Source organism: Gracilibacillus oryzae, from assembly GCF_009498735.1.
In the GTDB taxonomy this organism is placed as follows: Bacteria; Bacillota; Bacilli; order Bacillales; family Amphibacillaceae; genus Gracilibacillus; species Gracilibacillus oryzae.
On record NZ_ML762446.1, the window covers coordinates 1 to 54,859 of the forward strand.

Below are 54,859 nucleotides of genomic sequence, written 5' to 3' on the forward strand. Positions count from 1 at the left end.
TGGGTTCTTTTTTAACTATACCCGAATTAACCTACGACATTACGAATCAGGGGCTAGTTTCGTTCATTATAACTCCTATGGGATCAGAGTCCTAGGCGAGACCCCGCAGTGAGCGGTCTTTGCGAACGAGGAGGCTTGACAGACGCCCATGGAAAGCGAAGTTTATTTACGGAACGGCAAGATTGCACACTTACAATGAGTCAATTTCTCGCACTATAGTTCCCGTAATGTTACATTATTTTCATAAATTCAAGGGCAATATCTACTCAAACAGGGTTCGTTCTCGTAGTGTTTTCTATAATGCCGAGCTTAGACCTCCACTCTGTTTATTTAGTGTACTGTATGTGTGTTAGTCTATGTGACCGGGCTACTTCATGTGTTCCGTCTCCACAGAAAAAGACCACAGATTGGAATCTGCGGTCTTTTGGTTAGTAGCTTCTTTTTTTGTAGGCTCTTGGTTTTCCCAGGACTTCTGCCATGATAATGCCTTGAGCCACACCTTTTCTTGTGAGATTGTTTTTGACAGATAACGTTGGCTGCTTTTTAGCTGCCGGTCGTTTCACTTGCTTAATTGGTGAATTTTCTAACAGTTCTTTTTGCTTTTTACTCAATGATTCCGAACTTTGAATACTTTCTTTCAAACGGTCCATTTGCTGCTTTTTTTGATCCTGAAAGCTTGTTGAATCAAGTTCACTTGCATATGCCGTCTGTTTCTCACTGCTTTTTACCGGCTGAGTTTTCCTTGTATTCGCTTGGGGAACCTTTTGAACAGGTTTGGACTTTGGTTGCTGTTCATCATTTTTAGAATTAAACATTCCTACTACCCAAAGAATGACACCAATTATGGGAACAAGTAAACCTAATAAATCTTCCATCACTTTCTTCCTTTCTGGCAAAATTTATTTGCCGACAGGATTTATTTACATTTATCGTCTATTTCTCTTCATCGTCTTCTGTTTCGCTTAATTTACCAATAGCATCGCGCATATCCGTATCTGCATCAATATTTTTGTAGTTCATATAATCCATAACACCCATTTTCCCTGAACGTAAAGCCTCTGCAAGTGCTTGTGGAACTTCTGCTTCTGCTTCGACCACTTTCGCGCGCATTTCCTGAACTTTGGCAACCATTTCCTGTTCTTGAGCAACCGCCATTGCACGACGTTCTTCCGCTTTCGCCTGGGCGATATTTTTATCTGCTTCTGCCTGATCTGTTTGCAGGATCGCCCCAATGTTTTTGCCGATATCTACATCCGCAATATCAATCGATAGAATTTCAAAAGCCGTACCAGCATCTAAGCCGCGATCTAAAACATTATGGGAGATTGAGTCCGGATTTTCCAATACTTCGGTATGGGCTTTCGCACTACCAATTGTACTAACAACACCTTCCCCAACACGGGCAATAATTGTATCTTCACCAGCACCACCGACTAATCTGTCGATATTTGCTCGAACTGTAATTCTGGCTTTTGCTTTTACCTCGATACCATCCATGGAAATACCTGCTATAAATGGTGTCTCAATTACTTTTGGATTAACACTCATTTGAACAGCTTCTAACACGTCACGTCCTGCTAAATCGATAGCAGCACAACGCTCAAAGCTGAGTTCAATATTCGCTCTTTGGGCAGCAATTAGCGCATTTACCACTCTGTCGACATTACCGCCTGCTAAAAAGTGACTCTCTAATTGATTTGTTGTCACATCAATTCCTGCTTTATGTGCTTTAATTAGTGGATTAATAACACGAGATGGTACAACCCTTCTAAGTCGCATCCCAATTAATGTAAAAATGCTTACCTTAACACCAGCTGCTAATGCGCTAATCCACAGCATCACCGGGATAAAAGTAAAGATAACGGCAACTGCAATAACAATTAACCCTATTAAAATAAATGGAAATAATTCTTGAAATTCTGTTGGCATTATTTTGCCTCCTCATTATTTTTTAATTCTTTAACAACGATACGTGCACCTTCTACCTTAATAATCTGTACAGGCTGATTCACATTAATAAATGCGCCCATTGATACAACATCTAATCGCTCTGCACCAAATTCAGCCGTTCCTGATGGTCTCAAAGGAGTAACAGTGACCCCTTTCTGGTTAAGTAATTCCATTCGATTAGCTGTAGAGACATAGCCTTTTTCTGTAGACGTCGCATCACTTAAGATGACATGTCTAAAAAAGCCTTTCTCCAATCCAATTGTTTTGAACAAAATAACAGACACTATGATCGCAGATATCAGCGCAATTGCAAGACTCATTGTCATATTGCCAACATCACTTGTTGACATATACAAAGCAGCTACTAAGGATCCTAAACCGATAAATCCGATAATCCCGCCAGGTGTAAATAATTCCACTACAATTAATACAAAACCTAAAACTAACAGAACGATTGCCTCATAGCCCGCTAATCCTGCAACAATATGTCCATAAAAATATAATATCAGGGAAACAATCCCAATCGAACCAGGTATACCAAAACCAGGTGAATATAACTCCACAACTAATCCGATACTGGCAAGGGATAGTAATATGGGCACTACGACCGGATGTGTCAGGAAGCGTGCAATTCCCTCCGCAACCGTTGGCTCCAATTCAACAATTTCAGCACCTGTTAATGACAGTTGATTAAGGAGTTCTGTGCGATGATCAACAATCGCTTCTGCATAGCCTACCTCCACTGCAGATTGGGGACCTAATGTAAGGAAATCGCCTGCTGGTGCGCCGTATTCAGGCAAGTCAATATCCGGATTAGCCATTGCTTCAGCATATAACGGATCTCTCCCTTTGGAGCTTGCTGCACTTTTCATTGAAGTAATCCATGCTGATTGTGCTTTTTTATCAGCTGCATTTCCGTCTGAAGTAATGACACCACTGGCTCCCATACTTGCTTGCGGCATCATATAAATATTATCCGTGTTTAATGCAATATATGATCCAGCAGATAAGGCTTTCACTGTAATAAAGGACGAGGTCTCAATATCCAGGTCTTGTAAGATTAACGCAATATTTTCTGCCGCATCCACCCGACCGCCTGGTGTATTAATTTCAAAAATAATATGGTCTGCATTTGCTTCTATTGCTTCATTAGTAGTTCGTCGTATAAACGCTTCTAGTCCACGTTCTACTGTATTTTCAATTGGAATGACATAAACTAGCTTTCCTTCCCCTTCATTTGCATGAAGTGTTGTATTAACAGAGAAAAAAAGAAGAATTGTCATAAGGAGAAGACCTGACAGGACAAATGATTTCCTAACAGCTGACTGCACTCATTCCCCTCCTTTCTTTTAAAAATTTTATGTACTATTGATTTACGAATTAGTGGAGAAAAGGTTTCATTTTTTTCAGTTTATCATAATCAATGTAAGAAAGGAAACTGCCGGAGAATAAAAGTAGTTGTTCCGCATATAATAAAAACCCTCAGCATTTGCTAAGGGTTTCTATAATATATTGTGACAGGAAGTGAATCAATTTATTCTTTCATTTATTGCAAATGTTTTTGAACTAATTGGTTCACTCGTGCACCTTCTGCTTTTCCTTTAACTTTTGGCATAAGAGCACTCATCACTTTTCCCATATCTTTTTTCGATTCTGCTTGAACTTCTTCGATCGTCTGAACAACAATTTGTTCTAATTCTTCATCAGATAATTGTTCAGGCATATAAGCTTGTATGATATTAATTTCTTCTTCTAACTTGCTTACAAGATCTTCGCGTCCAGCTTCTTTAAATTCGTGGAGGGAATCTTTTCTTTGTTTCAGCTCTCTTGCTAAAACGGTTAGTTCTTCTTCTTCTGACAATTCATCTTTCTTTAATTTAATGGCGTCATTTTGTATCGATGCTTTGACCATTCTAATTACACTAAGTTTTACTTTATCTTTGTCCTTCATCGCCTGTTTCATATCCTGGTTCAAAAGTTCAATGATTGCCATTACATTACACCCTCTTTAAAATTTACGCTTTCTAGCTGCCTCAGATTTCTTCTTACGGCGAACACTAGGTTTTTCATAAAATTCACGCTTACGATATTCAGATAATGTACCAGACTTTGATACACTACGCTTAAAGCGACGAAGAGCATCTTCAAGTGACTCGTTTTTACGAACGCGAGTTGTGTTAGACATGCTAATTTCCCTCCCTCCGAAGCATACAACAAATTAATCTAACATATGTATCCATACATATGTCTCTTTGCAATTATAATATACGAATTATTCTAGGTCAACAGTTTTATGCATACTTTAATAATCTGTGGCACTTTCTAGTCCATTTATAATAGCAACACCAGAACTTGCCCCAATTCTTGCGGCACCTGCCTCTAACATTTTTTGCATAGTGTCTAAGTCTTTTACACCGCCAGATGCTTTTACTTGCAAGTCTTGTCCGACTGTATCATACATCAGCTTCACATCTTCAATTGTGGCACCGCCAGCGGCAAAGCCTGTCGATGTTTTAACAAAGTCTGCACCAGCTTTCTTCGCCAGTTTACATGCAAGAACCTTTTCTTCATTCGTTAATAAAGCTGTCTCAATAATTACCTTGACAATGGCCTTGTCTCCAGCAGCATCTACAACATTTTTTATGTCATTTTCCACATAAATGTCATCACCAGATTTCAAAGAACCAACTGAAATAACCATATCCACCTCTGTTGCTCCATCTTCAATTGCTTGCTTTGTTTCAAATACTTTCGTTTCAGTAGATGTAGCACCAAGCGGAAAACCGATAACGGTACAAACTTTAACCTCTGTATCCTTTAACACACTGTAAGCATATTTCACCCATTGCGGATTAATACAAACAGAGGCAAAATGATATTCTTTTGCTTCCTCCAGCAGTTGATTAATCTGCTCTTCTGTGGCATCTGGCTTTAATAATGTGTGATCAATCGCTTTTGCTATTTCCGTTGTATTCATTTTCGCTTCACTCCTTTATAAGATGAGTAATAGACGAAAGGCCACAGTCTAAACTGTGGCTCTTTCATTAAATTTGCAATGCAGCATCATCCATGACACGGACAAACTTTCCTTCATTATAAGGATACCCTGCTTTGGTAAGCTTCACACGTACGATTTCACCGATCATATCTTGTGTACCTTCAAATTTTACTTTGAGATAATTATCAGAATAACCGACTAATAGATGTGGATTTTCCTCGTCAGCTGTTTCCTCCGGGATTACTTCAATTACCTTATCCTCAAATTGTTTCGCATATGCCAATGCTTGTTCATTTGACAGGTTAATTAACTGCTGAACACGCTCATTCTTGATATCTTCATCTACCTGGTTATCCATTCTCGCTGCAGGTGTACCAGTTCTTCTCGAGAAGGGGAAAACGTGTAATTCGGAATAGCCGATTTCTTTAATAAAATCAACTGTTTCCTGGAATTCTTCGTCTGTTTCACCAGGAAATCCGACAATTACATCCGAAGTGATTGCTAACTTAGGCAATGCTTGCTGGATTTTTTCCACGCGCTGGCGGTAAAAATCTGTTGAATATTTGCGTCGCATTCTTTCTAATACCGTATCAGAACCAGCTTGAAGCGGAATATGAAGGTGTGGAACAACTTTTTCCGACTGATCAAGCACCTCAATTACTTCATCTGTAATTTGGCTCGCTTCAATCGATGAAATCCGGATCCGTTTTAACCCATCTACTTTTGATTCTAAGTCTCTTAACAATTGGGCAAAGTTATAATCTTTCATATCTTCACCATATCCAGCTGTATGAATGCCTGTTAAGACAACCTCTTTATATCCTGCATCTACTAATTGCTGTGCTTGTTTTAATACATTTTCCGGGTCTCTGGAACGCAATAGCCCTCTTGACCATGGAATAATACAGAAAGTACAGAAATTATTACAGCCTTCCTGAATTTTTAGAGAAGCACGGGTACGGTCTGTAAAAGCAGGGACATCCATTTCCTCAAACACACGGTTTTTCATGATATTAGAAACACCATTAATCGGCTGACGATGCTCCTGGTGTTCTTCAATATACTGAATCATTTTGCCGCGGTCTTGTGTTCCCACTACAATATCGACACCTGGAATCTCCATAATTTCCCCTGGTGATGTCTGAGCATAACATCCTGTAACACAAACAACACCTTCAGGATTACTGCGGATGGCACGACGGATAACTTGTCTGCTTTTTTTATCACCAGTATTGGTAACTGTACATGTATTAATAACATATACATCTGCATGGTGATCGAATTCTACCCGCTCGTAACCCTCATTTTTAAACTTCTGCCAAATACCTTCTGTCTCATAGTGATTTACTTTACATCCTAGTGTATGAAATGCAACTGTAGGCATTTGATCACCTCATTTCTTCAAAGTAGTAAGATAAACTAGATAAGACGTAAAGCGGTGCCGTCTCTGTCCGCAAAATTCTTGGACCTAACCGGACTGCCTGGAAAGAAGCTGCTTTTAATTGTTCCACTTCATTTACAGAAAATCCGCCTTCTGGTCCAATACAGACAAATACAGTATCACCTTTGTTAATCTTGGAAAAGTAATCATGTAATTTGCTGCTCTGCTGCTCTCTAGCTTCTTCTTCGTATGCGAAAAATTTCCATTGATAACTCTGGCTTTCTTCAAGCAGTGCCTGTAATGAAAGTACTCCATCTACTGTGGGTATTTGGTTTCTGTGGGATTGTTCACTTGCTTCTTTGACAATTTTTCCCCACCTGGCAATTTTCTTAGAGACTTTCTTATCATCCCATTTGACAACTGAACGTTCTGCTTGAAATGTTACGATCCGGCTGGCACCTAATTCTGTTGCTTTTTGCAAAATAAATTCCCATTTATCCCCTTTAGGTAACCCTTGGGCAATCGTAATAGAGATTGGTGACTCTGTTTCACTGTCAAGCCAATGGAGTATATCTGCAAATACCGTCTCATTTTCCACTTTGGCAATTTTACAATGAGCAACATTGCCATCAGGATGATTGCAGAGAATTTCTGCACCTGGTTCCATCCGCATGACATTGACAATATGGTGATAATCATCCCCGGTTATCGTAACATGGTCATCTTGCCAATTACCTTTTTGAATAAAATACCGCTGCACCTGCTTACCTACTCTCTTCCGGCTTTTTTGCAATAATTGATATCCAGTCTTCCATCTGATTCACTTCCACAATCTCAAATCCTGCCTCTTCCAGCCGCTCATGAACCAGTTGTTTTTTAGCCTGAATGATTCCCGATGTAATAAAAAGCCCGCCTGGTTTTAATAGTTCATAGGCATCTTGTTCAAACCGTAATATGATTTCTGCTAAAATATTGGCAACAATTATATCCGGATTGATAGTGACATGATTTAATAAATTATTTTGCTTCACAACGATTTGACTTTCAACTTTATTCACTTTCGTATTCAGTCTGGTACTTTGAACAGCCACATCATCTAAGTCATATGCGTAAACTTTCCTTGCACCAAGCAGAACGGAAGCTATACTAAGAACCCCTGATCCGCATCCAACATCAATGACAAGATCATCTTGCTTCAGCATTCTTTCCAATGCTTGAATACTAAGAACTGTTGTCGGATGTGTCCCTGTTCCAAAAGCCATGCCAGGATCAAGTTCAATGATGAGTTCATCTGTCGAGACAGGCTTATAATCTTCCCATGTAGGTGTAATCGTAATTTTGTTAGAGATTTTGACAGGTTTATAATATTTTTTCCAGGCTGTTGCCCAGTCTTCTTCATTTACTTCACTTAAGATAATTTTATTTAAACCAAGATCAATGTCATAAAGCAGTAAATTATTGATTGCCTGTTTAATTTCAGACACTGTCTCTCCTAGAAAACTATTAACAGGAAGGTAGGCTTTTAATCGCACACCTTCCTCCGGATAGTCCTCTGGATTCAAATCATATATTTCGCCAAATGGTGCTTCCCGTTCCATATAGAGGTCTTGCTGGTCTTCAATCACCACACCACTTGCTCCTGCTTCGTGAATTATATTCGAGATCGGTTCAATCGCTTCATTTGTTGTATAAATGGAAAGTTCTGTCCACTTCAAACAGATCAACTCACTTTTTGATTATTTTCGTCCTTGCTTATTCACCTTTGAAAGCACGTTTTACACGCTGAAAAAAGGAATCTTCATGTTCATCTGTTGGCTGATTTCCACTGATTTCATTAAATTCACGCAATAATTCTTTTTGTCTTTCTGAAAGGCTTTGCGGTGTTATCACTCTTATTTTAATATGCTGATCGCCTTGACCATACCCTCTTACATTAGGTGCTCCTTTGCCTTTCAAGCGGAAAGTTTTCCCTGTTTGTGTGCCTGCAGGGACCTTTAATTTCACTTTCCCATGTAATGTTGGCACCTCTATTTCATCACCTAGTGCTGCCTGGGCAAATGTTATCGGCATTTCACAGAAAATATGATCGCCATCTCTTTGATAGAATTCATGAGTTCTTACCTGAATCACAACATATAAGTCGCCTGCTGGACCACCATTTATCCCTGGCTCTCCCTGACCTGTTACACGGATTTGCTGGCCATCATCAATTCCTGCCGGTATGCTGACATGAATTTTCTTTCTCTTCGTAACTTTTCCGGTACCGCCACATGTCGAACATTTTTCAGGGATAATTTTCCCTGTACCTTGACAATGGTTACATACACGTCTGTTCACAACACGGCCAAATGGTGTATTCTGTTCGACATTCAATTGACCTGATCCATTACAGTGGCTGCATGTCTTCGGTTTTGTACCTGGTTTTGCTCCACTGCCGTTACATGTTGAACAATCTTCTTCTTTTGGAATATGAATATCTGTTTCCTTACCAAAGATTGCTTCCTCAAAATCAAGTGTCATCGTATACTGTAAATCATTTCCTTGCCGTGGTGCATTTGGGTCGCGTCTTCCCCCGCCGCCGAAGAACATATCAAAGATATCACCAAAACCGCCGAAGTCCTGTGCACCAGCCCCGCCAAAACCTTGGCTTTGCGGACCAGCATGACCAAACTGATCATATTGCTGTCTTTTTTGTTCATTATTTAAAACTTCATAAGCTTCTTTTACTTCTTTAAATTTCTGGTCAGTTCCTTCTTCTTTATTCACATCGGGATGATATTTTCTGGCTAGTTTACGGTACGCTTTTTTAATCTCGTCCTTTGAAGCATCTTTGGACACTCCCAGTACTTCATAATAATCTCGTTTACTCACTGACAAATCACGCTCCCGGTCATTTATTGCATAAAACTAATGATAACATTCATTTATAACACATAGCAATCATATAAACAATATTCATAAAAGAAAAAAATAGCAACTGCACATACTCCTTAAGCAATTTAATAATTTACATTTGTTATCATTTTTTTGGCTTCTCGTCAAACCATAAACGACAGCCTTCGTTTTTCTTTGACTTTCGTTCCCTTTTTTCTATAGTACATGGAAAGAGTCAAAGCCAGTTAATCGACTTTGACTCTTTAAAACCCCATGAAGCAGTTTACTTTTTATCTTCGTCATCTACTTCTTCATAATCTGCATCTACTACATCGTCATCGGCTTTACCCGTTTGCTCACCTTGCTCTGCTTGTGCCTGTTGTTGTGCTTGTTCATAAAGTTTCACAGTTAAGGCCTGAACTTGCTCTTCTAAAGCTTCTTTCTTCGCTTTAATATCTTCCTGGTCAGTGCCTTCCAGTGCTGTTTTCAGCTCTTCTTTTGCTGCTTCCGCTTTTTGTTTTTCCTCATCGGAAACTTTGTCACCAAGATCTTTTAATGTTTTATCTGTTTGGAATACTAATTGATCAGCTTCATTGCGCAATTCAATCTCTGCACGGCGTTGTTTATCTGCTTCTGCATTTTCTTCCGCATCTTTCACCATTTTTTCTACTTCTTCATCAGAAAGACCTGAAGATGATTTAATCGTAATAGATTGCTCTTTGTTTGTACCTAAATCTTTCGCACGAACATTAACAATACCATTTGCATCAATATCAAATGATACTTCAATTTGTGGTACACCACGTGGTGCTGGCGGGATATCCGTTAATTGGAAGCGTCCCATTGTCTTGTTATCTGCTGCCATTTCACGTTCCCCTTGAAGCACATGGATATCTACAGCTGTTTGATTATCAGCAGCTGTTGAGAATACTTGCGAATGGCTTGTAGGGATCGTTGTATTACGTTCAATTAGCTTTGTAGTTACACCGCCCATTGTTTCAATACCCAATGATAATGGTGTAACATCAAGAAGTACAACGTCTTTCACATCACCTTGAAGCACCCCGCCTTGAATAGCTGCTCCAAGTGCTACCACTTCATCCGGGTTTACTCCTTTGGATGGATCCTGGCCGATTTCTTTCTTAATTGCTTCCTGTACAGCCGGGATACGTGTAGAACCACCAACTAAGATAACTTTATCAATATCACTTGCAGAAAGGTCAGCATCTTTTAATGCCTGACGAGTTGGTCCCATTGTACGTTCAACAAGGTCTGATGATAACTCATCGAATTTCGCACGAGTAATATTCATTTCCAAGTGTAATGGACCAGCATCTCCTGCTGTAATAAATGGAAGAGATACTTGCGTTTGTGCTACACCAGAAAGATCTTTTTTCGCTTTTTCAGCAGCATCTTTCAAACGCTGTAATGCCATTTTGTCTTTACCTAAATCAATGCCATTTTCTTTTTTGAATTCTTCAACCATATAGTCAATTAATACTTGGTCAAAGTCATCCCCACCAAGACGATTATCTCCAGCTGTTGAAACAACTTCAAATGTACCTTCACCGATATCAAGGATAGACACATCAAACGTACCGCCACCCAGGTCATAAACAAGTACTGTCTGATCCTGATCTGCTTTATCAATACCATATGCAAGTGCTGCCGCTGTTGGCTCATTGATAATACGCTCAACTTCCAGCCCTGCAATTTTTCCTGCATCTTTTGTTGCCTGACGTTCTGCATCATTGAAGTATGCCGGAACAGTAATAACGGCTTTATCTACCGTGTCACCTAAATAATCCTCTGCATAAGATTTTAAATGTTGAAGAATAATTGCTGACATTTCTTGTGGTGTATACTCTTTACCTTCAATTTCCACTTTATAATCAGTACCCATATGACGTTTAATTGATTGGATCGTGTTTGGGTTTGTAATTGCCTGACGTTTGGCTACTTCCCCAATTTGACGTTCTCCATTTTTAAATGAAACAACTGATGGAGTTGTGCGGTTCCCTTCTGGATTCGGGATTACTTTCGCTTCTCCACCTTCCATTACAGCAACACATGAATTTGTTGTACCTAAGTCAATACCGATAATTTTTCCCATTTGAACATCCTCCTTCACATACTATATGTAACTATTGATTTACTTTCACCATTGCCGGGCGAATAACTTTATCTTTTAATTGATAGCCTTTCTGCAATGTTTCGACAATCTGATTTGATTCATAACCTTCTTCTTCTACTTGCATTACAGCCTGATGTAAGTGTGGATCAAACATTTCATTGTCTGTGGCAATTTCCTCCACACCCTCATTTTCCATTACTGTTTTGAATTGGCGGTAGACCATTTCCAATCCTTCAACAACACTCTTTGCTTGTGGATCTTCTATTTCAACTTGCAGTGCACGTTCAAAGTTATCCATTACAGGAAGTAATTCCGTGACAATCGATTGTGATTTATATTTTAAATCAGCCTCTTTTTCTTTTTTTGTCCGCTTTCTGAAGTTGTCATATTCTGCCTGAACTCTTAGAAGGCGGTCCTGAAGCTGGTCTTTTTCTTCTTGAAGTTTCTCGACAATACCTTGATCGACTTCACTTTCATTGTTGTCATTTATCACTTCTTGATCTGTAACCAGGTCTTGCTCTGCATCTTCCACAACTTCTTCTGTTTCCACTTCTTCATTTCTGATATCTTTTTCTTCCATTCCTGTCACCTCCTAATTAAAAACCATTTTATAGCTAAACACAATCACTGAAAAATAGCAAACAAAAACCACTAGGTCAAAACAGAGAAGAGTATAGCCCCCCATACCCCTCTTTTGTTTAATACCATGTGTTGAATGTTTTGGACAATCTTGTCGATAAAACATTCAATAACGAAATAACTCTGGAATATTCCATTCGCTTCGGTCCAAGGAGGGCAACTGTGCCCATTTGTTCTCCACCTAAGGTATAGGAGGCTGTAATAAGACTGCAATCCTGCATCTCATCTAATTCATTCTCCTGGCCTATCGAGACTTTGATTCCTTTACTTGTGGACCTTAAGATATTTGCCATTTTATCTTCTTTTTCCATAACAGAATAAAGTGATTGAATTTTCTCAATATCATTAAACTCTGGCTGCAATAATATATTAGTTTTGCCATCCATATATAGTTTTACAGGTTTTTTCTCCAACAATGCTGCCTTTAAATAGGTGTAGGTTGTTTCAAAATCATTACTGTATTTCTGAAGCAATTGTGCCACTTCTCCATATAACTTCTCCTGCAGCTGTATAATTGGCACCCCAGCTAAACGTTTATTTAAAATATTTACCAGCTTCTCTAAATCACTTGCTTGCATTGTACTAGGAACAGTGAAATAACGGTGTTCAACATGGCCTGTGTTTGTTACAAGTATTGCCACTGCGGCTTGATCAGAAAGACTGATAATCTGGATCTGTTTTAAAGTTGTCTTGAATACTTCAGGACCAAGTATGATTGAAGTATAATTTGTCATATCAGACAATACCCTTGCTGATTTCTGAACAACTTTTTCAAATTCAATGATCTCTTTCTCAAAAGTCTGTGCAATTACAGACATTTCCTGATTCGACAGAAGAAATGGAGACAGTAAATGATCGACATAAAAACGATACCCTCTCTCAGAAGGAACACGGCCTGAAGATGTATGAGTTTTTTCGATAAAGCCGAGGTCTTCTAAGTCTGCCATTTCATTACGAATTGTCGCAGGGCTAAAACTTATCTGTTCCTTCTTCGCGATTGCCCTTGATCCAATTGGCTGAGCAGTGTGGATGAATTCATCAATAATAACCTGTAAAACTTGAATTTGCCTATCTGTAAGCATCGATGATCACCTCTGTTAGCACTCCTAAACCTCGAGTGCTAAATCTAATAATAAATTATCAAATCCTTATAAAAATGTCAATTAAGAAACTTCAACTGGTCTTCTTCTAATAAAAATGACTGGAAAACTTCATTACCAAATGGTTTTCCTGCTTCTGTCAGACGAATAAATTCATCTGTCAAATCAATCCAGCCTCTTTGCTGAAGTCTTCTTAACTCTTCTTGATAAAGTGTTTCAACGGAAAGGTGATACTTTTGTTCGAAGTTTTTCAATGACACCCCTTCACTTTTTCTTAAGCCGAGAAAGAGTTCTTCCTCAATCCGTTCTTTCTTGCCGATTTCTTCAATATGAAGTACAGGTTCACCGGTTTGTAATGCTTTTTCCACATAAGTTGGATGTGGTCTTACATTAATTACCCGTTTTCCCGGTAAATAACCATGAGATCCAGCACCAAATCCATAATAAAAATCGTTATTCCAATAAGTGAGATTATGCTTGCTCTCATATCCAGGCTTGGCAAAATTACTTATTTCATATTGAGGAACGCCATGTTCACGCATTTTATCACGCAAGTATTCGTACATATCTGCTTCCGTTTCTTCTGGCGGCTTTGATAGCTTCCCTTTTTTGTAACGTTGATAAAAGATTGTTTTCGGCTCAATCTGAAGCGAGTATGCTGAGTAATGCGGTAAATTAAACTGTAACGCTTCTGCCAAACTGCCCTTGAAATCTTCAAATGATTGATTAGGCAAGCCGTACATCAGATCAATGCTGATATTCGTTAAACCAATTTGTGTAAGATCATTGATATTCTGATAGACGTCTTTCACACGATGAAGTCTGCCCAGCTTTTCTAACATATCATCATTAAAATCTTGTACACCCATCGATATTCTATTCACACCATGATCAAATAAGATCTTGATTTTTTCTTTCGATAAATCACCCGGATTAGCTTCAAAGGTATATTCTTCGGCACTGCCAACATCAAAATAATGATCAATCATTGTGACAAGCTGTAACAATTGCCGTTTATTTAATGCTGTAGGAGTTCCCCCGCCAACAAAGATTGTTTTCATTTTTTGCTTCGGCAGTTTTATCAGTGTTTTTATTTCATTTTCTAATGCTCGCAAATAATCATCCGCCATTTTTTCTTCATAGAAAAATTTAGTAAAATCACAATAATGGCAAATTTTTTCACAAAAAGGAATGTGTATATATGCAGATGTTATCATGTCTTTCCTCCTTCACTGGACGGCAAAACCCTTGCCAAATGACAAGGGTTTTTTGTTTAATCATCATCCATTTTCAGTACTGCCATAAACGCTTCTTGTTGGACAGCTATAATAATACGTATTTTATTATAACTAATTATACTTTTCAATCATACATTTTAAATGGTTTTATGGAAGTTGTATATTTTATTGTATTTTTTTGAATCTGTCCATATTTAAAAGATTAGGTGGTTAAATGGTGGCATCAAATTAACAGTGATTATAAACCTACCTACTATTATATAGGTAGGTTTCGATTTATTCATCAATAGGATCTGAGTCTGTGAAAAATGAAATGAGTATTTAATGTTGTTTTTTAAATAACTAGTGTTTAATTCATATTTTCCCCCTTCGTTAAGGATAATGATATAAGTAAAAATTCACATTGTAAAGATTATCTGTTTTTATTTTTTAGTAAAATTCCCTAGTACGTCTTGATGAACTACAGATAGCTAGTAGCGCTTACCGATAGAGTAAAGCGCTGCTATTTTTCATTGCATAATAAATTAATGAGGTATATAATAAGAACATATGTTTCTAAGAACAAATATTCTTATAAAGGGGAATAATTATGAAATTAAAAGATGTTACAAATCAATGCCAGTTGGAAGTTAGTATCCTTAAACATGGATTACCTAACAGTGAGGTTAAGATCTACGAAAGAGGACCAGTTCGGTTTGTTTATACATATGGTCATGATAGTTTCATGTTAAGTATTTCATCGTTACTTGGGAAAGTTTTAAAATCCGATTGGATGTTTGGCTTAAAAGAGATTCTAAATATGGATTTACTAGATGTTATGATTAATGTTACACCAAGAAATATAGTAATTATTAAGGAAAGACCACATTCCATTCCTCGTGTTGCAAATTGCACTAAATAAGAGGTGATTTATATGATGAATGATCGTGGTTCAATTAAGTGGGCGTCTCTTATGTTGCCTGAACATGTCGAAGCTCTTGATGATCTATTTCATAAAGAAAATGAAGAAAAACCTTTTTTATCTGCAGATCAGCTGGAGGATATGCAAAGGAATGTTGAAATAGCTATGCAATATAATAAACATATAGATGTTTTGTACTATACCAAGTATCATTTTAACAGTGTTGAGGGAACCATCTTGAGAATCACTCCTGATCGATTGGAAATAAAAAATGATGATGGTGCTGACTTTATCCCGGTCAAAGATGTTATAAGTTTAACTTTACTGGAGGATTAAGAAATGAGGTATTTAGATCAGCAGGATTGGGAGATTGCTTCAAGATATTTGTTTGTTGATATGACGTTAAGAACGATTGAGCGTGATTTAAATGTGTTGAAACAAGCATCACCATTTAAAATAACTGAGCCGTATATCGCTTTATTAAATAAATTGAAAAAGGTCGGCACTGCTGAGCGCAAGAAACTAAAGAATACAATGCATCAAAAAAAGATCACCGTAACACTTAATGAAAAGCAAGATTCATTCACCTCTTATCTCTTTGCAACCAAAGGAAAACAAGAAGAGAGGAATTATTTTAATCCTGCTATTCGTAAGAAAGTGGAAAATATACTTAATGAGTGGATGAATCAAGGGGAAGAAATGTGAATTAACTGCCGAAATAAACAAAACCCATCACCTTCTCAGATGATGGGTGTGGAGCACTATGCAGACAGTTGGCTCTGCTCTAATTATTATTTCCATTAAAAATGATTTTATTTATGTGGATCACAATTTTGTGGTCCTTTTTTGTTGGAAAATATTAAATTAATTACCATAAACTATTGACTTTATATACTATCGATAGTATAATAAAAGTATAGAAAGGAGGTGAACAAAGTGGAATACTTAGCTATAACAATAGCCGCACTTACCAGTCTTGTAACACTTCGAAAACTCTGGCACGATGGATCGAAGGCGAAACAAGAAGCTGAAAAGTTACGGCTAGAAATAAGAAAGTTGAGAAGGGGTGGTTAATCCCCCTCTCAACACTAAGTATACCACAGAATGTATGGAAATTATAATGAGCATACTTGTAGTATTGTTGGTTGTTTTAGTTGCTGTTTATATAAGAAAAATTTACTGGACGAAAAAAGTTAATAAACTTAAGAAAGAACGTGATAGTTATGGAAAAAAAGACACAAACAGAAGCTAATAAAAAGTGGCAAGAGAAGAACAGAGAAAGAGCAAGATACTTGCGTAATAGGTCTACAGCTAGATCATTTGTGAAAAAGCAAGCCACACAGGAAGATATAGAGGAATTAAGACAGTTGCTGAAAGAAAGGGAAGAAAGTTTATAATAGGGACACTATGGCTGGTGTCCCTTTGTTACAAAAATCGAAAACAGCCTTCAAATAGAACCGCACAATTAGGTGAAAAGGAGAAGCTCAGAAGGGTAAAGGCTGTTTTCTTTAATATGATCCATACATTATACTCGATTAATCGTTTTCTTGGGTAAGCTAAAGCCTATATAAATGCCTATTTTTTATGTGTGACCAATTATGTATAATAAAAATTTTCATTTCAATAAGCTTGTCAGGTATATTGGTTACTTCTTTTTCATAGAAAGAACCGGTTCGATCATTAAGCTTATCATAGACATTAATAATAAGTTGATTCATGGTGGGATCAAATGTGGTTTCTAAATCAAATCTTTCTGTTGATATGTTCATTTAGATTCCTCCCTCAACTACTTATTAATAGTATATTCGACCTAACTTTCCATATATCCTTTATTAATTGATAAAAAACAAAAACAACCTTTACTTAAACAGCTCAATTAGGTAGGAGAAGTTAAGAAGGTAAAGGTTGTTTTCTTAAAGTTATGGCGAACCCATATTTAGTATATATAGAAGGATCATTTTTGTGTAAGTTAAATACTAAAAAGTATCTATTTACTTGATTCAGTTACTTGCTTTTCTAATTCCGCGACTCGCTTCTTGAGTGGATCCACTTCATACTCGCGAATTTTATCAGCAAAACGGTCTAACACTTCAGCAGCTTGTTCCCTGGTTAATGGCATTTTAGGATTTGAACCATCAAAATAACCCTGCATTACTTGTTGTTTCCATACGTCTGCAGCCCACTCTGAAGGTTGATCAGATACAGATGGTTTATCCAGCTTCTGTTCTAATAACCTTTTCATTTCATGCTTTAATTCATCTATTTCCTTTTGTAATTTCTTTTCAGCGCTCACGCTTAACCCCTCCTCTTTATTCCAATCTTTATAATACTTATCTACATCATTAATAAATTGATCCCAGGTGACACCATTTGGCTCTAACCAACTGTGTGGATCATTTCTGCGTTGTGGATCCAAGGCTCTGTGAGAGATAATTTCTTTTCTTGGGTTTAAACCATATTTCCGGCATAGGTAAGCATGGTACCAAACGTATCGATCATAAGCCTGTTTAAAATCGCCTGTCCGACATAACTCTGTACCAATGGCACAATCATTTGCATCATCACCATACAACTGGTTATCAATAGGTTTAGCATACTGAACATGCCAAGCTTTTTCCCATAAAGGAATAATCTCTAATATTTTGCCATCATCAATAAAGGTGTGTGCTGAAGCTGATATTTGAATACCTTGGAAGTATCTACAATGCGCATCAGCATCTGCAGTATTATTGGCTGTTTCATGTGCAACTAGAAATTTCACTTTATTTATCGGCAATCCGCTTCTAGCTTTGCTATTGGTAACGTAATTTCTTTCGATTGTATATTTATTCTTTATCAGAGTCATTACTGACCACCTTCTTTTGTTGATCCTATCCTCTTATTAAATGTAAGTTCAAATAATCCAGTTGCAGCTAATCCAGCAAAACCACCTGCCCATAACCTCAAAACTAGATCAAGATCAGTAAATGGTTCAGCTGCTGCACCGATTAATAAACCTACAACAAGACTAACCAATGGAACAATGTTTTTTGGGAAGTCTACAGAGCGTTTAACACCCTCCATTAAAGCTGTGACAATTGGTAAAATAACAGTTGCAAAAATCATTACTTCTTCCATAATTAAATTCCTCCTTTAGATAAAAATCAGCCCTTTTCTGGACTGATTGAATCTAATCTTTTATGTGCTTGCTTGGTACTTTCCTCTACCCTTGTGACACGCTCATTCATTGCACCAATTTGACGTTCATTCGCACGTAAATCTATACGAATATTCTCGACTCCTGTATTTATATTATCTAGCTTAGTTTCGATTACTGCTTCCCTAGTTGCATCATTCTTTAAATTTTCTTGGTGCTGAGTTTGCTGTGCTTGCTTTTTTAATTGATAACCCAACACAGCGATAATAACCGATGCAACGGATAATAATATTCCTAGTTCGACCGTCATCATATACCCCCCGGTTTTTGACATAAAAAATACACCTAATTAGTTAGGTGCTTCTTCTGTGATTAATTCTTCTTGTCCTAATTCTGTTAAAACTTCAGCAACTTGTGGCTGGATTAAACTTGGTACATCAGAATAAGTTTTATAGCCACGTACAATTAATGTAGCATAAATTACGTCCATGTCTCGCACCCCCCTTCCAAGTAAAAAAGCGTAATAAATTCGCTTAATTAGATTGATCATCTAGGATCGCCTGCACTTTTTCTCTTAAATTGCTAGGTACATCATCGATTGTTTTTAGTTCTTTCTTGATTAATGCAGCATAGATCTTATCCATTAATTACTACCTCCCATCATTTGTTCGTAAAGATCTGTTAAGGCTAACATTGTATTTGTATTATCCTTTTCTAGTTGTAAATTCTTCTCGTATTGATCAGTTAAAGCAAGCATGAGATTCGTATTTTCTGACTCTAATCGTTCTATTTTCTCTTGGTCTGTCTCTTCTCCCATAACCTTTTCAAGAGGGCCAAAAGATCCATCGTCTAATCTTTTTCTACGTACAACAGGAACACCCATTAGCTAAGCACCCCACTTATTTGTTTTATTCCCTTATCACTCGTCACGCTAGTTCTGGTCATAGTCAGCTTTAAAATGATATTTTCTGCTTCCACTCCACCATTATCAAAAGTGAATTCATCTTCCTCTATTCCATCAGTTACAAATGCTGTGCTTTCTAATGTCATTGGCTGGTAACTTTCCGGATCTCCATTCATCCCCATGTGAATTTCTGCATCTACAACTAAATCCCCAGTTTCACGTTGGATCCAAAGAACAGCACCAGAAGCCGTGCCATTGGGAGGCGTTAATTTATATCTAGCTACAGATGTAAGAAGTGGTTGATTGTTTTCATTTTTCGTGACCGCTAATGTTTTACTGGTTATTGATCCGTAACTATCTACTGCCTGTACAGTAATGGAGTTATCTCCTACATTTAATTGTTCCAATGTTATTTGAAAAGAAAATGACCCGCTACTACCGTTATATACTTCGGTAAACGAGCCATTTTCAATCTTATATTTTACGATTACATTGTTGTTATCTGGATCAGAAACACTACCGCTGATGGTGACTGCATCACTATCGATTAAATCAGTTCGTGTACTGAAATTATCTATAGTTAAAGTAGCTGGTCGGTTTGGTACTACATAAAAGCTTCGTACTTCTTCTTCTGATTTTCCGCCTTGATCATCTTCTACCCATACCTTTAATACGTGTTGGCTACCTTCTGCTAAATTATTTGTTACGGCCGTATCACCGTTATATAGCTTTCCTTGTTTAAATGTTAATACCCGATTAAAAGGAAAAGTTGCTCCATCTGATATTTTTACTGTGATGGCACGAACTTCACCACTATTAATTTGATATTTAACTGTTGCTACATTTCCACTATCTACATCTTGTGCACTTCCGCCAATTGTAAAAGTGTCGCTTTCATATAATGTTCTGTTGTCTGTTGTATTTAATGTTAGTGTCGGAACGTTGTTAGTTGTGTATGTTCCAATATATTCAACTCTCATATATGTCTGATAAATGAGTGGGGGTCTATCACCAAATACTCCACTAAATGTCGGATCATAAAGAGTTGAAGAATTATATCCGCCATCAACTAAATTCACTGGGTTACTCCAGTTATTCCCTGAATCGATTGATTTAACTAAATACGTATCTCTGCCTGATCGGTAATGGTCATAAAGTACAAATAAGTTATTTTCTTTGTCTACGGTAATACTAGGTACAGAGGAAGTGTTGTCTAAATTTTCACTGATAATTCTTTCGCTGCTCCAAGTAATTCCACCATCTATTGATTTTGAATACATTATTACCCATGTTCTTCCCCTCCCTCTCCATGCAACATGTATAACGCCATCTTTATCAACTACTGCTGATGGGGTAGATTGGTCGAAATCCCCTTGATAAACCCTTGTATTACCCCAGTCTGATTTCGTGTATCGGTTAAGTTTTGTTGTAAATGCTTTTGTAAAAACGAAAATGTCGCTATCACTTGCGCCATCATTTAAGTCTACTAAAATATACGGATACCCACTTCGAATAACTAATGATGGAGAATTAAAATTATAACCACCTGTCATATTCAATGTTGTAACCTGCTCGACCGCGCTCCATGTACTTCCACCATCAGTACTCTTTGAATATAGAATATTAAACGAGTTTGGATATGTTACGTTCTTAGTCGACAACGCTGCATGTAAGTGACCGTTTGTTGGGTCGATGGCTAAGGAAGTGGCGCCTGTTTCAACGACATTATTGCCAATTACACTTATCGATGGAATTACAGATGGAGCACTTGTTGCATCAAATCTGTGGATTCTAAAGTTTCCTTTATAACGAGTTCCAAATATATAAACCATAGTTCCGTTTGAAGCAACTGATACTTCTGATAGAGACTCCTCTACGTCGCCATAGAACTCCCATGTTGCACCGTTATCTTTTGAAATGTAAGCTTTAGAATAATAGTTATCATATTCTACAACTGCAACCAACCACCCGTTACTCAAACTAACTAACTTCCTACCGCCATTTCCTGCCGTGCTATACGGTTGTGCTACTACTGTACTCATTAAACCACCTCATTAATTTCTAAAGTATAAGTTGACCAATTTCCATATCCTAATTCTTCAATATTAGTATCAATAAAAGAATTAGACCTAGAAACAAAAGCACCTTTTTTATAACTATTTGCTAAAGATGAAACAGTTATGGTATCTTCACCTACTGATGTGACCTCTATACTTTCCTGTTGTTCATCATCAAAGATTGTTACATATTCACCTACATTAAATGGAACGTTATCTAGTTCTATATTGGTTGTACCAGCCGAATAAGCATTTTGTGCAACCGCAGTATCTATAACCATTTTCAATGCTTTTCCATCACCATCTAACGCATCATAAAATATACCGTTGTTAATAGGTGATCGCCCTACCATTTCTAATTCAACACGCATACGTTCTAAGTCATTAGCATAGATAACAAGCCAGTTATAAGCGTTGTAAATACCTTCTTCTAAATTGTTTGCACGACCAGCAGTAAAACGTGTTCCCTCTTGGATCGTCTGTCCATTTTCAACATCCACAATGTGATCACGCCAGTTCGTCCTGATATAAGGATTTCTATTCAATGTAGCCAATTGCACCACTCCTTTTAATTTATTGATACACTGTAAGTTATTCTTGATCTAAAGGTTAGTTTGTCATTTACTTCTGCAATTGATCGCCCCACAATGGCATTTCTTTTATATGCATTCTGTAAAGGTGTGATCGTTAAATCATTGCCGTTTATAGCTGTTACCGCCACTTGCTCTGTGTTGGTTCCATCGTTAATCGTTATTTCTTGACCAATAAAAAAACCAGCTGCATTTGCAACTGATAGAACAGTAGAACCTGTATTGACTTCAGATTTAGTTAATGTTTGGGTGGCATGTAAAGCCATACCGCTATGGGTAGTAAAATTAGTATGATTGGTTACCGGCCGATAAAACTCCACCAATTCTCCTGCAGAGTTAACAATAAAACCTCTAACTTTGCGATACTTATTTCCACCCCATATTAAGATTTCATCCAGTTGTGACGTTTTCCATGTGGGACCATGAAGCGTACCAGTTTTATGGTTTGTAGTATTATCATTGATTACTTCGCCAGCGCCCTCATTCATTAGCCAATTACCTATTAAATTAGTTTCACTACCACTTAATCTTTTCCACATGGTTTCTTGTATTTCTTGTTTAGTCCTAGCGACATCCCACATTCTAGTGTTGGTTAAATAACCATTAAAAAAGTAACTACCATATGAAGATGCCCATTTCCCCATAATAACAGGCAAATTAGATAAGTCTACACCTTTATTTAAAACTTCAATTACTTCTCCATTTTTAAATATTGTAATAGTATTGTTTTTATATGAAATAGCTAAATGAAACCATTTTTTTTTAGGAACATCAGTATATATATAAGTCATTGAATTTGTCCCACTGTATTCAAGTACCCCATCGCCATGATATATTTGAAGCCTAGTAGCTTGGTAGGGTACTATATTCAAACCTTTATTTAGACTATGATTAAAATTGCCAATTGGCGCTGAATGAGCATTAAAGTCATTTACAAAACATTCTATCTCAAATGTTACCTCGTTTAACTCTCCATATGGATCAGTTTCAATATAATCGCCATCACCATCAAAATTTAAATAATTATCACCTATTTGCATATTTTTCATATCAAATCACCTTAAATACTATATCATTTGGAGACACTGAAGGAATATCAGATTCGCTGTAAGATACATGAATTTTACCAGCGTTAGATGATATAAAATTACTATCATTTGCTAAGTCACTAGTATTATGCGGGATGGTAGGCTTGCCTGTTAATTCACTATATTTACCGCTAAATTCTGATTTATTATTCCATTTTAATTTTTCAGCATCTGTTACAAAACGATGTGTAGAATTTTGTAATATATCAGTAGGATAATGGTCATGTTGGGAAGGCGGAAAATTAGCAGGCACATTAGTTAAATGATTATAAGAACCACTAAAGTATGATATTTTCCTCCAATTTCCCCACTCCGCATTACTTGTACCTACCCTATATAAAATACCATTTGTTCCGTATACAATTTGTCTCGGATAGCCACCTGAACCATCTTTCCAAGGGGTGTATGTTTCAAGGAAACAATAGGTTCCACTTACAAAATCATCTACATGGATAATGCTGGTCCTTTTAAACTCAACTTGCAATGATGTTGATACTTCAGACATTTCCATATATTCTAATGGAGTATAATCTACATCTCTCGTATCTTCCCCTGGTATAAAATTATGAGTATGGGTTGAAAGCAGAGTGTCAATTTCGTTTTTCGTATACTTATCTAAATCCGTTATATCTGACTCAGTGTGAGTATGTCCTGTATTACTTTTTCCTCTTAGTTTAGTATCTACTTGTTCCTTCGTATACTTATCCAAGTCTGTAATATCATCTTCCACATGTTTATGGCCAGTATTAGATTTGCCAGAAAGTTTATTTTCTACTTCTTCCTTTGTATATTTATCTAAATCTTCAATATCACTTTCTGTGTGGGAATGAGTCTGAGGTGGATATTTACTAGGTTTATTGACAACATCAGACCAATCAATAACTAAATCTACACCTTCTGCCTCAGATGTTTTAATAAAGTTTGTACCATCATATACATATTCTGCCCATCCACTATTAACAGTTGAATCAGCGCTTGCATCAATAACCATAACACGTAATCCCTCGAATTTATCTAAGGCATCCCGCGCTGTAATATCTGCTGCTATTTTTATTTCCTTTAAATTTGTAGGTAACTGACTACCATGGATAATACCACTACTATTTAGTGTTGCAATACCATTTGGTTGGCCTTTTTCATTATTTAAACCTTGTATATCTCCTTCAAGATCTAATAACTTATTATTATGAGCAGTTAATGTATCTTCAGTGGAAGTAATACGTAACTCATGGCCATCAACTGATTCTTTATTGGAGGAAATCCTTAATTCATGGTTTTCTAATTCTTCACCGATAGAAACTAATTGATTGCTATGTTGAGATATGTTTTCTGATTCTTCTGATAACCTAGTGAGTTCTCCCTCAATCTTATTCATATTATCTGCATGAATAGGTGTACCTTCTTGTAATATATTCCCTTCACTGTCTGTAACTCTATTCTTCCACTCGGTAGGTTGATATGTCATTTCTTATCATTCCTTGATACCGTCAACTGAATACCTATTAATACAGTAATAATGATTAACCATAACCACCAATAATGAAAGAACTTTTCCCCTTCTGTCATGTGAATCATATCATGGAGGAATTCCCTCATAAGACATCAACTCCCTTTTCGTTGATTGTCAATTCAAATGCAAAAACTAAAACTAATCCATCTTCCGCTTTATCAATCTTATATGGTTTTATTGCTAGCACTTCATTCATACTTGTTAATAATTGTGCCTCTTCCACATGTCCTGTTTCAGTTTCCAGGTAAAGATATTTCCGAAGTTCGTTACCTTCTTGAATTGTTCTGAATATATCGTAATTTACATATTGACCATTTAATTTTACTTTTCCGCGTTTAATTAATTCATTCCAATAGTTAATCGTTTTTTCTATAAAGATTGGTTGGACAACCGTCATTAGATTTCCCCCTCTCCTACATAAACCTCACCAACACGTTTATATAGCACATCATTATTTTGATATTCTTCCGCTAACATCACATTTATCTGTTCTTCTTCAACACTGATCTGCGATGTGTTGAAAGTATTACAAATAGGATAATAGACATCGAATCCATAGGATTGGTTATCAACCTGTACGGAAGTATTTGCTAAAGCACCGGGTTTATTTGCCGTTTGGAACTTGTTACATATCCTGTACTCAATCGGAAAATTATAGAGATGAGTATTCAATACTAGGGATTCCTTTGTTATGATCTCAACACTTTCTAATTTAGACCGTTTATTTTTGGTCGCTTCAACCATTTCCCGTAATCTTGATAAATCATTATTTAGAATGGTGTGATGATTTAATTCAATTTTAAAAAAATAAGGTCTACCTCCATATTTAAACCATTCTGTTACTTTTGCATCATCAAAGATAATGGACACCACATTCTCTACAGCCATTGGTGTTCCTTTTTTTCGATGCCACTGAGTTGCCTGTTCGATTAGTTTTCTTTTTTGATCTAAAGGCAAAGTGTTTTCATAGAAATCGACATGTCTTTGATATGCTAAAAAATCTAGCAAGTGTTCAGGAAGGTTACTCACATCACTTAAATTAGATAGAGATTCTGCTTCCCTGTAGGCTTCCTTGAATTCTTTCTCTAAGGCATTGGCAAGTGCAACAACAAACGGATCTGATTGAAGACTGGAGGGAAGGAGTTTAGCTACAATATTATCTTGTAAACTATTCATCCACTAAACCTCCGAAAGCTATATTGGTTAAATTCTCCTTCGCTACTTGATTTTTATCAACCTGAAGATACATAGTAGAATTAACTGCCACTCGATAAGCTCCAGCTTTTTTCATTCTTGCAATTAGTTCCGATAAATCGATATCTCTACCCATCTTTTCTTTTTGCCAAATTAAATAATTTTCATATGCCCTCTCAATGTTTTTTTGAGTGGTAGAAAGAACGGAAGCTTTTGATTGTAAAACCCAATATTGAACATCAACATCATATAAAACTTGTGTTGGCGCACCAACAGTGACTTGGTCAGTTAAAGGACGAATGGATTTATCTGAGCATATCTCAAGTACTTTATCTAATATTTCTTGTGATGGTAGTTCTCCATTTTGAAGCAGCACACGTATATCAATTGTTCCTTCAATTGGACTATCCACATCCACATCAACTATTGCTTGACTCGCTGTTTTTGACCAATATTCATAGGCACCTTCGGGCCCTGCAACAGAGAACGATTCTGGAGCAATTCGTATCCTTTCTGCATAAGGGTCATTTGCTTCTTTATCTACTCCCCCACTGGATATAGAAATGTTTTTCACACCTTTCACCCATGGCAATGGGCGAACCAAGTTCGTAATTTCTCCAGGTAAATATCCATTTCCTATTGTCCCCACTTCAGTACATAATGCTTTTACTTCTGCAATGTGCTGACCAACAGGGACAACAATCGTTTTTTCTGTTTCAAAGTAGGTATCTGTCCCAACTAAAAAAAGAGTACCCGCTTCAATTAATAAGCTTGACACTCTTTCCTCTTCCAGAGTAAATTCCATCGTTGTAATTGCTGCTTTCGCTTCCAATCTTGGTGTATTATAATCCTCACCTTTGTGATCGAGATGATCACCTACCGCATAAGCTAATAAATTTTGCTTTAATGCATAATCTAAATTGTTTCTTTCCTGTACAATATAAGGAACTAATGATTGAGCGAACTTCCTTCGTGGATCTGCATTTGTAAATGTCATTCCTGTTTCCTTTTCAATGGAAGCTAAAATATCTTGCTCTATTTGTTCCGGTTCCTTTTGGAGAAATTGAACATCAGGTAAATTAAATCGATTCATCTATTCTCACCCTCACTATTGGCTCTAATTCACCGTTAAGAAAATCACCTTCTATCTTTACTTCCTCCACGATCGCTCTTGGTTCATAGTTGTGGATTGCTTGAGTAATTCTCGCGATATTCACAGCTCTTGCCCTTTGTATAGGGGCATCAAGATCTGGCACCCACCCAAAATCTCGATCCATGGGACAGCTGTATTTTACCGTCCTTAGAATAAACCCCACATTTTGTAAAATCTCTTGGATACCCGTAGCTCCAAAATTCACTTCTTTTAATTTCTTCACTTCATAAGGCATTTGCTTCACCTTCTTTACAATCGATACTCCTTAAGATTTATGTTCACTTCTGCAATTAAAATGTTTCCAAACGGATCAATGGAACGGTAAGATTCTGTAAAATATGGCAGGGACCAATGATTAACAGAGATAGGGCGACCTCCAAGGATAAAAGGAGCAACTTGTCCAGTATCACGCATGACTCTCAATATTTCTAATTGCTTTGATGGATTGACCCCTAGTTCAGCTTTTAATAAAATTTGAAAATTGAGTTCTTCTAATCCTGGTCCTGTGAATTCTGATTTAGGCTTTTTCAAACTTACTTCGTGATCTGACCATCTACCGGATCCACTTCTTTCCAAGTTTCGAAACGTTTGTACCCGTTTATCTGATACTTCAAATACAATTTCGCCATACGTTCCGATTTTCGCCATAATCAGCCACCTCCATTCGGTTTAGATGTGACAGTACTTGTTTCATCATGGGTGTGATATTTCAAACTAATCCCATCTGCCACAACATCCCCCTGCACATTGATATCTCCACTAGCCTTTATATTAATCGGGCCTACTGCCTGAATGGTCAACGTACTGTTAGATGTGTCATAATCCAATGTAGTCCCATCCTCAAATTTCATATGTCTTTTCGTTCGACTTTGAACCGGTGGAGTATCACCATCCGAATATAATGCTCCAATAATAAATCCCTGCTTCTGTTCTGTTAAAACACATAGCACTTCCTCTTCAATACTAGGCAGCCAGTAATCTTTATTTTTCAACGAGCCTCTCACAAGAATTTGATATTCAGCCGATACAACACTCGTATCAGGGAATTCTACTCTTGCGACTGCCCTTATCTCATCGATGGACCTCACAATACCGACTCTAATCATTAGTAACCCTCCAAGCATTTCCGCACTTGTAATGTAACAAACTCCGGAGAGTGGACCACCTGGGTTATGATATACTTTCCATCAAACCAACCAAATTTTTTTAAGTCTACGGTCATTCCTGCATCTAAGTGTTTTTCACTCAATACTTCCAACAAAAGTGTAGTGGCATCTTTATTTGCTTCCCGAAGTTTATTCTTGGCCAACCGTTGTGCTTCTCCAACTGATTTCACATCTTGCTTCACAACTAGAGTCCGCCCAACTTTCGGCGCTTTCGGTGGAGTAAATGTTGCTTTAATAGCTTTCTTTTTATTCGAATCCATTGTTTCTACTCTGCAGTCTTTATAGGTACCTGTTAAGGTAGTTCTGGCTGACCAGTTTTTTACCTCAATAGTACTGTCCCCACTATTATCCCGATAGATGGCTTCGACTGTTGGTTTTCTTTCATAATCCGCCTCATCTAATATCACAATAGAGAGGTTCGAGATTTTTAAACACAATCCCTCATCATTACATAATCGATATAAAAAAGCTAAGTCCGTTTCGCTCTCCTGTTCATACCGATCTTTCTTTGGATTTTCGTTCGCCTGGTAATAAAGCTTTAATCCATTAGCTTTCGCTATATCATTAGCGACTACTTTTAAAGTGGTTTTTTCCCAAGCTTTAGATTTATACTCACTTCGAATGCTGGTCCTTTCCGGAACTGCTAAAGCTTTGATTGTCATATCTGTTGGTGGCCCTTTAGCATCAATTTCATCTACTTCAAAGCGACCAATTTTTGTTTTCACTTTTTCGGATGTCCAGTTATTCTTAGTGATAGCTGCAACAATGGTGGATCCCTTAGATGGGAACCAACTATCCAACCAAACTGTTTCAACATCATCCACAATTAATTGTAAGTCATCAATTTGACCACTTAAATTGTCGGTAAATGACCAATGCTTTGTTTGGCCAGCTAAGTAAGTAGAAAGGTTTTGATTATTGTAGGTAATATCCAAGTAAGTTCTTCTACTATTGGTCATACCTCATCCACCTCACCCAACCAGTCGGGCCGTTCTGTATAAGTTGTCGTATCAATATCTGGTATATTTAATTCGATTCCACCAGAAAAGATTACCGTTTGTCGGTGTCCTTTATTAACTTCCAATAACAAAGGGAGCAAATATTCGCTCCCTAATGCATCATAGGCAATTCTATCCCAGGTGTCTCCTTGCTTTGTTATATAATTATCCATCATAACTCACCCTTTTATTTAAACCCTGTGTACCACCAATCGAAGATGGGACTTGTACGTTATTAATGCGTGTGCTTAAATTTCGAAGTGCTTCTTCCACTTGTTGGCCGGCAGTCTTAATTCCTTTTAATGACTCCAACCAACCTTCTGCATTCTTAGATTGTTCAGCTAAAGCTTTTAAACTGTCGTTTACTTTAGTAGTAGATTCTTTCAGCTTCTTTGTATCCTCGCTTACTTTGGAAGCTTCTGTATTTATTTTATTAGAAGAACTATTAGAGAACCTACCAGTCGGCATTTCTTTTTGTGCGATAGTGGTCGCTCTTTGAGAAGCATAGTTCGCTACTTTTGGGTTGGAGGCATCGACTGCCTTTCCACCTGCAACACTACCACCGACAGAACCAATAATACCGCCAATAATACCACCAATAGTCGTACCAATTAGTGGGACGACCGAACCTGCCGCAGCTCCTGCTGCAGCTCCACCCAATCCACCTGCAATTCCGCCAGCCCCTGAAGCTATAGCTTTAGGTTTATCATCGGACGTTGCTGCATCTAATGCAGTTGTGGCGACTGCTATTGGTAACAACCTTTGTCCAACAAATTTAGCACCTTTTCCTAAAAATCCTGTAGCTTTACTGAAGGCTCCGCCAATTCCGTTTTTCTTAGATGAAGAAGTGGAAGCTTTGGTTCGATTGTTATTAGGCGTGTTTGTATTTTGTGCTTGCTTCTTTTTGTTTTTCTTTTTTTTGTTATCGTTAGATGAATTATTATTCTTTTTCTTCGTGTTGGAAGAATTAGAAGTTATTTCTTTGGCACTGGAGCCTCTCTTATTAAAAACTTTTTTCCCTAGATTAATTGCGCCTCTCCCTAAGCCAATGCCACCTTTTATTAAAGCTCCGCCACCTAACATATATGCCAAGGCGCCTGTTCCTAAAGCAGAAAATACATTCCCTTCTCCTAGATTCTCCATGGAAGTTTCCACTGCCCCTGTAAATGCTTTGTACCATGCTTTGGCTGCTATTTCTCCTAACTTGGTAAAGATCTTATTCATGCTCTCTCCACCAGAACCACTGAGCCATTCTTCTACTTTCGTCATGGTTTCATCCAGCATATACACTACTTTATCGCCAAAATCCATGTCTTGAAATAGATTATATTTTTTCATGTCTTTTTGATATTGTGCCATGGCTTCGGGATATAACTGTAATTCTTTCGAAAACTCTGGTTTTTGCATCGCAAAAGGATCCAAGATGTCTCTTAGGCCACTTGCGAATTTTTCACCAGCTTTTTCGATCCCCCCCATGTTGTCATCAATCATTCCGGTTAATCCTTTAAAGGTATCTTCCAAAACCGGCAATACAGGAGTCATAAATTTAATTTGGGCTGATTCATAAGCACCTTGTAATTGTTCCAATGAACCTGCATAATTATCCTTCATGGCTTTAGCTGCCTCATTTGCTGCACCTGTTGAGGTTTCTAAAGATGTCGTTAAATTATCAATTTTATCAGCACCTGCAGCAAACAAGTTGATCATTCCGGTAGCTGCCTCTGTTCCAAATACAGTGGAAGCGTATTGTACTTTTTGCGTATCGGTTAAATCTTTCGTTGCCTTATTCCATTCTTCCGACAACTCAGCTAGACTCTTAAATTTCCCTTCCGAATCAGTCACCGACAAATTTAATTTATCCAATACTTTACGCGCTTCTTTTGGTGGATCGGACAATCTTATAAGCGCCATTCGTAAAGAAGTACCCGCTTGCTCTCCAGCTAACCCTCTATCTACCATCAAACCAGTGGCAGATGCCAATTCCTCCATACGAATGCCTAACGTATTAGCAACTGGTGCAGCATATTTAAACGAATATCCTAAATCTTCTACACCCGCTGCTGTTTTGTTGGCACTCATGGCCATAACATCTGCCACATGGTTTGCTTTTTCTGCCCCTAATTCAAAGGCATTCAACGCAGAGGTAACGACATCAGAAGTCATCGCCAAATCTTCTCCGGACGCTTCAGCTGCTGATAGAATACCAGGCATAGCGTTAATGATTTTATTCGTATCCATCCCTTTTGCAGCTAGTTCAGTCATGGCACTGGCTACTTGACTGGCTGATAAAGACGTACTAGCTCCTAGCTCTAACGCTGTATTATTCAATCGTTGTAAATCCGAAGAGGAAGCACCGGCTATAACCCCAACTTTGGCCATTTGTTGTTCAAATCTACCTGCCTGATTGACCGAATCCAAGGCAATGGCAGTGGCTGCAACGGTGGATCCTAGCGCTGTAATACTGGCAACTTGTTTCGTAGTATTCAAGCCATTACTAAAGGCTGTTCGAAAATTCTGCACGCGCTTCTGAGCTTGTTCCAATTTCGTAAGCTCCCTAGTCATACGTTCGGTTGCTTCACTGTACTGATCTTGCGTGATTTTTCCACGCTTAAAGTCATTGTTAAGCCGGTCTAAATCCCGTTGTGTTTGCCTGGCTTGGTTTCGAACGTTTACTAAGTTTTTTGATACTCCTTGGAAAGCGTTAGTGAAGGAACTAGCTAGCTTTCCACCAATTTGAAAACTCATTTCAAACGTCTTTCTAGCCATCCTTCTTCGCCTCCTCCACTAATGTATCCTTCCATTCTTGTAATTGGCCCATGGTTTGTTTCTCCCAATAATCAATACTGGTGTACGTATTGATGGCTAGCTGGATGAGGATGGATCGGAATTCTCGGCTACCTCCGTTGGATCCAACAATCCCATCAAAAAATTCCGCACCGTAAAAGTAACTTCCAAGAAATCAGGGACGGATAATCTTTCTAAGTCATCTGGAAGAATACCACATGATTTAGAAGCCAATGTTAAAAGGATTTTTTGATTATTGATATTATCGAATCCTCTGATGTCCCCATCCTGTCTCAATTCGTTGTCTATTTTCAAAATATCGGATCCCGTTAGTTGATCCAACTTTAAATTCAATTCTTTAATTTGCTTACCTTCTAATTCCAATGGTTTATCTAATGTGATTTTCATTTTTACCCCTCCATTACATTCCTAGTGCTTCTCTTAAATCAGCCATATAATCTACACCATCTACTTTGTAGATATAATTGATCTTGTCAAATTCTAAAATGGTTCTACCATCTCGCTCCAACTTCATATATAGCACTTCTACTTCTGAGGAACCTTCATACGGCGTTCCTTTTTCTGCTTTTCCTGGGTCGTTACTGGTTGGAATACCACGAACCAACACTTTATTTGGTACAAACTCATGTTTTCCTTTGGTTGGATTGTATTCTTGATTAGCTAAACGACAATCGATCATTAGGGTTTGTGGTTTTAAAAATTCGGTTAGGTCATCATTTAACACTGTCCAATTAATGGTTAATTTCATAGATCCTAAATGACCAATGTTTGGTGATTCATACTCTCCGGCAATCCCACCACCACTTACAGTTTCAGTCATCGATTCTAGTGGTGGTAGCTGAAGGTCGGAAATCCCTTTAGAATCCGTAGAACCATTCACATAAACACGAAAATCATTTAACTTTTCCGGTATATTCTTCTGTCCCATATTATCTTACCTCCTGCTTATTGTGGGAATAGGCGATTGTAATAATTCGCATCAAATTCCACGATAAATTCTAAACTTCTACCTGGTGTTGGTGAGGCAACGAATACATGAAACTTCACGATGCCATCTAATAAGTCTGTCTGAGGGTTTTCTTCTTTTCGAAACTCGACTCGTCCACCCAGTAATGCACCGGTTGCCGTCAGGCCATTCAACCAAATCGTTAAACTATCTGCAACGGTATCGATTAATCGCCGGTTTGTTGGATCATCTACATTCTGCCATGTGGTGAGAATGATGGTATTTTGAATCCAATTATGCATGCGACGAACCGGAATAAAGGAATCCTTCACATCAGTGATAGAAGGATAAGCACCTGTTCGATTTCCCCAGGCTTTCCACCCACCAATAAAATTCAACGCTGTGACAATTCCTTGTCCATTTAAGTATGCCGCTTGATCAGGTCCCAAGTTCACTTCCTTTCCATCTTCCAAGATCGCTTTATTCATTTGCAGCGACTCAGTGGATGGACTTTTATATGGAGTATCGTCATATTGGCTGTCAGTAAGGTTAATTAAACTAGCTAATTGAGTAGATAAATAGTATTGTTTTTCTCCTAGTCCTACTTTCGGCCAGCACACAAACTCTAGAGGATCGGTATAATTATTTTGATTCTTCCATTCCGACACTTTAGAATACGTATTGGCAGCTGTAGTGTCTACATCTACAATGGCAGTAGCTTTAAAATACGTATTGATCGTTTCCGCTTTTGCTTTCATAACTGCTTCGACCATTGGATCTTTACTGTATTTCGGTGCGATAATGGTTCCTGGTACTAAGCCAAATTTCGGGAACACGGTATTAATTAATTCCAATCCAGTGGAATCGCCTGTGTTTACATCCACACCACCGATGATATCCGAATAGTCTACTTTGCCAGGATCCAATTTGGTATAGCCGATTACTAGAGTTCTTTGTTCAGATGGGATACCCCCACCGTCAATTACAGTGATGATGGTATGTCCATTGTCATCAAAGGAAGTTAGGTAATCCGTATCTTTTACCAAGTTGCTTTCTGATGCTGCCGTTAATTTAACAGTTAAGGTATCTAACAAGGCCCCTTCCTCTTCAATGGTTACTTTTTGACTAAGAATCTCCTTTTCGCTAGGTTCAACGATTGTCGAGTGCTTTTCAGGGTCTAATACATTAACCAACACAACAGGTGCCACGCCAAATAAACTAAACGCTGCATCCATTGCTTCACATAACGTATAGTTTTCCCAATCTTCCGAATATCCTAATGCTTGTACTGCCTCGTTATAACTGTAGGCAAGTAATGGCTGGTTCACATATTCTGTTGTCTGTGCCAGGTTAATAGGTGCTGTACCGACTACCACTTGTAAACCAGCTGTTGCTTCTACCGGGGAAATGATGGAAGTAGGTACTTCACTTGTATGGACTCCATGCTTATATGCCATTATTTATTCACCGCCTTTTTCTTGAAATACTTTTTCGCTTCTTCAAAACGAATGTTTTCCACTGTTCCCTTTACTTGTACATTTTTTTGAAAAGCCTGCAGTTGACTGGTTGGGATAAACAGGTTCTTTAAGGCATTATACTTTTCCAAATCCTCTTTCATTTGAATGGGATAACCATTTTTAAATACAGTAAATTGCGCTACTGAGTTTGTGGTTGGGCCCACATAAATAAAAACAGTCTCTTTATTAGAAACTGTTTCCATGTTCTCTTCCTCTATTTCAGCCATATTTTCCACTTCTTCTTTTTCCTCTGGCTCTTTTTCTTCCACTTTTTTTGTTCTAGTAGTCAAGGCCATTCTCACTCCAATCTAATTGTACTTGAGGCATGTCAAAATCCATATCCATCATGGCAAACCAGTAAGGATATGGTTGTTCCTCAAATAATTCTATTTTGATTCGGTCTCTAAGAGAAAAGGAATCGAGAGCCGGCGACTTTTTTAACGCGATTTTGATCCTCGTTGCAATATTCAACGGATCTCGCCAGCCGTCCTGTTCATCTTCACTAAAAGTTCCTATGATCAGTCGAATACTGGCTACATCATTCTCGTTATCCGACTCGGTAAGGAAACGGACCAGAATATAAGGAAAGTCATCTTCCTCTCTGGATTTCAATTTTGGAGGAAGGTAGCCAGCATAAACTTCTGGTGTTTTGGTAAGGTCATCTTTTTTCGTTTCTAAATCAAAATCATGGACAATTTGTTTTATCCTTTTTACTAAAGCATCTACTAACAAAATAGGAGTCATTATTTATCACCTAACAATCGGTTGATTTCATGATCTAACCGCTGATCTAATACTTCTGTTGCTTTGCTTTCCATTACTTCAATCCCTTCTTCTCCACCTAGCATTTGCGGTAAGGATGGACCATGCAAACTCTTTAATGGATAACGGGCTTTAGAAACTCTTGTAAATACATTCGTATATCCACTACTCGTGGTTAAAACAAAAGAACCAGGTACTTTACCACCTGACCCTTTTTTTACACGAACTGTTGCATATCTTCCACGATTTGGAAAAGGTTGATTAGCTCTTACATGAAAATTACTAACGGATAAGGTTCTACCGTTAACATTGATATCGGCCATCAACTCAGAAGGAAATGCTTTTTTAATTTTTATTTTGTCGAGTGCCGAACGGTTTTTGATTCGGTACGTTTCCCGGACAAATTTTGAGCCTTGGGTTCGGGCTGATTCTGCTGCCCGGTTAATAGACCGAGCAACAACCATTGGCATTCTCTTTGGTGTATCTATCAACTGTTTTTCAATTTTTTCTAATTGAGGAATCGTAATATCAATGGCCATATCGACACCTAACTTTCATAAGAAGATAGATCAATCTTCAACATGCCCATATTTTCTGACACACCAATCACTTCATAATCTTCTTCGTCTAATTGCAGACGATAACCCACTTTGGGTTTAGAATAGGCAGCAGACTTCACATAGATCGTCTTGGTGGATTGGTAGATACCTTCCATAGCACTTTCGAGTTTTTGAGGACCAGAAAATTCATCCATTGTAAATTCATCTATGACGACAGGCATTTCTATACCATCTAAACGATGGAAATCAGCAAATTCTTTGGGATTAATAAAGATATCCAAATCCTTCTTGAGTTGATCTTTAAAGTTCATTTTTAGACTCTTCTTTCAGAATAGCTTCTATCATAGCCGGTTTTCTAGCAGATTCATTAATTCCATCAATTTTTTGTTTCTTAATAATCGCGAATAATTCTTCTCTGGTTTTACTTTCTAAATAAGATTTTGTCATAGAAGTTGGGCTTGTTTTGTTTTGAATGTTAGCCGATTTACTATGGACTAATTTTTTTGCAAAAATCGGATCACAAGAGAAAATATTACCAGGCTCAATCACTCTGCCATTCATAAAAATAGGTTTCACTGCTTCCAGAATGATCATTCCTATCACCTACCCGATTTTCACGCGGGCGATGGTAGTTGCTGCCGGTTTCGCCATGACTACCCAACCAGCTGGTGTATTATCGGTTGCAGTTGCTGTTAACTTCGATCCATCCCAGTACACTTCTTCTCCAACAGCGAACTCTGTTGCTGTATCGGCTGGCATGTCATAAACACCTAAGACGTTAATACTTCCGGTTGCTCCAACAGGAATATCACAACCTGCTACCCCGATTCGATTAGCAAGCGCTACGACGTCATTTGCTTTAATATCTGAAGAGCCGTTATTCGTAAAGTCAATGGACTCTCCACGCTGTACATAATTTGCTTGAGGATTATTTAACATAAGCTATTCTCCCTTTCTATTATTGACCGTTATTTTTAACAACTGTCTTGTAATCTACGATTGTTACACCATAGTCAATATAAATGTCCCACATATAACCTAACTGACCTGCAGGAGGTTGCTTCATCACGATGGTTGGCATATCTACCCCATTCAAAAAGTCCACTTGAATAGGACTTCTTAATTTATCAGCTGTAATATACCATTCTTTTGCTCCGTTTCCAGTCGCATCATCTAACTCTGCATCACTCACAATCTGCAGGCTATTAAAGAATGGGTTCTTGATATTTGGATTAGTTTGATCGGGATCCACATTCGAACCAATAAATTGCCCGGCCTTTGTTTCCAATGCTGTTGGCACAATCATAAATTTAGATGGAATGTTTAATTTTACTTGTCCACCAGCTGCCTTTTGGTTTCTCATTTTAATTCGCATATCAGATAGTGCTTCCACAGTAGGTACAGATGATACAGCAGCGATATTGTTATGCTCTGTATGGAACAATGTTTTTCCATCCCAAATAGCAGGATTTTTCGCTAGTAACTGATATACTAAACGGTTGATACCTAATCGCGCTGATTGTGCATATAGGGCAGGAATCGTAGAAATAAAATCTACATCATCATTAATAAATGCTTGTCTAGACATAGAGAATTGACGGCCAAATGTCAATAATTGACGTTGTGGACCTTCTTCCGCATTAACCATGTCGTGCTTTAATTCCCCGTTTTGAGGAACTTCCAATAGCTCGCCTGCAGTTCCCACTTGATACGTTTTCGTTGGTCGGAAATCTTTCAGTGTTCCTCGCTTCGTCCACAATTGATACGTAGTTTCTGCATCTGTATAAGCTTTTTCAAATACTGTACGTGCTGTTTGATCCATGATGCCCGTAAAAAGACTGGTAGGCGTTAAATATTGACGTAAAATTTCATCATCACTTAATCGGGCAGCATTTGGGATTCCTTCTAACCGTAACGTTTCTTTGGCCATTTCTTTTAAAGATAAACCTCGTAAATCTTTCGCACCTTCTGCTGGTTTTTCAATATCCAAACCAATACGTAAGGCTAATCCATCTCTGGCAGCATCACGGAATTTATCTCCTTCATCCTGGATAATTCCCACGCTGGATGGTCTTCCATTTTTCATTTGTTTCTCTATAATGGCAGCACGTACATCTTCTACTGATTTACCATCTTTAATATACTCATCAGGTTCTAAGTCAAAGTGTCTGCAGAGATTGGTGATATCTGCCGTTCGTTGTCTTTCCGTATCCATCGCTTGTTTTACCAGATCACTAGTGTCTTGAATTGGATCAGCAGTCTTCAAAATGTTAGTATCGTCACGCGCTTGATTCTTTTCATTCTCTCGAATGGCATTAATTTTTTCTTGCAATTGATCAAACTCACGCTGCTCTTGTTCGTTTAAATCTCTCTGTTCCGCCTTTGCAGCTTCTACAATTTCTCTTTGTCTATCAAGTAATTCTCTTAGATTCATTCGTTTCGTCCTCCTACATAATTTTCATTTAATTGAATTTGTTTAAAATAAATTGATTTTGGTTGGGAGCTGGTTTGTTTTTGAAAGGGCAATCCACTTTCCATTTCTCGTCCCACTCCTACACTTGCATCAGCTGGAATGGATACAATGGAGATTTCGAGTGGCAACCACTTTAGAGCAATATTACATGGTCCTTTGAAACGACCATCGCTTGAGGTCTTCCCGGATCCGACTTCTTCCCAGCTGTCTACTCGGTACCCTACACTAACACCTTTTAGAGTCTTGTTTTTCACTTTTTGATAAATCACTTCACTTGCTTCATCCTCATCAAAAGTTACAAGAGCAAGGCCACGACCATTTTCCACCCAGGCTTTATCAATTCTACCAATTACTTTATCCCTCGAGTGGTTATAAAGTAGACAGCCAATTTCGTTTAACCGTGTTAAATCACAAGCCCCATCGTTATGGCTTAGTATTTCTGGTCCGAACCATCGATCATATGGTTCTTCGCTTGAAAAGCTTAATTCTACTTGCCTCTTTTCATCATCGATAGCTTTTGCATTAATTGTCGTGTCGCGACTTAATTCGATCGTTTTACGCTTCGTCATCTTTTATCACCCCCTTTAACTTCATGTATTCTAATTCTCTTGCTCTTTGCTCCACTACATCTTTCCAGTCAGAACCGGCAGCTGCTGCTATTTCTGCAAGTGTTAATTGATTGGTTTCTAAAGACACTTTATTGGCATTCGCTTCTTTCAATGGATCAATCCATTTTTGTCCTGGTGGTGTCCAACTATGTTTCATGTATTCTTTTTTCTTATTCCAGAAATGTTGGACCTGGACAGCACCACTTAACACAGCAGAAATTAAAAAGGTTTCATAGACTTCGGTTAATAAATGTTGAATCATATACTGTTGCTCCATGGCATACGTTTTCTGGTCTTCCAGTAAGCCTTGACGGGCGCTGCTGTAATTGACTTGGGACATATCACGAGCAATTGCTTCGTATGATATTCCTTGACCACTTCCCGTTAACCGTTGCTGCAGTCTCACAAAGTCGGCAGCACTGGAACCTTGGGCTGGTGGATTGACCACTTTCACATCTTCCCCTGGATTCATTTCCATGATCATTCCTGGACTTAGTGTCTTTCCTTGATAAGAATGATTAGATGTGTTGTTTTGTCTACCGAAGCCATTTCCCCCACCTGGCGTCATTTTCGTTACAAAAACAGATAAACAAGCTGCCACTCTTTCTTTCACACTGACCGCTTCCATATAGGAATTAACATCTTTGATTCTCGTAATAGTAGGAGACATTTCTGACATTTCTCTAATTTGAGAAGGTCTCTTTTTATCCCATAAAAAAATGACATCATCGGCTTTTATACGTTCTGATTTACCAGAATACAAGCCATGAATGTCATACGTTTTAAAATAATAAGCGATGGGGCGATTATACTCGTTGTACTCAATACCATTGACAATCCTTACATTTTTCCTGCTAGCCTGCATGGTATCTAAATCATCCACTTCTCTCACTTGTAATGTAAATGGAAGAACACCACCTTGAGTGTACCGTTTGACGAAGATAATTCCACCATCTATTTTCTTTCTCCGAATAGCCATTTGGCACAACTCTGAAAAACTTTGTTGGTAGGTCACATCGCAATTTCGAGGTTTACACCATTCTTTCCACAGATCTTCAATTTTTGTGTTCAAGGTTTCATCTGATGTTTTTGCTTGCAGTTTAAAACCGGTACCAACCACATTTCGTTCGAATGCTCCAATAATACTCTCTTGCATATCCGAATTTCTTTCTAAATCCCTTGCTCTTGCCCGGATGGTATCCCGGTAGACGCTATCTGTTTGATCTGCAGTAGCATTAACTGTTCTCCAACCGGCATTGAGTCGATCATCGGTACCAGCATCATAATTTCTTATTTCTTCATAACCTTTCTCCCATGCCTTCCTTTGATAAGCCCATTTAGGAGATATGGCAGCTATGGTTTTTTCCAGCCATTCCAAAATATTACCTCCTATCGAAAACACTGACAAACGTGTTCGACAATAGTTCGTTTCCGTTTTGCTCTGCTTGAATCTGTCCTTCTAACTCTTTTCGCCTCTTATACAACAAAGATAAATCGGCTCGCTTTAAACGCATGGAACCTAATTGATATTCTTGGCCACCAATCTCAATTGCAGTAATAGCTTCAGTGATTTGTTTCAGTTGCTCTTGAAGTGTTACCATAGGTGATCACCCTCCCTTATAACCAGTTATTGTTTTTTAACCAAGAATTATTAAATTGCATGGCCTGTTCATTTGATTGGACAGCCGGTTCATTCGAAGTTTCTTCTTCTTCTTGCATTAGGTGAATATTACGTACATGAAGAACATCTGCAGCAGCCATTGCGTAAACCTCGGTATCTAAATAATGGTTATCCGCATGACTTGTTTTTGGTATCCAAACTTGAGTAGTTCGACCGCCACTTGTTTTGCTGTTCACCTTATGTTCCGCTGTCACCTGTTCCGCATATTCACGATCGCAATCCTTATAGACCATCCAGGAACCTTGTCCATTTGGCTTTCTCATTCTGGAAGCAATCATATCCTTATACTTACCGCCATCTACCAATAAAAGTCTGGTACCATGAGCGCTTGAAGTGGCTCTATTAATCGTGCTTATTTTAAAGTGAGCATAACTTGTCGCCACCCCTTTAACAGGTATAGCCCATTCACTATTTATAGAACAAAATTCATAAACAGCATCCGTTTGATCCCCTGAATCCAAGCCGCATAAATTGACCATAAGTGTTTCGCCATTCCTTTTCTGGTATTCCGCATTCATTACTTTTTCAATTTCCTGAAAGCTTAACACTTGGCCATGAGCAATATTTTGACTGGTTAAATATGGCCCCCATGCGCGTATGGTCCAATACAGACTCGTTTCCTGTACATCCACACCTCCAGTTAACATTACTGCCCAATCAGGTACTTCAAATTCTTCATAATCGGACTGTCTCTCCAAAACTAAATCAGCATTGGTTTTTAGCTTAGTGTCTTCCCAAGGCTCTGCAAGCCAAGAGTTGACAAAGTTTTGGTGCTGCTCTGGATCGTCTTTAGAAGCAAGAAACTCTTTTGCGATTTCTCCAAACCGTACGAATGGAGAATATAAAGTATTCATCCAATAAGCCACTTTTCTTGGGAATTGGGTTCGTTGCTCAACGACTTCCCATTTTCCATATCTCAACATCTGAGGCTTATGTTGATCAGTAATAATACAGCCACACTCTTGGCAAACATAGTTGGCAAATTCAGCTCGATCAGCATAACTCATCCCATCTTTTTTTGGCCATTTAATTTGTTGGAACTTGAGTTCAATATAATCGCCGCAATGAGGGCATGGTACTTTGTAGTGTTTCACGATATCCGCTTTTTCTTTCGCCTGCCATATATGACCGCTCTTTAAGGTTGGTGTAGAGGTCATAAATATCTTTTTATTGGTAGTGAAAGTCTTGGTCCTTTCACGAGCAAGCTTGATCGGATCAGCTTCTTTTTTACTAGCACCTGGATATTTATCCACCTCATCTAGAAACAAATAACGAATGGCCTTACTTGACAACCCAGAAGGCGAATTAGCACCATCCAAACTGATGAACATTCCATCGCACTGCAGATCCTTGCGACTCGATTGCCGTTTATTAAACTTATCTCTTAAACCAGGGGATAAATTGAACATAGGTTGAACCCGATTTTCCGAAATAAACTCGGCCAAATCATCTGTTGGATACACAATCATTACTGGGCTGGGATCTTGCATAACGACATAGCCTACCATATTATTAAGCGCTTCTGATCCGCCAACTTGTGTTGGTTTCACGAATACAATTTCTTCCGTATCCGGATTGTTAAATTCATCCATGATGTCATTCAGATATGGCGTAATACCGTTATTCCATGGACCAGGCATGGCTGACGTCTTGCTATCTAAGTATCGATGTTTCTCTGCCCATTCACTCACCAATAACTTTTCTGGAGGTCTTAAATGGCGAAGAGTGTTTACTATAAATGATGGCCATTCATACTTTTTTCTTTTTGGCATAATACACACCGTCCACACTCATCTGTTCCAAAGCATTGTTAATAATCTCTGATAGTGATTTTTCAATTCGTCTAGCTTCTAAAGGATCAACATAGGAACTGACTTCACCTGCCAGTTTTCGTGAAAGTGCCATAGATGATTTTTTGAAAACAGCAAAAAAACGTGAAAGCTCTAATTCCACGATTTCTTTTTCTAGATATTTTCCTTCAGCAATATCTGCTTTCAATCGAGAAAGATCTGATTGAGCTTCTTTAAAAGCGATTTCTGCTTCTAGTTTCTTTTTCTGTAGATTGATCGATTTGTCTACTTCGGAATCTGAATGAGAAATTAACCCTCTCCATTTCAGCACTTTTTTTAAATCCCACCATCCACGACTATGTTGTGTTAATCCTTGTCGTTTCCAGTCTGTCAAGGTTCTATCGCTTATTTCCAATAAATCACAAAGCGCTTTTGTAGAGACAACAACTTCGTTATCTAGCACTTTATAACCATCCACTTTTATCACCTCATTTCCGAAGTTCCGAAGTAAAAATTTTTATTCAAACCGGGGTGATTCTCGGGCGTCGCCAGCCCCGCATAGGGGCACCCCCGTCAGAAGGACCCATCATCATCTTTGAATAACTAGGAATCTCTACTCCCAATTTTGAAACATAAAAAAAGCACCTCAGCAGGTGCTAAAATCCATAATTATTCAGTGCTTTGAAATTCTCTTCTTGTTTTTGCTGTTCGATCTTATTGTAGTCTGACTCTGATATGACTCTAGCCCTTGCTATTGAATCAGCTTTAATATAGTGTGTTTCTCCACTTTCTTTTAACTGTATCCAACCATCAGGACTATTATTAAGTAATTCATATACTTTTTCTGTAGTACTTTCCACTTCATAGAAATGATTTTGGCCATTAATCATTTCAAATGTCACCCTAAACTTTTCCAAATTATCACCCCCTTCTCTCCTAATTAATTCGACAAAAGAAGAGGAATCCCTTCCACTATTAGTAAATGAAACTTTATTAAGTCTCAAATAACTATCTTTCTTTTTCTATAAGGACTTCAATTAAACCTTTAGTTGTTTCCTGAAGATAATACTTGTGGACAAATCCATCCTTATCAGTTGGCGGGTTGTTGATCTCTTCATATATGTCGGCACCGCCACCATTTATGTGTATATTTGTATCGGGACTGTTGATTAATTTCTTAAGCATCTTCATTCTCTCAGTAACTTGATATTTATTCATTTCATTCACCTTCAACTAATCACCCTCTAAGATGTCTTTCCTAATCTTTCTGTTAGTCTGATTCATCTCTAAAATCTTTAAAATAGACAATTAGTTCTTGAACTATTTTCCCATCCTCTTCATAATGATTGATTCTCATTTCATCATATTCATAAAAAGGATCATGATTAAAAATCATTGCTGAACTTTCTTTAACTGCAGCTATAATTCCAGATAAATCATCAGTTTCGAAAACATGAATATCATTTCCCAGTTCGTTAACAAAGCTAACCTTCACACTATCACCTCCTTTTCTATGATATTCGACATAAATCATTTCATTCCTGCATAATCTTCTAGAATTTTAACTCTTTATTTCGCTTATCTCCAAAAAGAGAGACAACATGAGACTTTCTATTTTCTTCTACTTTTAATTTTCCCTCTTACCCTTTTATAAGTATCCCGATTAACACCCATCATCTCAATCCAGTCTTTTCTAGTCAGGTTGTTATCTTTAATTTGATTTAACTTTTCTATTTGTTTTTTTGATAGTCGATCAGATATTTTCATCCTTGATCACTTACTTTCCTGCAAAATAAAAAGCACCCACGAAAAGTGAGTGCTTTAAAAAGGGGAATTTTTATGGAATTTCATATTAGCATAATAACACGTTTTTAAAGGCAAAAAGTGACATGAAAGTGACATCTTTTATCTCCAGCCTAAAAGTTCAATCGTTGCCTGTATTATTTCATCTCTCCACCGCATGGCTTGTCGCTTACTCACGTTTAATTCTCCTGCAATACCATCCCATGTCAATCGTCTGTCTCTTCTCCAATATCGAATTCTTACTAATTTTTTATAGTCATCTGGTAAGGCATTGTATACTGATTCTATTGATCTAACAATGCTATCCATATGTTGCAACTGCTTACTTGCTACTATATTCATAGCTAATCTACTAGTTGGATCACCAGGCTGCCTCACAGAATTAGCCCCTTTTACAATATTTATATCTTCTTCGATCTCTACTGGAGGATTCATTATCTCTTCCCTCAGTTGCGCAATTTCTTTTAAGGTCCAATGGTAGTTGTACCATTCCGCTTCAATGTGTTTAAATGTGGTCTTTTTTATGTTTAAGGTTTTATTCACGAAACCAACTCCCTAATAATTCTCATGACTTGATCCATCTTGTATATCGATTTTTACTTTATATTTTAGAGCATTGATTTCTTCTCTGGTTCTCGTAAAAGCATTGGACCATCGTTTAAAATTCCCAAAGGCTTCCGCTTCTTGCTGCCTAATATCTACTACCGCTAATTCTGCAGTAGCAGATCGATGTTTCGCGGCAGTTAAGTATGTTTCATTGTATACACGTTTTCTATATGCATATATTTGTTTATATTCCTCACCGAAAATACTAGCTAATCGTCCAATAAATACTAACTGTTTGGCCAATAAATAGATACGCGATACTTTTTCTTCATTAGGTAACCGATTGATTTTTTGTTGATATCGTTTTATCTCCATAAGATTTTCATCAACTTTTTGTTCAATGGTCTTGGCCATAGTATCGCTCCATTTCCTTTCTTAATTGCCTATCTGATAGTTTCCTAAAGTATTCTTGACTATAACCACTTACTAAAGACAATTGTTGGATGATAGATTCTCTTTTATTTACGTCCATTTGAAGCGCTCCTATTAAACTTCATTTTCATCAATAACCCTGCATCTGACGCTTGTGGTTTTCTACATTCTTAAGCATGTATGATTTTTCGATCTGTTCCCACGTAAATCTTAGGTCTTTCTCGCCTAACCCTACAAAACACTCTATTAATTCATTAAATGCACATTTAACATCTTTATTTGTTATCGTTGCTGGTAAATTAACATCTAAGTATGATCTTAATGTAGATATATATGAATATAGTATGTTAAAGGTTTCAGTTGTGGTTTCCCCAGTCAAATCATTCTCTATTACAATATCATTATGATGAATACCTAATTCTAGTCCTATACTCAATATAAGGTGTAATCCATCAATGTACTCTTCGAGAGCATTATCATAATTATTTTTCTTGTTACTCCAGTATTTAAAAACCTCTGGCAATTCATTTGCTAGTTCTCCTAATTCCACTCTCAACGCTAGCATTTTTTTATCTAATAAGTACTCTCCTTCTAATTCTTTATTTTCGATAATGTGATGATCTAGTCCAGCTTGTATTTCAAAGAGCATTTGCCAGTTCATTCATTTTCCTCCAATGCTTCTAAATGCTTTTTTATTTCATTGTGCAGGTCGTCAAAATCTGTGAATGGTGACTCTAAAATTAATCGGATTGTATGGGCAAATTCCCTGTACTGGTTGTTTTGTTGTTCTAATCGCTCATTGCGATTTTGCGTTACTTTTATTTGTTCTTTCCAAGTTTCAGCGTTTTCTGCTTGTCGAATTAGATATCTTACATCATCATGATCTAATAGTTTTTTTGATTTACGAACAGGATATTTTCTTGTAAGTTTATCTTTTATTTCCTCCAACCTATTCACGATCATTCCCCCTCTGATCCTTGTAAGATTTCAGGTCTTCATTACTTTCAATATGATTAATTAAAGAACTCATATGTTGAATTACCGCTTCTTTTGAGACAATTGGGCTGCTTGAAGATTGAATTTTAATTAAAAAGCTGTAAGCACTTGCTAATTTTTGTGTCGATACCATACTTTCCCCTCCCTGTAATTACTGTGCTGCTTTGTATTTGTAACTTTTCACGCATAACTCCGGCAAATTAGATCTTACGAGAGCTTCTGCAAATGGTGGTGGCACGGAATTACCACACCTAGCTACTTGTTGGGTTTTAGGATATTTGTTCCCTTTGTGATCTCGATCGATGATATATTCGTCTGGAAACCCTTGCGCCTTAAATAATTCATGTGGCTGCAACATCCTCATTCCGATATCCACAATTCGATAATCTTGTCCCGCTACAGTTACTAGTCCAAATCGATCTTTTGTAGTAACTGTATGAAGCGGACCGTTTAGAGATTGCCCAGTATCCGATCCATAATATTTCATGAGGAATGCTTGAACTAACGAATGATGATCCTTTACTGTGATGGTATGTAGCGGACCATTTATAGCGATACCAGGACCATTATAATTCCCCCCATAATTCTTTGCTATAAATGCAGAGATTAACCCAAAGCGATTTGCTGTCGGTATGGTTGCTATAGGTTGCTTAATACTCTGTCCTCTCACTCCGTTTTCCGTTGTTTCTGTATAGTAGGTAGATAGAAAAGGTGTGACAAGGCAATGTTCCGCTTTAGTGGTAATTGTAGTTAGCGGATGATCCGCTTTGTATTGCAATCTGTCTTTACCGAAACCAGTTTGTCCGATTCTAACTATATAGGGATTCGGATCATTTACGACAAAACGCTGGATCCCTCTTGCTATTCTCCGCATAGTATTTTCTGCTAATGGTTTTTTTCTTTCAAAGATGCTTGGGGCGTTAATAGACCAGTCAATAATTTCTGCAGCTGTTCGATAAGGCTTTTTAATCCCTAGTTGAACATTTAACTCATTTGTATCTCCATGTGTTGGTTCCGGCCAGGAAATTGGTTGTCCGTCGCATCTGGCAATCAGAAACAATCTCTTTCTTGTAGTAGGAGCACCGAAATCACAAGCTTTTAACTCTTTCGTTTCCACTTCATAACCTAATGCCTGCAACGATTTCATGAATGATTGAAATGTCATCCCTTTTTTATCCGGATCCGGAACAAATTCACCTTTATCATTCCGTTTCAATGGACCCCATGTTTTGAATTCCTCTACATTCTCAAGCATGATTACTCTCGGCCTTACTTTAATTGCCCAGTTTACAGCTATCCATGCTAGTCCTCTTATGGTTTTATCGACAGGTTTTCCACCTTTTGCTTTACTAAAATGCTTACAGTCAGGAGATAACCAACAAAGCCCGACTTTTCTACCTTTGACAACTTCTTTAGGATCTATATCCCACACCGATTCACAGTAATGCTCTGTATTCGGATGGTTGGCCTTATGCATTGCAATTGCAGCTGGATCATGATTAATCGCTACATCGACATTTAGACCCGTTGCCAATTCAATCCCTGTTGATGCCCCGCCTCCACCCGCGAAGTTATCCACTATTATCTCTCTAAATAAATCCAGTTGAAGCTTTATTTAGACCACCTGCTTTCTTTAAAATTCACGAACATTGGATAGGATCCTAACCACTAAATAAGGATCCAAAGACGAACAATGTTTATTTGGAGTATTAAATAATCAAACTCTCGATGCCATCAGTATTTTTTATGTGAATATATCGAATCAACATGGTTTCTAACTGCTCAATGTGTTTATCCTGTTGTTGGATCCGCTTTTCATGCATTTCTTTCAAGTCTAATAGTCTGGTGACATCTTTATGAAGCTGAGCAGCAATCTCTTTCTTTTCATCTGCTATCTGTTCTATTTCTTCCAGTTGTCTTTTTGTATAATCCACTTGCTCTTGCGCATCACTCAGTAATTTTTCATTTTGCTTCAGTTGGCTATTTGCAGAGTGAAATTCTTCTTCCCATTTCTCCGCAGCTAATTTATATTTCTCTGCTAACTCTTTACTCCCACCAGCAGATTCTTTATATGTTTTCAGGTCATCTTTTAATTGTTGCATTACTTGCTCAAGTTCTGAATTATTTTTAGTTGCCATAGTCTTCTCCTTACTTTTTATGACTTTTTGAGAGTTTGACTTTTCATTTTTTGCGTTGATAAATTTCTGATAATTCATTCCTAATTGTTTTGCCATCTGTCCGTAAGTAATTCCATATTCTTTTAATTTTGCAATGAGATTAATGTCAATACTTTTTAGATCTTCAAGTTTTATATGGTCAGGCATCTTTTTTCCTCCTGATATATTCTCAAGGTGGGATCCTAATTCTCTTAATCTTTCATAAGCGGAACATCCTTCACATTCATGGTTATTGTTTCCACTTTTCTTTATGGTGCAATTATTACAGTGCTTGTCCTGGATATCTCCAATCTCATAAAAGATTTTCATTCGATTCAACTTCTTGCCTTTATTCATTGACACCACCTCAGATATCCTTAAACAAATTTCTCCAGGCTCTCTTTAGCCGTTCCTTTTTTAGTCGTTTCAAGTTTCTTTTTAGCCGCTTGCGTTGTTTTTTGGTCATTTGGATGCCTCCAATACATTTTGTGCAAATCTTAGTTGTTGCTCAATATACGGGTCATCTTCTTTACCACCGCTTGCTAACCAATCACCAATACGTTGGTTGATGTCCTGAAGAATAACAAATGGTAGTTTACTAGATATTTTCATAATTTCTTCAAGTGCAGACATTTACCTAGCCTCGATTCCTACTGTTTTTAATGCTGTGGTCCATTAGTTCCACTCCTTACTTGCTTCAAATTGTTCTTTCGTGATTTCTATCCATGCAGGCTCATAATCTTCCAGCCATTTTTCTACGTCATAACTAATTAGTGCGGCATCTCCAAATCTTTCAATCATGTTCTGCTTATGCTCTCTTGATTCCTTGATGATGTTTTCCAAATCCTCTTGTGTGGGTTTTGTCTTATCGATCCTCCAAATTAGAAAAGCATTCTGTATATCATCAATTAGCACATCTAATTCTTCATCCGACCAGTCACCTGCATCTGGTCCATTTGCTAGATATCGATCTTCTTTCGATTTATTTTTAAATGCTATTACTGGTATTTGGTTCATTCCGATACCTCCAATAACTCAAGATTTTGGTGTATTAAGCATGCTTTTCTAGTAATTGATTAGCTTATTTCATATCTTTCTTTCATTTCATCTACCTCAAGTGTGACTTTTTCAAGTAATCGTTTTTCTGTTTTAATGTCCTTTTGAGTAGCGTCAGGTCTTTTGATGTAATGTTGTAATGAATGTTTAATGATTTGTAGTTCCTTATATTTCAAAATACTCACCTACTTCATCGACCCTTCTAAAAATCCAATATTTCCTCCAAATCATCGCCATCCATCATATTTCCGCAATCCGGACACTCATATATTCCTTGATTCCAATGTTTCATTTCTTCTCCACATAATGGACAAATATAGCTATTCATAGTAAATCCCCATTCTGATCAAGGTATTTATCACGCCAATTTTCAAACCACCGTCTAACTTCATCTTTCCTATGAGCGGATCTATGGCAATTGATACATACTGCTGCACCATTCCGCTTTTCACCAGATCCACCTTGTGATTTAAAAATAATATGGTGTGGTACCTCTTCTAAGTAATAGGAGCCACATTTAACACATCGCCATTGATCACGTTCAAATATCTCTTTCTTAACCTTTGGGCTGAAGTCCCGATTTTGCTTCTTTCTTTTTCTTCCGACTTGCTGCTGTTTTGAGTAAGGTAAATATTCTCCTATTTTTGTCATATTGATCACCCTGGTTATCATATAATTTCGTATAGCATTCCCAACAGAATTTTTCACCCCAGAATACTGCTTGCTTTTCCTTACACTCTTCACATTTCATAACAGAGCACATCCTTGCTATGCATTTTTTGATAAGTATTCTTTTAACATCCGATCTGCTTCTGCTGCTTCCTTTTGCATTTCTTCTTGGGATTTTTCTTGTTTTTGTTCTAACTTACGCTCCTCTTTTTGTTTCTCATACCATTCAGGAGTAATGTCGTCATTTAACGGCTTACCGAATTTTCTTCCTTGCTGCTTTTGGAATTCTACTTCTAGTGCCTTAACGTCATTAATTGTTTTTACATTTTTCGTTAACCAAGCCTTCAGAATAGATTTTGCATATTTCCAAGGCTTTTGGTTTTCAAGAGCTATCTCTAGTGCTTTAATTACTAATTCTTCGTTTAAATCATCTATCCACATAGAAATGTCTTCAGCTATGAAAGGTGCTAACATCCCAAAATTTTGTTCATAAAATGTAAATGGATTTTGACTACTACGACTGACTTGTTTTTCTTTTTGTTGTTGTTCTTCTTTTTCTTCTTCTTTTTCTTCTTCTTCTTCTTTTTCTTGCCCACTTATCGTTGTCGTATCGTCTGACGTATCGTAAGAAACCTTGATACCCTTGGTATCACTGAAATTTTCACCATTATCTGAAACCGAATCGTTTAACGTATCGTTGTACGAATCGTAAATAGCTTTTATCTCTTTTTTTTCGATTCGTGCCCCAACAAAGTTAATAAGTTCTTTATCTTTTACTTCTTTCAACTCCGATTTCACACAGTCCAATACCGGCTTGCCACCTCTATTTAGGTTGTATTTGCCCCAATTTTTTATGGCCAACTCCCTCGTATCCGGATTGTAGGCAATAATCTCATGGTAGTTTGTAAATCGATCAACTAATGCATGGACTGTTTCCATTGAATAACCCATATCAAATGCAATTTGCTTCTTAGTAATTTGATAGATTCCTATTTGTGTTGTTTTCGAGTTAGTAAGTAAATATAAATAAAAGAATTTGTCTTCAGGTGTGAATTCCTCGACGACTCTTGGATCATTCCAAAACTCTGTGTGTACCATTCTAAATTTAGCCATCATATATCCCTCTCTTGTTCATTTTGAGATTTTTAGTGTATAATTATGGCGTAGGGAGATGCTGTAACATCACCCTACGCATTTGCGACTATCAATTCATGTTGTTATTACATTGCCATTTGACTATTTGCTTGATCTATTTCTATCTGTAATGAGGTTGATGGTCGCCAAAGTTCTATAAACCGTATTGCTTCATCAAATTTCACCTTGGGAACATCTCCATACCTCGGTACTTTGAAATGTTTCTTAAATTCTTTCCAAAATGCAGAGAATACTTTCTTACTTAAGTCTTCGTAAGCTTTCGAATCCCCACCACCTAGTGCTTGTACTACTGAATATTTTGCCGCTTCTTGAATTTCCTGCTGTTGTAAAGAATCAATTCGCATGCTACCTTTTAAGTATTTGACATCTGACTTAATGGTTTTTATTTCCCTTTCGTGTTCCAGCGCTGCTTGAAGTGCTAATTCCAAGGATTGCGGCGCCTGTGGCAAATTCTCTTTCACGTTATAATAATCATCGACCAACATTTCATAAGCATCCCATGCTCGATTTGTGTTAAGTGACTTTGCATGTAGCCAGGCGCCCTTCTCAGTCCAAAGGTATAATACAGAAGTATATTTCAGGGTGGCGTCAAATTGTCGGGACCCTTTAAATTCCCTTAATTCTTCACCTGATAAAGCAAAATAATGTTTTCCATGAGTATAACGATTTGAATTCCTTTGAAAATTTCTGTTGATTATGTCTGAACTGGTACCAAAAGATTCTGCTAATTGATTCGTCATCAATACACGTTGATCCGCATGATTAATGATTTTTAAATCTGACATTACTTAATCACTCCTTTAAATACAGCTAAACTTTGATGTAATTCGCATATTTCTTTTATCATTAAGGGGATAACGGAATAACCGTTACCCAGTTATGACAAAATATGAATATTCCCTAATTCTATTTCGTCCGCTAGATTCTTAGTTAAGAAGTTTTTGATTAGTGTGATTGCTTCTAGCCTCCATGCTCCACCATCCGCTTCAAACAGTGCACCGGCTGGACCAGAATGTCCTTTTTTCATCCTGAATACAAAATCTGACTCAGGTTGGTCAATATCTACAAATGTTCTATATGGCGCAAGCTCTACAGGATTAGGAACAACTACATCTCCAACTTGAGCAACTCCTGTTTTTGCAGTAACCGTTTGAGAAACTCCGTCATCACCATAATTTTTCACATCTTCATCTTTTACATTTCCGACCACTTTAAGAAGAATGTCTCTGGCTTCGTTCTGCAGGAAAGCAGATTGCAAAAGGATGTTGAATTCTTCCATGTCCAGGTGTCTACCAAATGGGATATCTGGTAATAAAGCATTTGCCTCTACCCAGTTTGATCTTTCAGCATCCAAATTTAGTGAGGATAGAAGTCTGACTTTAGTAGGACTCACAATATGGATCAAGAACTTTTCTTCTCCATCAAACCTTGATTTTGCATAATTTACTAATGCAGAAAGTGTACTGACTTTAATTTCTGCCGGCAGCGGTTCTTTCAAAAGTCGAACATCACCACTAACGTAAGTTTGGCCATTTTCAGTAAAGGTTTCTCTATTCCCTAAACCGACGATATATTCAATTGCTTCTCTAATCATTATTTACTTCCTCCTTCTTTTTGCTTACGATAATCAATGACATTACCGGTATCTTCTTTCAAATTCCCATCGGCCGTATCGAAGTATGTCTGACCTTTTATTCCAGACTTTAATTCCGCTCCTACTGTTTTTCCAGTACCATCTCGGTCAATTAGGATAGCGGATCCTATATTCTTACGTGGTGCCGGTGTAGATTTAACCTGGATACTTACACTTGCTAATTCTCTTTCTTCATTTGTTTCAAAAGTTAGCTTAATATCCATTTTCCTCTTTGCTTTAAAATCTGTGTTTGGATCTGAAATATTTTCTAGAACCTTTTGCAATTCATAATTAAATCGTTCTGCAAGTGCCCCATTAGCAAAATCGTTTAAGTCGACCATTAATTCAGGCATTCTATTCACCTCGATTCTTATGTATTGATGCTAGCCGCATCTTAACGACCACGAGTGTTAAATGGCATTTTGACCGAAACGCTCATATTTTAATTAGGAGGAACCCTCATGGCCGTTAAGACAAGGCTAGCTAAGCCTGTGTCTATCATTGTTTTGTATTTTATGTTAAACTTAGTCTGTAGAAATTATTGTTTCTTTACTAAAGCGCCTTTTGCCGAAGGTGCTTTTTTATTGCTGTAGTAATTTATCACACTGAACCTTTGCTTTGGTTTTAACAATAACCAAAAACCCGCTCTGACCCTCACGTTGACACCCCTTGCATTCTCTTAAGTTCGCTATTTATTGTCATAGCATGCTCAAAATGTAATGATGATTTTTCCAATTTACATTCATTTAAGTATTTCTGGGCAATCTCAAAGTGATAACTAATATCCTTTTTCAGTTGTATAGCTTTTGGTCTATCATGTTCTAAGAAATTATCTAAAAATGGCATCCGGTTTAACATCCCTTTCTCTTACTACTTGGCGGTAAAGTCGCATTATTTCCGGATTATCACTCCGAAATTCATAAGCGCATTCCTTACCGATCAGTGGAATTTTAAAAACTTGTTCCATATCATCTTGCAAAACAGCCAATCTCGCTGCTTTAATTGCTTTGTTGTTTCCTGATTTAATATCCTCGAATCTTAATTCGAACTGTTTTAACCTGTCCCTTTCAACTGCTTCATGTAAGATCATTCAATCACCTTCCTTTATTGCAGCTGCAGATAATGTTTATTGTCATGCAACTGGATGTTTTGAATGGGATAAATTTAATAGTATTATCTTAGATACTCCTACAGATCTGTACGAGTGGGAAAAAATCCGTTAAATACGTTTGCCCTAGCTTCTCGGAATAAGGACGTTGAGTTTCTGAAAGATAAATTGTTATCCCTTATAACTTTTTCAAATTCTCGAATGCTTTTCTTGTAAACTACCTCTGTTGGCGCAGAGGTTTCTTTCTGTTCGCTCACTTCTTCACCTTCTTTCTCTATTAATTTGTTATAATATTCCTATCTGATTTGGTAGGAGGTGAATATAATGACTCAAACAAATGACAAATTAACTTGTATTAAATGTGGCTTTGAGCCTGAATACGAATCGGCTGAATTTTGCATGAATTGTGGATACGAATTAGACTCCAATTACTGCACTAACGACCATTGTATGTCACGAAATAATGGTGAACGCATTCCACTTCCTTCATATGCCTGTTTTTGTGACGGATGCGGTTCTGAATCCACGTATTATTTAGATGGATTTATTTCTCCTTCAAACGTTGACCGCAATTAGTACAATAGTTAGCATTTAATGTCACACAGTCACAATGAGCGCACCTCACGTGGCTGTTTTTTATTTTTAGAACCCATATATTCCAAATCTTTTCTGGAACCCAATAAGGAATTTTCAAATAGAATTTTTTCACTTCTCTCACCCCCAGGTTCCGTTTGTGTAATACTTAAACATTTCGCCATTTTTGAAGTAGACCTCAACGCATTTCTCTAGATTGTTTTGTTTAACTCTTTTTACCTGGTCAAGTCCGTATTCTTTTCGCATATCGTTTCCCATTGCTGCTAAATGTTTTGTATGGACTCTGTTAAACAACTTTTGTGCTGAATCGTGCATTTTTTCATAACCTTTCACTAATTCCAAATCCTTTCACTTAATTGAATTGTAATTTTTTCACTTCAGTTAAATCAGACATATCCATACCGTTGTTTCTTTGTAAAAAAGCCTCTAATTCAAAAGAAGTAACCTTTAATGCACCAAGTTTTAATCCTTTTAAATGACCCGCTTTAATCAAGTCATAAACTCTATTCTTGTTTACACCTAATAACTTTGAAACCTCGGTTATTGTATAGAGACAGG

At 37.5% G+C, this 54,859-nt stretch carries 76 protein-coding genes and 1 pseudogene (1 of these 77 cut by a window edge); 5 read left to right on the top strand and 72 right to left on the bottom strand.

The genetic code is table 11. The annotated features are described in order from the left end of the window. Positions 1–428: 428 nt before the first annotated feature. The 14 genes from F9U64_RS18695 to hemW form a co-directional block, all read right to left on the bottom strand. The gene (locus tag F9U64_RS18695) at positions 429–875 is read right to left on the bottom strand and encodes a hypothetical protein (protein WP_153406421.1); all 447 of its coding nucleotides are present in this window, start codon (positions 873–875) and stop codon (positions 429–431) included. Between the two features lie 58 nt (positions 876–933). Next, on the bottom strand, positions 934–1,929 hold the full coding sequence (floA, locus tag F9U64_RS18700; protein WP_153406422.1) for a flotillin-like protein FloA: 996 nt from the start codon (positions 1,927–1,929) through the stop codon (positions 934–936). After that, entirely contained in the window at positions 1,929–3,233 is a 1,305-nt protein-coding gene (locus F9U64_RS18705; protein ID WP_153406491.1) for an NfeD family protein, read from the bottom strand. Before F9U64_RS18705 ends, floA begins: the two co-directional genes overlap by 1 nt. A 263-nt stretch (positions 3,234–3,496) precedes the next feature. Continuing rightward, complete coding sequence (locus F9U64_RS18710; RefSeq protein ID WP_153406423.1) at positions 3,497–3,943, bottom strand: GatB/YqeY domain-containing protein; 447 nt, start codon at positions 3,941–3,943, stop codon at positions 3,497–3,499. Positions 3,944–3,958: 15 nt separating this feature from the next. After that, positions 3,959–4,135 carry a 30S ribosomal protein S21 gene (gene rpsU, locus F9U64_RS18715; protein WP_018931586.1) on the bottom strand — a complete coding sequence of 59 codons (177 nt, stop codon included), beginning with the start codon at positions 4,133–4,135 and terminating at the stop codon, positions 3,959–3,961. A 117-nt stretch (positions 4,136–4,252) separates the two neighbouring features. Further along, positions 4,253–4,927 carry a deoxyribose-phosphate aldolase gene (gene deoC, locus F9U64_RS18720; protein WP_153406424.1) on the bottom strand — a complete coding sequence of 225 codons (675 nt, stop codon included), beginning with the start codon at positions 4,925–4,927 and terminating at the stop codon, positions 4,253–4,255. A 67-nt stretch (positions 4,928–4,994) separates the two neighbouring features. Next, the gene (gene mtaB, locus F9U64_RS18725; RefSeq protein ID WP_153406425.1) at positions 4,995–6,332 is read right to left on the bottom strand and encodes a tRNA (N(6)-L-threonylcarbamoyladenosine(37)-C(2))-methylthiotransferase MtaB; all 1,338 of its coding nucleotides are present in this window, start codon (positions 6,330–6,332) and stop codon (positions 4,995–4,997) included. A gap of 4 nt (positions 6,333–6,336) precedes the next feature. Continuing rightward, on the bottom strand, positions 6,337–7,089 hold the full coding sequence (locus tag F9U64_RS18730; protein ID WP_153406426.1) for a 16S rRNA (uracil(1498)-N(3))-methyltransferase: 753 nt from the start codon (positions 7,087–7,089) through the stop codon (positions 6,337–6,339). A gap of 4 nt (positions 7,090–7,093) precedes the next feature. Then, positions 7,094–8,044 carry a 50S ribosomal protein L11 methyltransferase gene (gene prmA, locus F9U64_RS18735; protein WP_153406427.1) on the bottom strand — a complete coding sequence of 317 codons (951 nt, stop codon included), beginning with the start codon at positions 8,042–8,044 and terminating at the stop codon, positions 7,094–7,096. A 37-nt stretch (positions 8,045–8,081) separates the two neighbouring features. Next, positions 8,082–9,200 (bottom strand): molecular chaperone DnaJ, encoded by a 1,119-nt coding sequence (gene dnaJ / locus F9U64_RS18740; RefSeq protein ID WP_153406428.1) that lies wholly within the window; start codon positions 9,198–9,200, stop codon positions 8,082–8,084. A gap of 286 nt (positions 9,201–9,486) precedes the next feature. Further along, positions 9,487–11,316: a molecular chaperone DnaK gene (dnaK, locus tag F9U64_RS18745; RefSeq protein ID WP_153406429.1), complete on the bottom strand. Its 1,830-nt coding sequence runs from the start codon at positions 11,314–11,316 to the stop codon at positions 9,487–9,489. A 31-nt stretch (positions 11,317–11,347) separates the two neighbouring features. Further along, entirely contained in the window at positions 11,348–11,917 is a 570-nt protein-coding gene (grpE, locus tag F9U64_RS18750; RefSeq protein WP_153406430.1) for a nucleotide exchange factor GrpE, read from the bottom strand. Positions 11,918–12,035: 118 nt separating this feature from the next. After that, positions 12,036–13,058, bottom strand: a complete 1,023-nt coding sequence (gene hrcA / locus F9U64_RS18755) for a heat-inducible transcriptional repressor HrcA (protein WP_153406431.1) — start codon at positions 13,056–13,058, stop codon at positions 12,036–12,038. A gap of 77 nt (positions 13,059–13,135) precedes the next feature. Beyond that, positions 13,136–14,293 (bottom strand): radical SAM family heme chaperone HemW, encoded by a 1,158-nt coding sequence (hemW, locus tag F9U64_RS18760; protein ID WP_153406432.1) that lies wholly within the window; start codon positions 14,291–14,293, stop codon positions 13,136–13,138. Positions 14,294–14,903: 610 nt separating this feature from the next. Between hemW and F9U64_RS18765 the strand changes: the two genes are divergently transcribed. The 4 genes from F9U64_RS18765 to F9U64_RS22675 all read left to right on the top strand — a co-directional run bounded on the left by F9U64_RS18765 (position 14,904) and on the right by F9U64_RS22675 (position 16,612). Then, on the top strand, positions 14,904–15,215 hold the full coding sequence (locus F9U64_RS18765) for a hypothetical protein (RefSeq protein ID WP_153406433.1): 312 nt from the start codon (positions 14,904–14,906) through the stop codon (positions 15,213–15,215). 12 nt (positions 15,216–15,227) lie between these two features. Next, a complete protein-coding gene (locus F9U64_RS18770; protein ID WP_153406434.1) occupies positions 15,228–15,551 on the top strand; it encodes a YolD-like family protein in 324 nt (107 codons plus the stop codon). 3 nt (positions 15,552–15,554) lie between these two features. Further along, positions 15,555–15,920: a YhjD family protein gene (locus F9U64_RS18775; RefSeq protein ID WP_153406435.1), complete on the top strand. Its 366-nt coding sequence runs from the start codon at positions 15,555–15,557 to the stop codon at positions 15,918–15,920. A 518-nt stretch (positions 15,921–16,438) separates the two neighbouring features. Beyond that, the gene (locus tag F9U64_RS22675; RefSeq protein WP_194287440.1) at positions 16,439–16,612 is read left to right on the top strand and encodes a hypothetical protein; all 174 of its coding nucleotides are present in this window, start codon (positions 16,439–16,441) and stop codon (positions 16,610–16,612) included. Positions 16,613–16,771: 159 nt separating this feature from the next. Here the strand turns inward: F9U64_RS22675 and F9U64_RS18780 are convergent, their stop codons facing one another. From F9U64_RS18780 to F9U64_RS19030, 56 genes and pseudogenes are all read right to left on the bottom strand, one after another. Continuing rightward, positions 16,772–16,984, bottom strand: a complete 213-nt coding sequence (locus F9U64_RS18780) for a hypothetical protein (protein ID WP_153406436.1) — start codon at positions 16,982–16,984, stop codon at positions 16,772–16,774. 554 nt (positions 16,985–17,538) lie between these two features. Further along, positions 17,539–18,060: pseudogene (locus tag F9U64_RS23190) on the bottom strand (peptidoglycan recognition protein family protein); the annotation flags it as partial. After that, complete coding sequence (locus tag F9U64_RS18790) at positions 18,060–18,332, bottom strand: holin (protein ID WP_153406438.1); 273 nt, start codon at positions 18,330–18,332, stop codon at positions 18,060–18,062. The pseudogene F9U64_RS23190 and the gene F9U64_RS18790, both read right to left, overlap by 1 nt. Positions 18,333–18,358: 26 nt before the next feature. Further along, positions 18,359–18,661 carry a hypothetical protein gene (locus F9U64_RS18795; RefSeq protein ID WP_153406492.1) on the bottom strand — a complete coding sequence of 101 codons (303 nt, stop codon included), beginning with the start codon at positions 18,659–18,661 and terminating at the stop codon, positions 18,359–18,361. A 39-nt stretch (positions 18,662–18,700) separates the two neighbouring features. Next, positions 18,701–18,841, bottom strand: a complete 141-nt coding sequence (locus F9U64_RS22680) for a CD1375 family protein (RefSeq protein ID WP_194287441.1) — start codon at positions 18,839–18,841, stop codon at positions 18,701–18,703. 43 nt (positions 18,842–18,884) lie between these two features. Continuing rightward, the gene (locus F9U64_RS23400) at positions 18,885–18,995 is read right to left on the bottom strand and encodes a CD1375 family protein (RefSeq protein WP_266095229.1); all 111 of its coding nucleotides are present in this window, start codon (positions 18,993–18,995) and stop codon (positions 18,885–18,887) included. After that, positions 18,995–19,234 (bottom strand): hypothetical protein, encoded by a 240-nt coding sequence (locus F9U64_RS18800; protein WP_153406439.1) that lies wholly within the window; start codon positions 19,232–19,234, stop codon positions 18,995–18,997. Before F9U64_RS18800 ends, F9U64_RS23400 begins: the two co-directional genes overlap by 1 nt. After that, positions 19,234–21,297: an exo-alpha-sialidase gene (locus tag F9U64_RS18805; protein ID WP_153406440.1), complete on the bottom strand. Its 2,064-nt coding sequence runs from the start codon at positions 21,295–21,297 to the stop codon at positions 19,234–19,236. The genes F9U64_RS18800 and F9U64_RS18805 overlap by 1 nt, the downstream gene beginning before the upstream one ends. Continuing rightward, entirely contained in the window at positions 21,297–21,866 is a 570-nt protein-coding gene (locus F9U64_RS18810; RefSeq protein ID WP_153406441.1) for a hypothetical protein, read from the bottom strand. Before F9U64_RS18810 ends, F9U64_RS18805 begins: the two co-directional genes overlap by 1 nt. Positions 21,867–21,880: 14 nt before the next feature. Further along, positions 21,881–22,951: a LamG-like jellyroll fold domain-containing protein gene (locus tag F9U64_RS18815; protein ID WP_153406442.1), complete on the bottom strand. Its 1,071-nt coding sequence runs from the start codon at positions 22,949–22,951 to the stop codon at positions 21,881–21,883. A 1-nt stretch (position 22,952) separates the two neighbouring features. Then, on the bottom strand, positions 22,953–24,455 hold the full coding sequence (locus F9U64_RS18820; protein WP_153406443.1) for a phage tail fiber repeat family protein: 1,503 nt from the start codon (positions 24,453–24,455) through the stop codon (positions 22,953–22,955). After that, positions 24,452–24,586, bottom strand: a complete 135-nt coding sequence (locus tag F9U64_RS23405; RefSeq protein WP_266095258.1) for a hypothetical protein — start codon at positions 24,584–24,586, stop codon at positions 24,452–24,454. The genes F9U64_RS18820 and F9U64_RS23405 overlap by 4 nt, the downstream gene beginning before the upstream one ends. Continuing rightward, on the bottom strand, positions 24,583–24,897 hold the full coding sequence (locus F9U64_RS18825; protein WP_153406444.1) for a hypothetical protein: 315 nt from the start codon (positions 24,895–24,897) through the stop codon (positions 24,583–24,585). Before F9U64_RS18825 ends, F9U64_RS23405 begins: the two co-directional genes overlap by 4 nt. Then, a complete protein-coding gene (locus tag F9U64_RS18830; protein ID WP_153406445.1) occupies positions 24,897–25,676 on the bottom strand; it encodes a phage tail protein I in 780 nt (259 codons plus the stop codon). The genes F9U64_RS18825 and F9U64_RS18830 overlap by 1 nt, the downstream gene beginning before the upstream one ends. Further along, entirely contained in the window at positions 25,669–26,787 is a 1,119-nt protein-coding gene (locus F9U64_RS18835; RefSeq protein ID WP_153406446.1) for a baseplate assembly protein, read from the bottom strand. Before F9U64_RS18835 ends, F9U64_RS18830 begins: the two co-directional genes overlap by 8 nt. After that, complete coding sequence (locus F9U64_RS18840) at positions 26,774–27,082, bottom strand: GPW/gp25 family protein (protein WP_153406447.1); 309 nt, start codon at positions 27,080–27,082, stop codon at positions 26,774–26,776. Before F9U64_RS18840 ends, F9U64_RS18835 begins: the two co-directional genes overlap by 14 nt. 14 nt (positions 27,083–27,096) lie before the next feature. Then, positions 27,097–27,495 (bottom strand): phage tail protein, encoded by a 399-nt coding sequence (locus F9U64_RS18845; protein WP_153406448.1) that lies wholly within the window; start codon positions 27,493–27,495, stop codon positions 27,097–27,099. A gap of 2 nt (positions 27,496–27,497) precedes the next feature. Further along, entirely contained in the window at positions 27,498–27,953 is a 456-nt protein-coding gene (locus F9U64_RS18850) for a phage baseplate assembly protein V (protein WP_266095259.1), read from the bottom strand. Next, complete coding sequence (locus F9U64_RS18855; RefSeq protein ID WP_153406450.1) at positions 27,953–28,972, bottom strand: phage late control D family protein; 1,020 nt, start codon at positions 28,970–28,972, stop codon at positions 27,953–27,955. The genes F9U64_RS18850 and F9U64_RS18855 overlap by 1 nt, the downstream gene beginning before the upstream one ends. After that, positions 28,969–29,184, bottom strand: a complete 216-nt coding sequence (locus F9U64_RS18860; RefSeq protein ID WP_153406451.1) for a tail protein X — start codon at positions 29,182–29,184, stop codon at positions 28,969–28,971. The genes F9U64_RS18855 and F9U64_RS18860 overlap by 4 nt, the downstream gene beginning before the upstream one ends. After that, positions 29,177–31,777: a phage tail tape measure protein gene (locus F9U64_RS18865; protein WP_153406452.1), complete on the bottom strand. Its 2,601-nt coding sequence runs from the start codon at positions 31,775–31,777 to the stop codon at positions 29,177–29,179. The genes F9U64_RS18860 and F9U64_RS18865 overlap by 8 nt, the downstream gene beginning before the upstream one ends. 96 nt (positions 31,778–31,873) lie before the next feature. Then, a complete protein-coding gene (locus F9U64_RS18870; protein WP_153406453.1) occupies positions 31,874–32,203 on the bottom strand; it encodes a phage tail assembly protein in 330 nt (109 codons plus the stop codon). 13 nt (positions 32,204–32,216) lie between these two features. Further along, positions 32,217–32,744 (bottom strand): phage major tail tube protein, encoded by a 528-nt coding sequence (locus F9U64_RS18875; RefSeq protein ID WP_153406454.1) that lies wholly within the window; start codon positions 32,742–32,744, stop codon positions 32,217–32,219. A 17-nt stretch (positions 32,745–32,761) separates the two neighbouring features. Then, the gene (locus F9U64_RS18880; RefSeq protein WP_153406455.1) at positions 32,762–34,219 is read right to left on the bottom strand and encodes a phage tail sheath family protein; all 1,458 of its coding nucleotides are present in this window, start codon (positions 34,217–34,219) and stop codon (positions 32,762–32,764) included. Next, complete coding sequence (locus F9U64_RS18885; protein WP_153406456.1) at positions 34,219–34,569, bottom strand: hypothetical protein; 351 nt, start codon at positions 34,567–34,569, stop codon at positions 34,219–34,221. Before F9U64_RS18885 ends, F9U64_RS18880 begins: the two co-directional genes overlap by 1 nt. Beyond that, the gene (locus F9U64_RS18890) at positions 34,559–35,023 is read right to left on the bottom strand and encodes a hypothetical protein (protein ID WP_153406457.1); all 465 of its coding nucleotides are present in this window, start codon (positions 35,021–35,023) and stop codon (positions 34,559–34,561) included. The genes F9U64_RS18885 and F9U64_RS18890 overlap by 11 nt, the downstream gene beginning before the upstream one ends. Next, complete coding sequence (locus tag F9U64_RS18895) at positions 35,023–35,580, bottom strand: phage tail protein (RefSeq protein WP_153406458.1); 558 nt, start codon at positions 35,578–35,580, stop codon at positions 35,023–35,025. Before F9U64_RS18895 ends, F9U64_RS18890 begins: the two co-directional genes overlap by 1 nt. An 8-nt stretch (positions 35,581–35,588) precedes the next feature. After that, positions 35,589–35,912, bottom strand: a complete 324-nt coding sequence (locus F9U64_RS18900) for a hypothetical protein (RefSeq protein ID WP_153406459.1) — start codon at positions 35,910–35,912, stop codon at positions 35,589–35,591. Further along, positions 35,902–36,195 (bottom strand): hypothetical protein, encoded by a 294-nt coding sequence (locus F9U64_RS18905; protein ID WP_153406460.1) that lies wholly within the window; start codon positions 36,193–36,195, stop codon positions 35,902–35,904. The genes F9U64_RS18900 and F9U64_RS18905 overlap by 11 nt, the downstream gene beginning before the upstream one ends. 9 nt (positions 36,196–36,204) lie before the next feature. Next, on the bottom strand, positions 36,205–36,540 hold the full coding sequence (locus tag F9U64_RS18910) for a DUF2190 family protein (RefSeq protein WP_153406461.1): 336 nt from the start codon (positions 36,538–36,540) through the stop codon (positions 36,205–36,207). Between the two features lie 19 nt (positions 36,541–36,559). Beyond that, a complete protein-coding gene (locus F9U64_RS18915; protein WP_228275797.1) occupies positions 36,560–38,035 on the bottom strand; it encodes a phage major capsid protein in 1,476 nt (491 codons plus the stop codon). Beyond that, a complete protein-coding gene (locus F9U64_RS18920; protein WP_153406462.1) occupies positions 38,032–38,643 on the bottom strand; it encodes an HK97 family phage prohead protease in 612 nt (203 codons plus the stop codon). The genes F9U64_RS18915 and F9U64_RS18920 overlap by 4 nt, the downstream gene beginning before the upstream one ends. Next, on the bottom strand, positions 38,630–40,060 hold the full coding sequence (locus F9U64_RS18925) for a phage portal protein (RefSeq protein WP_228275798.1): 1,431 nt from the start codon (positions 40,058–40,060) through the stop codon (positions 38,630–38,632). The genes F9U64_RS18920 and F9U64_RS18925 overlap by 14 nt, the downstream gene beginning before the upstream one ends. A 4-nt stretch (positions 40,061–40,064) precedes the next feature. After that, on the bottom strand, positions 40,065–40,283 hold the full coding sequence (locus tag F9U64_RS18930; protein WP_153406464.1) for a peptidylprolyl isomerase: 219 nt from the start codon (positions 40,281–40,283) through the stop codon (positions 40,065–40,067). 16 nt (positions 40,284–40,299) lie between these two features. Beyond that, positions 40,300–42,135, bottom strand: coding sequence for a phage terminase large subunit family protein (locus tag F9U64_RS18935; RefSeq protein ID WP_153406465.1), 1,836 nt, complete (start codon positions 42,133–42,135; stop codon positions 40,300–40,302). Continuing rightward, a complete protein-coding gene (locus F9U64_RS18940) occupies positions 42,113–42,631 on the bottom strand; it encodes a hypothetical protein (RefSeq protein ID WP_153406466.1) in 519 nt (172 codons plus the stop codon). The genes F9U64_RS18935 and F9U64_RS18940 overlap by 23 nt, the downstream gene beginning before the upstream one ends. Before the next feature lie 178 nt (positions 42,632–42,809). Further along, positions 42,810–43,070, bottom strand: coding sequence for a hypothetical protein (locus F9U64_RS18945; RefSeq protein WP_153406467.1), 261 nt, complete (start codon positions 43,068–43,070; stop codon positions 42,810–42,812). Positions 43,071–43,161: 91 nt separating this feature from the next. Continuing rightward, on the bottom strand, positions 43,162–43,371 hold the full coding sequence (locus F9U64_RS18950; RefSeq protein WP_153406468.1) for a hypothetical protein: 210 nt from the start codon (positions 43,369–43,371) through the stop codon (positions 43,162–43,164). A 52-nt stretch (positions 43,372–43,423) separates the two neighbouring features. After that, on the bottom strand, positions 43,424–43,648 hold the full coding sequence (locus F9U64_RS18955) for a hypothetical protein (RefSeq protein WP_153406469.1): 225 nt from the start codon (positions 43,646–43,648) through the stop codon (positions 43,424–43,426). A 410-nt stretch (positions 43,649–44,058) separates the two neighbouring features. Then, positions 44,059–44,499 (bottom strand): transcriptional regulator, encoded by a 441-nt coding sequence (locus tag F9U64_RS18960; protein WP_153406470.1) that lies wholly within the window; start codon positions 44,497–44,499, stop codon positions 44,059–44,061. A 12-nt stretch (positions 44,500–44,511) separates the two neighbouring features. Next, entirely contained in the window at positions 44,512–44,916 is a 405-nt protein-coding gene (locus tag F9U64_RS18965; RefSeq protein ID WP_228275799.1) for a hypothetical protein, read from the bottom strand. A 148-nt stretch (positions 44,917–45,064) separates the two neighbouring features. Then, the gene (locus F9U64_RS18970) at positions 45,065–45,595 is read right to left on the bottom strand and encodes a dUTP diphosphatase (RefSeq protein ID WP_228275800.1); all 531 of its coding nucleotides are present in this window, start codon (positions 45,593–45,595) and stop codon (positions 45,065–45,067) included. Next, complete coding sequence (locus tag F9U64_RS18975) at positions 45,592–45,891, bottom strand: hypothetical protein (protein ID WP_153406471.1); 300 nt, start codon at positions 45,889–45,891, stop codon at positions 45,592–45,594. Before F9U64_RS18975 ends, F9U64_RS18970 begins: the two co-directional genes overlap by 4 nt. Further along, on the bottom strand, positions 45,884–46,063 hold the full coding sequence (locus tag F9U64_RS18980; RefSeq protein WP_153406472.1) for a hypothetical protein: 180 nt from the start codon (positions 46,061–46,063) through the stop codon (positions 45,884–45,886). Before F9U64_RS18980 ends, F9U64_RS18975 begins: the two co-directional genes overlap by 8 nt. Positions 46,064–46,081: 18 nt before the next feature. Then, positions 46,082–47,545, bottom strand: coding sequence for a DNA cytosine methyltransferase (locus F9U64_RS18985; RefSeq protein WP_153406473.1), 1,464 nt, complete (start codon positions 47,543–47,545; stop codon positions 46,082–46,084). Between the two features lie 94 nt (positions 47,546–47,639). Beyond that, entirely contained in the window at positions 47,640–48,416 is a 777-nt protein-coding gene (locus F9U64_RS18990; RefSeq protein ID WP_153406474.1) for a hypothetical protein, read from the bottom strand. 132 nt (positions 48,417–48,548) lie between these two features. Beyond that, positions 48,549–48,719 carry a DUF6877 family protein gene (locus F9U64_RS22685; protein WP_194287442.1) on the bottom strand — a complete coding sequence of 57 codons (171 nt, stop codon included), beginning with the start codon at positions 48,717–48,719 and terminating at the stop codon, positions 48,549–48,551. A 42-nt stretch (positions 48,720–48,761) separates the two neighbouring features. Beyond that, on the bottom strand, positions 48,762–49,103 hold the full coding sequence (locus tag F9U64_RS18995) for a hypothetical protein (protein ID WP_153406475.1): 342 nt from the start codon (positions 49,101–49,103) through the stop codon (positions 48,762–48,764). 241 nt (positions 49,104–49,344) lie between these two features. Continuing rightward, on the bottom strand, positions 49,345–49,470 hold the full coding sequence (locus tag F9U64_RS23410) for a hypothetical protein (RefSeq protein WP_194287443.1): 126 nt from the start codon (positions 49,468–49,470) through the stop codon (positions 49,345–49,347). After that, on the bottom strand, positions 49,467–49,793 hold the full coding sequence (locus F9U64_RS19000; protein ID WP_153406476.1) for an HNH endonuclease: 327 nt from the start codon (positions 49,791–49,793) through the stop codon (positions 49,467–49,469). Before F9U64_RS19000 ends, F9U64_RS23410 begins: the two co-directional genes overlap by 4 nt. Positions 49,794–49,910: 117 nt before the next feature. Then, positions 49,911–50,924, bottom strand: coding sequence for a DnaD domain-containing protein (locus F9U64_RS19005; RefSeq protein WP_153406477.1), 1,014 nt, complete (start codon positions 50,922–50,924; stop codon positions 49,911–49,913). Between the two features lie 107 nt (positions 50,925–51,031). Next, positions 51,032–51,751 carry an ORF6C domain-containing protein gene (locus F9U64_RS19010; protein ID WP_153406478.1) on the bottom strand — a complete coding sequence of 240 codons (720 nt, stop codon included), beginning with the start codon at positions 51,749–51,751 and terminating at the stop codon, positions 51,032–51,034. Between the two features lie 92 nt (positions 51,752–51,843). Then, positions 51,844–52,560 (bottom strand): hypothetical protein, encoded by a 717-nt coding sequence (locus F9U64_RS19015; RefSeq protein WP_153406479.1) that lies wholly within the window; start codon positions 52,558–52,560, stop codon positions 51,844–51,846. Continuing rightward, positions 52,560–52,952 (bottom strand): replication terminator protein, encoded by a 393-nt coding sequence (locus F9U64_RS19020; RefSeq protein ID WP_228275801.1) that lies wholly within the window; start codon positions 52,950–52,952, stop codon positions 52,560–52,562. The genes F9U64_RS19015 and F9U64_RS19020 overlap by 1 nt, the downstream gene beginning before the upstream one ends. 301 nt (positions 52,953–53,253) lie before the next feature. Then, complete coding sequence (locus tag F9U64_RS19025) at positions 53,254–53,445, bottom strand: hypothetical protein (protein WP_153406480.1); 192 nt, start codon at positions 53,443–53,445, stop codon at positions 53,254–53,256. Next, positions 53,429–53,689, bottom strand: coding sequence for a hypothetical protein (locus F9U64_RS19030; RefSeq protein WP_153406481.1), 261 nt, complete (start codon positions 53,687–53,689; stop codon positions 53,429–53,431). The genes F9U64_RS19025 and F9U64_RS19030 overlap by 17 nt, the downstream gene beginning before the upstream one ends. Before the next feature lie 342 nt (positions 53,690–54,031). On the opposite strand from F9U64_RS19030, the gene F9U64_RS19035 reads away from it, so the two are divergent. Next, positions 54,032–54,283 carry a hypothetical protein gene (locus F9U64_RS19035; RefSeq protein WP_153406482.1) on the top strand — a complete coding sequence of 84 codons (252 nt, stop codon included), beginning with the start codon at positions 54,032–54,034 and terminating at the stop codon, positions 54,281–54,283. Between the two features lie 138 nt (positions 54,284–54,421). Here F9U64_RS19035 and F9U64_RS19040 read toward each other — a convergent pair whose 3' ends face one another. Both F9U64_RS19040 and F9U64_RS19045 read right to left on the bottom strand, forming a co-directional pair. Next, positions 54,422–54,634, bottom strand: a complete 213-nt coding sequence (locus F9U64_RS19040; RefSeq protein ID WP_153406483.1) for a hypothetical protein — start codon at positions 54,632–54,634, stop codon at positions 54,422–54,424. A 19-nt stretch (positions 54,635–54,653) separates the two neighbouring features. After that, a protein-coding gene (locus F9U64_RS19045; RefSeq protein ID WP_153406484.1) for a helix-turn-helix domain-containing protein crosses the window boundary here: on the bottom strand, positions 54,654–54,859 show its 3' portion. It continues 4 nt past the right edge of the window; only the last 206 of its 210 coding nucleotides appear in the window; its start codon lies beyond the right edge, outside the window; the stop codon is at positions 54,654–54,656.

Excerpts from the sequence above, each read along its gene's own strand:
- F9U64_RS18695 (WP_153406421.1), bottom strand. The coding sequence starts at position 875 with ATGGAAGATTTATTAGGTTTACTTGTTCCCATAATTGGTGTCATTCTT.
- floA (WP_153406422.1), bottom strand. The coding sequence starts at position 1,929 with ATGCCAACAGAATTTCAAGAATTATTTCCATTTATTTTAATAGGGTTA.
- F9U64_RS18705 (WP_153406491.1), bottom strand. The coding sequence starts at position 3,233 with ATGACAATTCTTCTTTTTTTCTCTGTTAATACAACACTTCATGCAAAT.
- F9U64_RS18710 (WP_153406423.1), bottom strand. The coding sequence starts at position 3,943 with ATGGCAATCATTGAACTTTTGAACCAGGATATGAAACAGGCGATGAAG.
- rpsU (WP_018931586.1), bottom strand. The coding sequence starts at position 4,135 with ATGTCTAACACAACTCGCGTTCGTAAAAACGAGTCACTTGAAGATGCT.
- deoC (WP_153406424.1), bottom strand. The coding sequence starts at position 4,927 with ATGAATACAACGGAAATAGCAAAAGCGATTGATCACACATTATTAAAG.
- mtaB (WP_153406425.1), bottom strand. The coding sequence starts at position 6,332 with ATGCCTACAGTTGCATTTCATACACTAGGATGTAAAGTAAATCACTAT.
- dnaK (WP_153406429.1), bottom strand. The coding sequence starts at position 11,316 with ATGGGAAAAATTATCGGTATTGACTTAGGTACAACAAATTCATGTGTT.
- grpE (WP_153406430.1), bottom strand. The coding sequence starts at position 11,917 with ATGGAAGAAAAAGATATCAGAAATGAAGAAGTGGAAACAGAAGAAGTT.
- hrcA (WP_153406431.1), bottom strand. The coding sequence starts at position 13,058 with ATGCTTACAGATAGGCAAATTCAAGTTTTACAGGTTATTATTGATGAA.
- hemW (WP_153406432.1), bottom strand. The coding sequence starts at position 14,293 with ATGATAACATCTGCATATATACACATTCCTTTTTGTGAAAAAATTTGC.
- F9U64_RS18765 (WP_153406433.1), top strand. The coding sequence starts at position 14,904 with ATGAAATTAAAAGATGTTACAAATCAATGCCAGTTGGAAGTTAGTATC.
- F9U64_RS18770 (WP_153406434.1), top strand. The coding sequence starts at position 15,228 with ATGATGAATGATCGTGGTTCAATTAAGTGGGCGTCTCTTATGTTGCCT.
- F9U64_RS18775 (WP_153406435.1), top strand. The coding sequence starts at position 15,555 with ATGAGGTATTTAGATCAGCAGGATTGGGAGATTGCTTCAAGATATTTG.
- F9U64_RS22675 (WP_194287440.1), top strand. The coding sequence starts at position 16,439 with ATGGAAAAAAAGACACAAACAGAAGCTAATAAAAAGTGGCAAGAGAAG.
- F9U64_RS18780 (WP_153406436.1), bottom strand. The coding sequence starts at position 16,984 with ATGAACATATCAACAGAAAGATTTGATTTAGAAACCACATTTGATCCC.
- F9U64_RS18790 (WP_153406438.1), bottom strand. The coding sequence starts at position 18,332 with ATGGAAGAAGTAATGATTTTTGCAACTGTTATTTTACCAATTGTCACA.
- F9U64_RS18795 (WP_153406492.1), bottom strand. The coding sequence starts at position 18,661 with ATGACGGTCGAACTAGGAATATTATTATCCGTTGCATCGGTTATTATC.
- F9U64_RS22680 (WP_194287441.1), bottom strand. The coding sequence starts at position 18,841 with ATGGACGTAATTTATGCTACATTAATTGTACGTGGCTATAAAACTTAT.
- F9U64_RS23400 (WP_266095229.1), bottom strand. The coding sequence starts at position 18,995 with ATGGATAAGATCTATGCTGCATTAATCAAGAAAGAACTAAAAACAATC.
- F9U64_RS18800 (WP_153406439.1), bottom strand. The coding sequence starts at position 19,234 with ATGGGTGTTCCTGTTGTACGTAGAAAAAGATTAGACGATGGATCTTTT.
- F9U64_RS18805 (WP_153406440.1), bottom strand. The coding sequence starts at position 21,297 with ATGAGTACAGTAGTAGCACAACCGTATAGCACGGCAGGAAATGGCGGT.
- F9U64_RS18815 (WP_153406442.1), bottom strand. The coding sequence starts at position 22,951 with ATGAAAAATATGCAAATAGGTGATAATTATTTAAATTTTGATGGTGAT.
- F9U64_RS18820 (WP_153406443.1), bottom strand. The coding sequence starts at position 24,455 with ATGACATATCAACCTACCGAGTGGAAGAATAGAGTTACAGACAGTGAA.
- F9U64_RS23405 (WP_266095258.1), bottom strand. The coding sequence starts at position 24,586 with ATGAGGGAATTCCTCCATGATATGATTCACATGACAGAAGGGGAAAAG.
- F9U64_RS18825 (WP_153406444.1), bottom strand. The coding sequence starts at position 24,897 with ATGACGGTTGTCCAACCAATCTTTATAGAAAAAACGATTAACTATTGG.
- F9U64_RS18830 (WP_153406445.1), bottom strand. The coding sequence starts at position 25,676 with ATGAATAGTTTACAAGATAATATTGTAGCTAAACTCCTTCCCTCCAGT.
- F9U64_RS18835 (WP_153406446.1), bottom strand. The coding sequence starts at position 26,787 with ATGAATCGATTTAATTTACCTGATGTTCAATTTCTCCAAAAGGAACCG.
- F9U64_RS18840 (WP_153406447.1), bottom strand. The coding sequence starts at position 27,082 with ATGCCTTATGAAGTGAAGAAATTAAAAGAAGTGAATTTTGGAGCTACG.
- F9U64_RS18845 (WP_153406448.1), bottom strand. The coding sequence starts at position 27,495 with ATGGCGAAAATCGGAACGTATGGCGAAATTGTATTTGAAGTATCAGAT.
- F9U64_RS18850 (WP_266095259.1), bottom strand. The coding sequence starts at position 27,953 with ATGATTAGAGTCGGTATTGTGAGGTCCATCGATGAGATAAGGGCAGTC.
- F9U64_RS18855 (WP_153406450.1), bottom strand. The coding sequence starts at position 28,972 with ATGACCAATAGTAGAAGAACTTACTTGGATATTACCTACAATAATCAA.
- F9U64_RS18860 (WP_153406451.1), bottom strand. The coding sequence starts at position 29,184 with ATGGATAATTATATAACAAAGCAAGGAGACACCTGGGATAGAATTGCC.
- F9U64_RS18865 (WP_153406452.1), bottom strand. The coding sequence starts at position 31,777 with ATGGCTAGAAAGACGTTTGAAATGAGTTTTCAAATTGGTGGAAAGCTA.
- F9U64_RS18870 (WP_153406453.1), bottom strand. The coding sequence starts at position 32,203 with ATGAAAATCACATTAGATAAACCATTGGAATTAGAAGGTAAGCAAATT.
- F9U64_RS18875 (WP_153406454.1), bottom strand. The coding sequence starts at position 32,744 with ATGGGACAGAAGAATATACCGGAAAAGTTAAATGATTTTCGTGTTTAT.
- F9U64_RS18880 (WP_153406455.1), bottom strand. The coding sequence starts at position 34,219 with ATGGCATATAAGCATGGAGTCCATACAAGTGAAGTACCTACTTCCATC.
- F9U64_RS18890 (WP_153406457.1), bottom strand. The coding sequence starts at position 35,023 with ATGACTCCTATTTTGTTAGTAGATGCTTTAGTAAAAAGGATAAAACAA.
- F9U64_RS18895 (WP_153406458.1), bottom strand. The coding sequence starts at position 35,580 with ATGGCCATTGATATTACGATTCCTCAATTAGAAAAAATTGAAAAACAG.
- F9U64_RS18900 (WP_153406459.1), bottom strand. The coding sequence starts at position 35,912 with ATGAACTTTAAAGATCAACTCAAGAAGGATTTGGATATCTTTATTAAT.
- F9U64_RS18905 (WP_153406460.1), bottom strand. The coding sequence starts at position 36,195 with ATGATCATTCTGGAAGCAGTGAAACCTATTTTTATGAATGGCAGAGTG.
- F9U64_RS18910 (WP_153406461.1), bottom strand. The coding sequence starts at position 36,540 with ATGTTAAATAATCCTCAAGCAAATTATGTACAGCGTGGAGAGTCCATT.
- F9U64_RS18915 (WP_228275797.1), bottom strand. The coding sequence starts at position 38,035 with ATGAATCTAAGAGAATTACTTGATAGACAAAGAGAAATTGTAGAAGCT.
- F9U64_RS18920 (WP_153406462.1), bottom strand. The coding sequence starts at position 38,643 with ATGACGAAGCGTAAAACGATCGAATTAAGTCGCGACACGACAATTAAT.
- F9U64_RS18930 (WP_153406464.1), bottom strand. The coding sequence starts at position 40,283 with ATGGTAACACTTCAAGAGCAACTGAAACAAATCACTGAAGCTATTACT.
- F9U64_RS18935 (WP_153406465.1), bottom strand. The coding sequence starts at position 42,135 with ATGCCAAAAAGAAAAAAGTATGAATGGCCATCATTTATAGTAAACACT.
- F9U64_RS18950 (WP_153406468.1), bottom strand. The coding sequence starts at position 43,371 with ATGAATAAATATCAAGTTACTGAGAGAATGAAGATGCTTAAGAAATTA.
- F9U64_RS18965 (WP_228275799.1), bottom strand. The coding sequence starts at position 44,916 with ATGGCCAAGACCATTGAACAAAAAGTTGATGAAAATCTTATGGAGATA.
- F9U64_RS18970 (WP_228275800.1), bottom strand. The coding sequence starts at position 45,595 with ATGAACTGGCAAATGCTCTTTGAAATACAAGCTGGACTAGATCATCAC.
- F9U64_RS18980 (WP_153406472.1), bottom strand. The coding sequence starts at position 46,063 with ATGGTATCGACACAAAAATTAGCAAGTGCTTACAGCTTTTTAATTAAA.
- F9U64_RS18990 (WP_153406474.1), bottom strand. The coding sequence starts at position 48,416 with ATGAAAATCTTTTATGAGATTGGAGATATCCAGGACAAGCACTGTAAT.
- F9U64_RS22685 (WP_194287442.1), bottom strand. The coding sequence starts at position 48,719 with ATGTCTGCACTTGAAGAAATTATGAAAATATCTAGTAAACTACCATTT.
- F9U64_RS18995 (WP_153406475.1), bottom strand. The coding sequence starts at position 49,103 with ATGAACCAAATACCAGTAATAGCATTTAAAAATAAATCGAAAGAAGAT.
- F9U64_RS23410 (WP_194287443.1), bottom strand. The coding sequence starts at position 49,470 with ATGAATAGCTATATTTGTCCATTATGTGGAGAAGAAATGAAACATTGG.
- F9U64_RS19000 (WP_153406476.1), bottom strand. The coding sequence starts at position 49,793 with ATGACAAAAATAGGAGAATATTTACCTTACTCAAAACAGCAGCAAGTC.
- F9U64_RS19005 (WP_153406477.1), bottom strand. The coding sequence starts at position 50,924 with ATGGCTAAATTTAGAATGGTACACACAGAGTTTTGGAATGATCCAAGA.
- F9U64_RS19010 (WP_153406478.1), bottom strand. The coding sequence starts at position 51,751 with ATGTCAGATTTAAAAATCATTAATCATGCGGATCAACGTGTATTGATG.
- F9U64_RS19015 (WP_153406479.1), bottom strand. The coding sequence starts at position 52,560 with ATGATTAGAGAAGCAATTGAATATATCGTCGGTTTAGGGAATAGAGAA.
- F9U64_RS19020 (WP_228275801.1), bottom strand. The coding sequence starts at position 52,952 with ATGCCTGAATTAATGGTCGACTTAAACGATTTTGCTAATGGGGCACTT.
- F9U64_RS19025 (WP_153406480.1), bottom strand. The coding sequence starts at position 53,445 with ATGCCATTTTTAGATAATTTCTTAGAACATGATAGACCAAAAGCTATA.
- F9U64_RS19030 (WP_153406481.1), bottom strand. The coding sequence starts at position 53,689 with ATGATCTTACATGAAGCAGTTGAAAGGGACAGGTTAAAACAGTTCGAA.
- F9U64_RS19035 (WP_153406482.1), top strand. The coding sequence starts at position 54,032 with ATGACTCAAACAAATGACAAATTAACTTGTATTAAATGTGGCTTTGAG.